Genomic DNA, 51,042 nt, shown 5'->3' with positions numbered 1-51,042 from the left:
GTCGAGCTGAGGTTGCCGGCCGATGGGGCCTACGCGTCGGTGCTCCGGACGACCACTGCAGCACTGGACGCCCGCCTCGACTTCACCATCGACGACATCGAGGACCTCCGCATCGCCGTGGGCGAGGCAAGCGCGCTGATCCTGCCCGAGGCGGACCCGAATGCCGATGTGGTGGCACGCTTCCACCTCGGTCTGGGCACGATGACGATCGAGGTCGAGACCGCAGCCATCGACAACCCGGAGCCCGATCGCGAGAGCTTCGCCTGGCAGGTGCTCGACACCTTGACCAGCGATGCACTCGTGGAGTCGGTCGACGGCGTCTTCCGAGTGACCTTCTCGATGACCTCCCAGCTGGCCGCAGGGGCGGCCATGGGCCCGGCAGGTGCAGACCACTGAGATGACGCAACACGCGACGGGGGACGGCGCGATCGTGGACGGCGCGGAGGCTGTCGACGAACTGGCGCCGGTGGAGCTCACCAAGATCGAGGTCACGCGCAAGCTCAGCGCGGAGCTGTTCGTCATCGTCCGCGACGAGGAGCTCTCCGCTGCTGTGCGCACGACCGCGCGCGAGGACCTCGTGCACCTGCACCTCCCCCTGGTGCAGCACTGTGCGCGTCGGTTCCGCAACCGGGGTGAGCCGCACGACGACCTGGTCCAGGTGGGGACGATTGGCCTCATCAAGGCAGTCGACCGGTTCGAGACAGACCGCGGAGTCGAGTTCTCCACCTATGCCACGCCCACGATCATCGGCGAGATCAAGCGCTACTTCCGCGACAAGGGCTGGGCCATCCGGGTCCCTCGCCGGTTGCAGGAGCTCCGGATGCAGATCACCGCGACCACGGCCGAGCTGACGCAGAAGCTGGGTCGGTCACCCACGGCACGAGAGCTGGCAGAGGTGCTCGGCTGCAGCGTGGAAGAGATCATCGAGGGCCTGGAGTCGAGCAACGCCTACTCCACGCTGAGCCTCGACGCGAACGACGGCTCCGACGACTCCCCGCCCAGCATGCTGGACGTCCTCGGGGTCGAGGACCACAACCTGGCCCATGTCGAGGTTCGGGAGTCCCTCAAGCCGCTTCTCGAGGGGCTCGACCCGCGAGAGAAGCGCATCTTGCTGCTGCGCTTCTTCAAGAACATGACGCAGTCGCAGATCGCCGAGGAGATCGGGGTCTCGCAGATGCACGTCTCACGGCTGTTGACCAAGACCCTCAACCAGCTGCGCGCGTCCCTCGAGCAGGACTGAGTGCAGGACCGAGCGCAGGACTGATCCTCAGGATCGTTCGCCCTCGGGGTTGAGCGCCTCCACGCTGGCCGGGTGGAGCAGGCCGGCGATGACGATGGCCGCCACGACGGCCAGGCCGATCGCCACCGGCGTCGTCTGCCCCCCGCGGAGGTTCCAGGCCAGGCCGAGGCCGATCAGCTGAGCCATCAGGATCGGTCCTCGCGCCCACGTCTGACCCCGGGTCACCAGCCACGCGCACGCGATCAGCAGCACGCCGAAAACGGCGAAGAACACCGCCGTGGTCAGCCCCATCGTCACGCGGCTGCCGCTGAGGCTGGACAGCTCGAGCAGCGCCAGGGCGACCATCATCAGGCCCTCGACCCCTGTCAGGGAAGCCGCCGTCACCAGGGGCGGTGGAGCCGATGGCGAGGTCTCGTTGTTCACAACACCAGACTATGCGGACCCCATGCGGTGAGCAGGCACCGATGTAGGGACTTTGTGACACAAGTGACCCTGACAAGGGGTTGTTTATCGGTCCAATTCTTGTCACGCTGTACCTGCGCTCGTGGATGAGTTCGTACTGGTATGCCCAGACCACGGCGCCCGGGCTCCGCTGACCGCCCGCACACAGCCCTGATGTATGACGAAGAGGATCACCCACTCCATGGATTGGCGCTCGCGCTCTGCCTGCCTCGATGAGGACCCGGAGCTGTTCTTCCCGATCGGCAACACCGGTCCGGCCATCCTCCAGATCGAGGAGGCCAAGCAGGTGTGCCGTCGGTGCGAGGTGCGCGAACAGTGCCTCGAGTGGGCCCTTGAGGCCGGTCAGGACCACGGCGTCTGGGGCGGACTCAGCGAGGACGAGCGACGCTCACTGAAGCGACGTACGGCTCGCGCCCGCGTCCGGACCGCCTGAGCGACCCGCGTCTCGGGTCCCGTCCTCAGCTCAGGGGTACGTCGATCTGCACCCTCGCTCCGTGACCAGCTGGGGCGGCACCGATTTCGATCAGCCCTCCAAGCTCTGACTCCACGAGGGTCCGCACGATCGACAGGCCGAGGCTGGTGGATCCGTCCAGGTCGAAACCGCTGGGCAGGCCCACTCCGTCGTCCTGGACGCTGATGTGGAGTCGCCCGACGATCCTGCGCGCGTCGATCAGGATGCGGCCGTCCCGCGCCTCCGTGTCGGGCAGGTCTGGTGGCGCCGGGTAGCCGTGCTCGACCGCGTTCTGCAGCGTCTCGGTCAGCACCATGGCCAGCGCAGTCGCCGTCTCGGAGGGCAGCACCCCGAAGCTGCCCGTGCGCAGCACCTGCACCCGGTCACCCAGGACGCTGACGTCGGTCACCATGCGTCCGAGCCGGTCGGCGATCTCGTCGAAGTCGACGGTCTCCTCCACCGCTTGGCTGAGCGTCTCGTGCACGATGGCGATCGACCCGACGCGGCGTACGGCCTCCTCGAGCGCCGAGCGCGCCTCGGGCTGCGAGGTCCGGCGGGCCTGCAACCGGAGAAGTGCAGCAACGGTCTGCAGGTTGTTCTTCACCCGATGGTGGATCTCGCGGATCGTGGCGTCCTTGGTGACCAGCTCCCGGTCGCGGCGACGGAGGTCGCTGACGTCACGCACCAGGATGACGGCGCCGATCCGCTCCCCGAGAGGGCGTAGCGGGATGCTCCGCACGATCAGCGCGACCTCGTCGGTGGCGACCTCCGTGTCGCGGTCGGCACGACCGCCCAGGACGGCGCTGAGGGACTCCTCGTCCGGCCGGCGACGGGGAGGCACGAGCTCACGGGTGAGGTCGGCGAGCACCAGGTTGGTGAGGTCTCCGTGCAGTCCGAGCCGTCGGTAGACCGAGAGCGCGTTCGGGCTGGCATAGACGACCTTCCCGGCATCGTCGAGACGGAGGAATCCGTCGCCGACCCGCGGGGAGTCCGCATGGCCGCTGCGTTGGCCCGTCGGCGGGAACCAGCCGCCGGCGATCATCTGGGTCAGCTCGGCCGCGGTCTGCAGGTAGGACAGCTCGAGGCGGCTGGGGGTGCGTACGCCGAGCAGGTTGGTGTTGCGAGCGACCAGGGCGATGATGCGACCCGATCGGCGGACGGGGATCACCTCGACACGCACCGGCACGTCGTCGCGCCACTCCGGATCTCCCTCGCGCACCAGGCGACCGAACTCGAAGCTCTCGTCCAGCATCCGTCGGCGACCGACCGGCACGAACGTGCCCATCACGTCGTCGGCCAACGAGGTGGGCCCCGTCGTGGGCCGCATCTGCCCACCCGCCCAGAACCCGCGACCCTCGCGGTCCGGCAACCACAGCACCAGGTCCGCGAACGAGAGGTCGGCAATGATCTGCCAGTCCGCCATCAGCCGGTGGAGCCAGGCGACGTCGTCATCGTCGAGGTCGGTATGCGCCCGGACGAGCTCGAGGAGTGAGGGCACCACGACAGCCTAGTGACTCGTCCCCGTCTCGGGCGTGGGTGACCGCTGGGTTCGACCGGGGAGACAGGTGGCTGGCAAGATGGAGCCATGGCCACTGGGTACTGGCAGGAGATCCTGTCGAAGGGTCTCGCGGTGCCCTCGGACCGACATCTCGAAGATCTCACGGTCGAGCTCACCAGCATGCTGGGATCCCCCGATCCCGAGCAGCGTGACGGCACGGCCTACCCAGCCCTGGCGACGTGGATCGAGCGTGGGATCTACGACGACCTGCTGCCGGGCCTCGGCGACGGCATGGCTGCCGGCCTGACGGTGGGCCTCGGCGAGCGCGGCACCGACTCGGTCTTCCGGCGCAGCTTCTCCGCGCTGGCGCTGGCCGAGTGCCTCGCCCGCGACAACGAGCGCAACATCCTGCCCAGCGATCGTGTCTTCGAGTGGGGCGACCGGATTGCCTCCTGGTACCTCCGCGAGCGCGACACCCGGGGATACGTTCCGGGCAAGGGTTGGGCGCACGCCATCGCCCACGGCGCCGATGCGATCGGCATCCTGGCGCAGTCCCCGCACTTCGCCACCAACGAGCTGACGGTCCTGCTCGACGTGCTCGCTGACCGGCTGCTGATGCCCGGCAGCGACCTGTTGCTGGCCGGCGAGACCGACCGGGTGGCAGCCGCCACCATGCAGATCCTGCGCCGCAACGTCATCAGCCTCAAGATCCTCGAGCCCTGGGTGGCGCGGATCGCGCAGGCCGCCAACCCGTTCAACAGCAGCGGCGAGGACGACCCCTACGCCCTGACCGGCAACGCGCAGGCATTCCTGCGCTCCCTGCACCTCCAGCTCACCCTGGCCGGCGATCCGCCTCCCACGCGGCCCGACCTGATCCTCTCGCTGGTCGATGCCCTGAAGTCGACGAACTTCCCGTTCCTCTCGCTCCCCGCCGCCAGCGCCTGATTCCGACCCCCAGCTCTGGGATGATGCTCTAGCGTTCGGGCATGAGCGAAGAAATTTCGGGCCACAGCGGCGAACTGGCAGTCTCGGTTGCGCGGGCCCATGGCGTGGAGACGATGTTCACCCTGTCCGGCGCCCATGTGTTCCCGATGTACGACGGTGCGGTGAAGGCCGAACCGCCGATGCGCCTGCTCGACGTACGCCATGAGCAGACTGCCGCCTTCGCTGCCGAGGCCACCGGGAAGCTCACCCGGGTACCGGGTCTGGCGGTCCTCACCGCGGGACCCGGCGTCACGAACGGGGTGTCGGCCATCGCTCAGGCCCAGTTCGCCGGCTCGCCGATGGTCGTCGTCGGGGGGCGCGCGCCGAGCAACCGCTGGGGTTCGGGCTCCCTGCAGGAGATCGACCACCTGCCGATCGTGTCCCCGGTGTCCAAGCAGGCGCGGACCATCCACGCCGCGGCCGACGTCGCGGCGGGCTTCGACGACGCCTTCACCGTCGCGCGGTCCTCCCATCGTGGCCCGGTGTACCTCGACATCCCGATGGACGAGTTCTTCAACTCGGGCTCCGGACCGGCCTCCGCCGGCGAGGGCGCCGCCGTCGTCGAGCCGGACTCCGACGATCTGGGGAGGATCGCCGGACTGCTCGCCGAATCGCGCCACCCGCTGCTGATCCTGGGCACCGACGTGTGGGCCGACCGGGCCGAGGAAGCAGGCCTGCGCTTCGTGGAGGCGCTGGGGATCCCGACACTGACCAACGGGATGGGTCGCGGGATCCTCCCCGGGGGGCATCCGCTCCTGGTCACCAAGGCGCGGGGAGCAGCCATCAACGGGGCCGACCTCGTGATCGTCGTGGGCACCCCTCTGGACTTCCGGCTCGGCTACGGCGTCTTCGGGGGCAAGGACGGCGCCACCCCGGCGCGCGTGGTGCACGTTGCGGACTCCCCCGGCCAGCTGGCCAGGCACGCCGAGCTCGCCGCCTCCGCTGCCGGAGACCTCAGCTCGGTCCTGGACGGCGTGGCAACGGCCCTGCAGGCAGGTCGTAGCACGCCTGACTGGTCGGACTGGTCGGACCGGCTCGCCGACCTGGTCCGGGCGGGCATCGCCAAGGACAACGAGCTCCTGACGGCGGAGGCGGACCCGATCCATCCCGCCCGGATCTACGGTGAGCTCGTCCCCCGGCTCGCCGAGGACGCGGTCGTCATCGGCGACGGCGGCGACTTCGTCAGCTTCGCCGGCAAGTTCGTCGAACCCAAGCGTCCGGGCGGCTGGCTCGACCCGGGCCCCTACGGCTGCCTCGGGGCAGGTCTCGGCGCCGCCATCGCCGCCCGACTGGCTCGCCCCTCCTCGCAGGTCGCCCTCCTCCTCGGCGACGGCGCGGCCGGCTTCTCGCTGATGGACGTCGACACGCTCGTACGCCACGACCTGCCCGTCGTGATGGTGATGGGCAACAACTCGGCCTGGGGCCTCGAGAAGGGTCCGATGCAGATGCTCTACGGCTACGACGTCGCGGCCGACCTGGCGAAGGAGACGTCCTACCACGAGGTGGTCAAGGCGCTCGGCGGCGCCGGCGAGAAGGTCAGTGACCCCCAGCAGATCGGCCCCGCCCTCGACCGGGCATTCGACTCCGGCGTGCCGTACCTCGTCAACATCATCACCGACGTCGACGCGGCCTACCCGCGCAGCACGTTCGGCATCTGATGCAGCTGCGGCGAGCGAGGTCCGAGGAGCACGACGCCCTGGGAGAGCTCACGGTGGCGGCCTACGAGGAGTTCACGGGTGGCGCGGAGGACTTCTACGTCGAACGGCTCCGCGACGTCGCGCGCCGCGACCGGGAGGCCGAGGTGTGGGTGGCCGAGGACGAGGACGGTGAGCTCCTCGGCTGCGTCACGTGGTGCCCGCCCGGGTCCCGATGGCGCGAGATCTCCACGCCCGAACAAGGCGAGTTCCGCATGCTGGCTGTTGCTCGCACTGCCCGGGGCCGTGGCGTCGGCGAAGCCCTCATCGGTCTGTGCGAGTCCCTCTCGACGAAGACGGGAGCTACCGAGATGACGATCTCGACGCTGGAGTCGATGGGTGCGGCCCACCGCCTCTATGAACGGCTGGGCTACCGCCGAGCGCCTGGACTCGACTGGGATCCCGCTCCGGGCGTCCACCTGATCGCCTACGCCAAGGAGATGTCGTGAGCGACGCGACGTTGAGCTTCGTGGTGACCCAGGAGGACACTGCCATCGCGATGGGCAGTGGCTCGCTGCCCGTCCTGGGCACTCCCCGGATGCTGGCGTGGTGCGAGGCCGCGACGTGCCGAGCCATCGAGGCGTCACTGCCGGAGGGGTCGACCAGCGTCGGCACGCGCATCTCCCTTGAGCACCTGGCGGCCAGCCCCGTCGGCGCAGCGCTCGAGGTCACGGCGACGAGTGTGTACGTCGACGGGCGGCTCCACCGCTTCTCGGTGGCAGCCCGACACGCAGGGGGTGCGGCGAAGGACACCAAGGTGGTGGCGACCGGCGAGGTCACCCGGGTCGTCGTGGACGCCGAGAGGTTCCTGGCTCGGGTCTGAGTCCCCGACACCGCGTCCAGACGCAACGAACCCCCGGGCCGATGGCCGGGGGTTCGGTGATGCGTGAGCGCGATGCTCAGGCGTTGGGGCGCTTGCCGTGGTTGGCGGCCTTCTTCTTGCGCGCGCGACGCTTACGTCCAGTCTTGCCCATGATGGTCCTCCGTGGATCGATTGCCCTGGCGGGTGCCCATGCAGGGCATCAGCCATCTTCTCAAATCCCGGGCCCCAGTGCGAATCACTGGCAGCGAGTCAGGACTCGGTGATGCGAATCTGCACTTCGCGGATCCGGATCCGCACCCGCTCGCGGAGGTCGTCAGGGGCCGACTCCGAGCAGGACCGGGCGACCACCTGTTTGACGACACGCTGCAGGTCGTACTTCTCCAGGCAGGGTCCGCACTCGTCGAGATGCACCCGGACCTCGGAGCAGTCGGCCTCGTCGAGCTCGTTGTCGAGGAAGAAGACGATGCGCTCGAGGTAGTCGGCGCACTCGGCCTCGCCGGGGCCATTGTCGCCGTGGGAGTGGCTCTGGCTCATGACGTGCCCTCCGTCGCGCCGGACGGGAGGAGGTCGTTGGCTCGCACGTGGTGGGCGAGCATGTCGCGCAGCTGTCGCCGCCCACGGTGCAGCCGGGACATCACGGTGCCGATCGGGGTGTTCATGATCTCGGCGATCTCCTTGTAGGGGAAACCCTCGACGTCGGCGAGGTAGACCGCGAGCCTGAACTCCTCGGGCAGGCGCTGGAGCGCTTCCTTGACCTCGGAGTCGGGGAGGTGCTCGAGCGCCACCATCACCGCCGACTTCAAGCCGGTCGAGCTGTGCGACTCGGCCCGCGCGAGCTGCCAGTCCTCGACGTCCTCCGCCATGGACTGCTGCGGCTGACGCTGCTTCTTGCGGTAGGTGTTGATGTAGGTGTTCGTCAGGATCCGGTAGAGCCACGCCTTGAGGTTGGTGCCCGGCTTGAACTGGTGGAAGGCGGAGTAGGCCTTCGCGAAGGTTTCCTGCACGAGGTCCTCCGCGTCGGCCGGGTTGCGGGTCATCCGCATCGCTGCGCCATACAGCTGATCGAGGAAGGGCAGGGCGTCGCGCTCGAACCGCGCCGAGCGCTCGTCGGCGGTCTCGGTCTCGAGGAGGTCGTCGGAGAAAGAGTCAGTCATCATCTTCCAGACTACCGCCGCATCCTCGTCGTCGATGTCCACGGGGCGTGATCGCATTGCCAGCACGTCAATCTTAACATCGCCTTGCCGGCGATGATTCCCGCCGCCGGCGCCGACCGTCGTCTCACGGCGAACCGACGATGTGCAGGACCAGCCACTCCAGCGTGGACTCGACCACGATCCCGAGCGCCTCGTCCTGCGAGAGCGCCGCGCGTTTCGGCACCTTCAGACCATGATCGGCCTCGGGCACGATGACCATGTCGAGACCCGGGACGTCGGCGGGGAACTCCCCGGGTCGACCCATGGGATCGCACTCACCCTGCACCACGAGCATGGGTAGCCCGGCCCCGCGGAGCTCCGCCACGCGTGTCTTCTCAGGGCTTCCCGGCGGATGCAGCGGGAAGGACAGCGCCAGCACACCGCGTGCCCCCAGCCCCTTGGCACAGCGCGTGCCCGACCTGGCACCCGCCGACCGCCCGCCCACCACCAGCGGGGTGCGACCGCGCAAGGCGTTGGCCGCCGCCACCAGCCCGGCGTCCAGGGTGGGCGGGGGCGTCGCCACCTTGCGACCAGCCACGTGCCACGGCTGCTCGAAGAGCATCACGCTGACGCCCTGCTGAGGAAGGGTACCCGCGAGCGCCAGCAGGTCCGGGGCGTCCACGCCGCGGCCGGCGCCATGACTGAGGAGCAGGGTGGCGATCGGCCGGGTCGCACGACGGACGTGGAGCCGCCCTTCGCCGTACGGCGTCGCAACGCTGCGGAGCACCGGCTTGATCATGAGGAGACCTCCTCCAGGGGCAGCGGCTCGACGAGTTCGGGACCGTTGTTGCGCACGTTGCTCACCAGGCTGGCGACCGGATAGGCCTCGAGGCTCCCGGGGGCGGCGGGCACGAGGAGCGACAACTCACCGCCGACTCGGGGGTCGAGCCACTCCCTCCAGCGGTCGCGTTCGACCATGAGCGGCATCCGGTCGTGGATGTGGCCGAGCGAGTCCTCCGCCTGGGTCGTCAGCACGGTGCAGCTCCAGCGGAAGCGCTCGGAATCGTCTTCGGACCGGGTGGGGTCGCGCCAGATCTCGTACAGACCAGCCATGGCGAGGACGCCGCCGTCGGCGGGACGGATGAAGTAGGGCTGCTTGACCGGCTTGCCCTTGGCGTTGGTCAGCGAGGTGGGGTACCACTCGAAGTAGCCGTCGGCGGGGAGCAGGCAGCGGCGGACGGCGAAGGCTCGTTTGAAGGCGGGCTTCTCGGCCACGGTCTCCATCCGGGCGTTGATCATCCGGTTGCCGATGCTCGGGTCCTTCGCCCAGGACGGGACCAGGCACCAGGTCAGGACGCGGAGCTGCCGTTGGGGAGGGACGGGACTGTACTTGCCCGGCGACCTCTCCACCACGGCGTAGACCTCCTTGGTGGGTGCCACGTTGTAGTCAGCGGCCAGTGGCGCAGGCGTGCGGTCCTCGATGACCTCGAACTCCTCGATGAGGTCGTCGGAGCTTCGAGACGAGGCGTAGCGGCCGCACATGTGGCCACCCTAGTGAACGGCGTCATGTCGGGGCGGGGATCGCGGTACGGCGCGCGACGGGGCCGGCGGTGCCGGGGTCCACAGGGGTGGACGCGGGATTCGCCGCATCGTGTAGGAAGGACACATGACCGTCACCAGAATGCTCGCCCGACCCATGTTGGCCTCCGTGTTCGTGGTGGGCGGTGTCAGCGCCCTCAAGAACGCCGAGGCACACGCCGTGGCTGCCAAGCCGGTCACCGACAAGGTGGTGCCGCTGGCCCAGAAGGCGATGCCGCAGCTGCCGATCCCCACCGACGCCACGACGCTGGTCCGCATCAACGCCGCCGCCCAGATCCTGGCCGGCGCAGCGCTGGCGACGGGCCGGGCTCCGAGGCTCTCCGCCTCCCTGCTGGCGGCGACACTCCTCCCCACCACGGCAGCGCGACACCGTTTCTGGGAGGAGGGCGACCCCGCCGTCAAGGCCGACCAGAAGGTCCACTTCGCCAAGAACCTCTCGATGCTGGGGGGCCTCCTCCTGGCAGGCGTCGACACCGACGGCAAGCCCGGCCTCGCCTGGCGGGCACGTCGTGCGGCGAAGGACGCGAAGCGTGAGGGTCGTCAGCTCGCGAAGGCAGCACGCAACGAGGCCAAGCTCGCCAAGGCCCACCTCAGCTGAACGCACAGACGATGGAGCACCCGGCACCGTTAAGGTCGTCCGGGTGACCTCGTCCCCTGCCGACCTGTGGCCGGCCCCTCGCCCGGCCGCGCCGGTCAGGGCGATCGTCTCGCTGCCGGGCAGCAAGTCGTTGACCAACCGGGCGCTGGTCCTCGCCGCCCTCGCCGAGGGTCCGAGCGTCGTACGCCGACCGCTGCGCTCGCGCGACACGGTGCTGATGGCTGCCGGGCTGGCCGCCATGGGCGTCGGCGTGGCCGACGACGGTGACGACTGGAAGATCACCCCGGCCGCACTCATCCGCGACGCCGACGTGGACTGCGGACTGGCCGGGACGGTCATGCGGTTCGTGCCGCCCGTCGCCGGGCTGTCGACGGGCACCGTCGCCTTCGACGGCGACCCGCACATGCGCCGGCGTCCCGTCGGGGAGGTGCTCGGCGCCTTGGCCTCGCTCGGGATGAGCATCGACGACGGCGGGCGAGGAGCGCTGCCCTTCTCGGTGCGCGGCACGGGATCGGTCCGGGGCGGCACCGTGGTGATCGACGCCAGCGCCTCGTCGCAGTTCATCTCCGCCCTGCTGCTGGCGGGCGCGCGCTACGACCGTGGCGTCGACGTCCGCCACGACGGCAAGCCGGTGCCCTCGTTGCCGCACATCGAGATGACTCTCGCGATGCTGCGGTCACGCGGGGTCGAGGTCGACGACGCCGACGCCAACCGCTGGGCCGTGGTCCCCGGGTCGATCGCAGCACTCGACGAGGCCATCGAGCCGGACCTGTCCAACGCCGCGCCGTTCCTGGCCCTGGCCGCGACGACGGGTGGCACCATCACCATCCGCGACTGGCCGGCGAGCACGACCCAGCCGGGCGCCGACCTGCGCGAGGTCCTGAAGCAGATGGGGTGCGAGGTGTCGCTCGACGACCTCGGACTGACCGTCCGTGGGACCGGGCAGATCCACGGCGTCGACCTCGACCTGCACGACATCGGCGAGCTCACCCCGGCGATCGCTGCCCTGTGCGCCCTGGCCGACTCGCCCTCCCACTTGCGCGGCGTGGGCCACATCCGGGCCCACGAGACCGACCGGTTGGCGGCGCTCGCAGCCGAGCTCGGCGCCCTGGGTGCCGACGTGACCGAGCGCGCCGACGGTCTCTCGATCCGGCCCGCCCCCTTGCACGGCGGCGTCTTCAGGACGTATGCCGACCACCGCATGGCCCACGCCGGGGTGATCATCGGCTCGGCCGTCGACGGGGTGCTGGTGGAGGACATCGCGACCACGTCGAAGACCTTCCCCGACTTCGCCGCTGCCTGGCTCGGCGTGGTGGGCGCCGACCAGTCCCGTCCGGACCTGACGGGGACCCCGTGAACAACCGCTACACCGACCACGACCAGGAGCACTACGAGCGCCCGCGCCGTCGCACCCGGCCGCGGACCAAGGACCGGCCCACCTACGACGACGCAGTGGACGGCGTCGTGGTCACCGTCGACCGTGGCCGCTTCACGCTCCTGATCGACGGCGCCCGGGTGATGGCGATGAAGTCGAGGCCGCTGGGCCGCAAGGGCGTCGTCGTCGGGGATCGCGTGCGCGTCGTCGGCGACGTCTCCGGTGCAGACGGTTCACTGGCACGCATCGTCGAGGTCGTGCCGCGGACGACGACGCTGCGCCGTACTGCCGATGACGACGACCCCGTCGAGCGCGTCATCGTCTCGAATGCCGACCAGCTCGTCGTGGTCACCGCCCTCGCCGACCCTGAGCCCCGGCCGCGACTCATCGACCGCGCGCTCGTGGCGGCCTTCGACGCCGGGATGGCCCCGCTGCTGTGCCTCACCAAGGCCGATCTCGCGGACCCGGAGGTGCTCCTGTCCACCTACCGCTCCCTCGGTGTGCCGTGGGTGGTGACCGAGCGCGGCGGCGACCTGGCCGAGGTGCGTGAACGGCTCCGCGGGCGGACGAGCGTGCTCGTCGGGCACTCCGGTGTCGGCAAGTCCACCCTGGTCAACGCGCTCATCCCCGACGCCAACCTCCGCGTAGGCGTGGTCAACGCGGTCACCGGTCGAGGCCGCCACACCTCGACCTCGGCCTACCTGCTGGAGCTCCCCGGTCCGGACGGCAAGGGCGACGGCTGGATCATCGACACCCCCGGTATCCGGTCGTTCGGGCTCGCGCACGTGCAGCCGGAAGACCTGATCAGCGCGTTCCCCGACCTCGAGGAGGTGACCGAGGACTGCCCGCGGGGGTGCACCCACGGCACGGACGAGCCCGAGTGCGGCCTCGACGTCGCCGTCGCCGCCGGCCAGTCGGACCCCGACCGCGTCGAGTCCTTCCGTCGGCTCCTCACCGCACGCGAGGGCGCGCACGAGTGGTGAGCTAGCCCCAGACGGCGCGTGACCCGGAGTCGCCGGCGAGGAACACCAGCACGAGCAGGGCCACCGACACGGCGACGAGCAGCACCACGGCCACCCAGCCGAGCGCGCCACGGGAGACCTGGGCACCGCGGCCCGAGGCGAGGGCGGAGGGGCCGCCCAGGGCCCACGCCCCCATCATCGCTGCGACCACGAACATCAGGGACACGTTGCGGAACAGCTCTCCCCAGTCCTCGTGCTCCTCGACGAGCGGACCCAGCGCCGGGCGCGAGTCGAGGAACGCCCCGCCCGCCTGCACCGCCACGACGGCAGTGATCGCGACTACAACGCCGAGGACCACCAGCGGCCACCGGAGCAACCAGCGCCACTTCGGGATCGCGGCGTAGACGAGACCCGTCAGTGCGGCGAGAGGGGCGAGGACGACGACGACGTGGACGACGAGGAAGTGCAGCGGCAGACCGTTGATCTCCATGGATGCACCGTAGTGGCACCCGCTGGCCATAGCCTGTGGGTCATGCCCATCTCCGGTCCGTCCGACTACACCGACGACCTGCGTCTCGCCCACGTGCTCGCCGACGACGCCGACTCCCTCACGATGGCGCGGTTCAAGGCGCTCGACCTGCACGTGATGAGCAAGCCCGACCTGACGCCGGTGTCCGACGCCGACCAGGCTGTCGAGGAGGGGATCCGGCGCACCCTCTCGCGCGCCCGGTCCCGCGACGCCGTCCTGGGCGAGGAGCAGGGATCCAGCGGCCACAGCCAGCGGCGATGGATCGTCGACCCGATCGACGGCACCAAGAACTTCGTCCGCGGCGTCCCGGTCTGGGCCACCCTGATCGCCTTGGCAGTGGACGACGAGGTGGTGCTCGGCGTCGTCTCCGCGCCGGCGCTGCAGCGACGCTGGTGGGCGTCCAAGGGCCACGGCGCGTGGACGGGCCGCTCGTTGCTGAAAGCGACGAAGTGCGAGGTCTCCGACGTACGCCGCCTGGAGGACGCCTCCCTGTCCTACAGCTCGCTCTCCGGGTGGGACGAGCGCGACCGCCTGCAGGACTTCATCTCGCTGTCCCGGCGCTGCTGGCGCACCCGCGCGTATGGCGACTTCTGGTCCAACATGCTGGTGGCCGAGGGCGCCCTCGACCTGGCGGCCGAGCCGGAACTAGAGCTCTACGACATGGCCGCCCTCGACGTCATCGTCCGCGAGGCCGGGGGCAGGTTCACCTCCCTCGACGGCACTGCCGGGCCCTACGGCGGCAACGCGATCGCCAGCAACGGGCACCTCCACGAGTCCGCGCTGGCGTTCCTGGGGTCCCTGCCGCACGACGACACGGACCCTGACTCGCGGCCGGACGGCGCCGGCTCGGTGCACGACCTCCGCGCTCGGCAGGCCCCGCAGACCGACTGATGGGCCGCTTGTTTCCACCAGCATCGTCCTAGCGCTAGCGTGGCAGCAGAATTCAAAAACTGCGGAGGAAGCCATGCGCATCAACGACGTTCTCAACGCGAAGTCCAGTCGCGACGTGATCACGATCGGTCCGGACGCATCCATCCGTGACCTGGTCGCCCTGCTGACCGAGCACAACGTGGGCGCCCTGATCGTCAGCGCAGACGGCGAGTCCGTGGACGGGATCATCAGCGAGCGGGACGTCGTACGCCACCTCAACGGCCGTCCCGACGTGCTCGACGCGCAGGTCTCCGAGATCATGACCACCGACGTGCGCACGTGCGAGGCCGATGCGGCCCTGACCGACCTCATGCGGGTGATGACCGAGCACCGTGTGCGACACGTGCCCGTGCTGACCGGGGGCAAGCTGACCGGGATCATCAGCATCGGCGACGTGGTGAAGAATCGCATCGGCGAGCTCGAGTTCGAGCGCGACCAGCTGGACACCTACCTCCACCAGACCTGACCAGAACATCTGGTGTGAACAGGCACAAACCAGACCTATCGGAAGGCACCACCATGGACAAGCCAGACGTCGACCCGCACATCGGAGACGCCCCCGCCGACCTGGAAATCACCGACCTCGTCGAGGGTGACGGTGCCGAGGCGAAGGAAGGCTCCAACGTCTCCGTCCACTACGTCGGCGTGGCCCACTCCACCGGCGAGGAGTTCGACGCGTCCTACAACCGCGGCGACCCGCTCAAGTTCCGGCTCGGCATCGGCCAGGTGATCTCGGGCTGGGACACCGGCGTCCAGGGCATGAAGGTGGGTGGCCGCCGGCGCCTCGTCATCCCGCCGCACCTCGGCTACGGCAACCGCGGAGCCGGCGGCGCCATCAAGCCCGGCGAGACGCTGATCTTCGTCGTGGACCTGCTCGCGGTCAGCTGAGCCCGCACGGTCGGAGTCACCTGACGCGTCACCAGGGGACGTCGATCTCCGTCTCCCCCGACGCGACGCGCGCCGCCTGACCGGCCAACGCGACGACGTCGCCAGCGACGAGCTGGCGGCCTCGTCGCGTCTCGACGTCGCCGTTGACACTGACCTGACCGTCGGCGAGCAGCGGCTTGGCGTCGGAGCCCGCGTCGATCAGGTTGGCCAGCTTGAGGAACTGTCCGAGCCGGATCGCCTCGTCGCGGATCGGGACGTCGACGGGCACAGGGACGGGGTCGGTCGTTGGGTCGGTCACGCGCTCAGTGAACCACCAGCGAGATCGTGTGGATCAGTACGCCGACGAGCCCGCCCACAATCGTGCCGTTGATGCGGATGAACTGCAGGTCTCGCCCCACGTGGAGCTCGATCTTGCGCGCGGCCTCCTTGCCGTCCCAGCGCTCGATGGTGTGGGTGATCACCGCCGTCAGCTCGGCGCCGTAGCGGGACACGGTGAAGACGGCCACGTCTGCGGCTGCCTTGTCGAGCTTGCTGCGGAGCGCGGCGTCGCTCGCGATGAGGTCGGCGAAGGCCTTGAGCTCGACGAGCAGGCGCTTGCGGACGGCGCCCTCGCGATCGCGCATCGAGCTCAGGAGCGCCGAGCGCATCGCCTTCCACAGCGAGATGGCGGTGGTGACGACCTGGGGGTGGTCGAGAAGCCTGTCCTTGAACCGTTCGGCGCGGTCCTGGGTGGCGGCATCGGTCAGGAGGTCATGGGCGAGCTGCCGGAGCATGGAGTCCAGCGCCTCGCGCGCGTGGTGGTCGGGGTTGTCCCGGATGTCGGCGACCCAGCGGATGGCCTCGAGGTGGAGCCGCTGGGTCACAGCCTCGTTGAGCCGCGGGGGCGCCCACCACGGCGCACGCTCGGCGAGCACGTCGATGAAGGTGTCCCCGTTGTGCACCAGCCACCGGTGGAGCTCCTCGAGCGCCAGGTCGACCACGCCGTGGTGCAGGTCGTCGCTGACCAGCTCGGTGAGCAGGGTGCCGAGGAGGGGCGCGATCGGCTCCTCGCGGAAGCGCGGCACGAACGCCTCGGTGACCAGGTCGGCGATGTGCTCGTCACGGATCTTCCCCAGGGCGATGGCGGCCACCTCGGAGACCTCGTCGACGACCCGACGGGCGTTGGCGGGGTCGGAGAGCCAGTCGCCCACGCGCTGCGAGATCGCGGCCGCGACCACGCGTTCGCGGATGATGTCCTCCTGCAGGAAGTTCTCGCCGACGAACTCCTCCAGGCTCTTGCCGAGCTCGTCCTTGCGCTTGGGGATCAGCGCGGTGTGTGGGATCGGGATTCCCAACGGGTGCTTGAAGAGCGCAGTCACGGCGAACCAGTCCGCGATCGCACCGACCATGGAGGCCTCCGCGCCGGCGTTGACGAAGCCCCACGCGCCGTCGCGGTCCAGCGTTGCGGCGTACACGATGGCAGCGAAGACCAGGAGCGAGACGGCCACCGTGCGCATCCGTCGCAGCCCCCGGCGGCGCTCCTCGTCCGCACCCGGGTCGGGCGTGATGATCGACATCGGCGGCAGTGTGGGCACGCGAGGATCCTCTCAGGCGGCCCGATAGATTGACGCGCATGTCGCGCACCGTGCTCACCTTCGGCACCTTCGACGTCTTCCACGTCGGGCATCTCCGGGTGCTCGAGCGCGCTGCTGGGCTGGGCGACAGGCTCGTCGTCGGCGTCTCGGCGGATGCCCTGAACGAGAAGAAGAAGGGTCGCGTTCCTATCTTCAGCGAGCGTGAGCGGCTGGCCATCGTGGCAGCACTCCGGGTCGTGGACGAGGTGTTCATCGAGCACAGCCTCGAGGCCAAACGCGACTACCTCATCGAGCACGGAGCAGACGTCTTGGTCATGGGTGACGACTGGGCCGGCAAGTTCGACGAGTTCTCCGACGTGTGCGAGGTGGTCTACCTCGCGCGGACCCCCGCCATCTCGACGACCGCGATCATCGAGCACATCGCGGAGATGTAGGGCACGAGCGATCTCCACTTGTAGGCTGACGGCTCGCCCTTGAGAGAGAGTCCACCGCGTGCGATCCGTCCGGCTCCTCTTGGCCACCCTCGTGCTGCTGGCCATCACCATCACCAGTGGACCGGTGGCAGCCGCACCGGTCTCGTCGCCGGCCCCTTCGGCGTACGGCGCAGACGATGCATCGCCGCTCGCGCGCGACCGCACGCTGGACCTGCGCGACGCCTACCTCGAGGCCGCCTCCGACGTCTCGCAGCGTGGGGCCCGCTATGGCCCAAGAGACGTCAGTCCGCGCCCGAGCGACCCGCCCAACGGGTCGGGCGAGCTGTCCTGGGACCCGGCGGCCCCGCGCGAGCGGCTGTGCGGCTCGACAGCGTGCGTGCACTACGTCGCCACCACCTCTGACGCTCCACCCCTCGCGGCCACCGACGGCACGACCCCGGACTGGGTACGCCGCAACCTCGTCGTGGCCGAGTTCTCGCTGGCCCGCATGAGCGAGCTCGGTTATCCCTCCCCGCCCACCGACGAGGGCCGGGGTGGCGGTGCCCAGTTCGACATCTACCTGGCCGACATCTCCCGCGCGGGTCTCTACGGCTACTGCGCCCCCGAGGCCCCCGTCCCCGGCGCGCCGGGACTCGCGTCGTCGTACTGCGTCTTCGACAACGACTTCCGCGGCTTCCCCATGGCGGCAGACGAGAGCCTGCGCGTCACCGCTGCCCACGAGCTGTTCCACGCGGTGCAGTTCGGCATGGACGTGGGCGAGGACCGCTGGTTCCTCGAGTCCACCGCGACCTGGATCGAGGAGCAGGTCGCCGACGACGTCAACGACAACCGGCAGTTCCTCGTCGCGGGACAGCTCGCCGAGCGAAGCACCCCACTCGACCATGCAGGCGTCGGCCTCGGTAGCTACGGGAACTGGATCGTCTTCCAGTTCCTGGCCCAGCGTCACGGCGTCGACGCGGTGCGGCAGATCTGGGCCCTGGCCGGTGCCGGGCCCGGCGCACCGGATCACTTCTCGGCGCAGGCCGTGCGCCGCTTCGTGGAGAGCCGCGGGAGGAGCATGACCCGGGTCTACGCGGCGTTCGCCGCCGCCAACATGGTGCCGCGCCGTTCCTACGACGAAGGGTCCAGCTACCGGGCCGCGGCAGCCGACCGGACCGTCCGCATGGGCGCTCGCCAGCGCTCCTGGCGAGCTCGTCGGATTGCTGCTCCGCACCTGAGCTCGCGTGCCATCGACGTACGAGCCCTTTCCGGCCACCGGGGCGGATCTCGGCTCCGGATCACCGTGGACGCCGAGCGACCCCGCGGAGCGATCGCCACCACGCTGGTCTTCCTGAAGTCCGGGAAGGTGGCCCGGGCGCCCATCCTGCTGGACGACCGCGGCACCGGTCAGAGGTTCGTCGCCTTCGGCCGATCGCGCGTCCGTCGAGTCGTCCTGCTGCTCGTCAACGCCTCCACCCGCTACGCGTGCGGACGGCAGACGGAGTTCGCGTGCCACGGACAGCCCTTGGACGACCGCCAGCGCTTCGCGGTGACCGTCACGGTTGTCCGTTGATCACGTCCCTGACGTAACCTCGCGGAGACGGCTGCTCGGGCCGACGACGAAGGGAATGTTGCGTGCGTAGGTCGTCAACCATGCTTGTCGTGGTGCTTGGACTGTTCCTGGCCCCGATGTCCGGCGGCGTGACCCTCGCCGCGGCATATCCGACGTCCCCGCCCGCCGAGCCGTCGTCGCGCGAGGCGGTGTCCCCGCTCGGCACTGCCGGTCGCGTGCTGGCAGGCGACGCCCGCGCCACCGACCCGTCGGCCACCCTCGCGCTGCGCGACCTGTGGATGGCACGCCCCGACCTCACCGGCACCGAGGCGGTGGAGGCGACCGCCCTGCTGGCTCGTCCCACCGACGGCGCCGCTGACCCCTTCGACAACGGCTACACCGTCCCTGCCACCCGGGAGTGCGGCGTCGAGGTGTGCGTCCACTACGTGACCACCACGGCCGACGCTCCCCCGAGCCCCGAGTGGGTCGCCCTCACCCTGTCCACGATGGAGGCCGTCTACGACCGCGAGGTGCACCAGCTCGGCTACCGCGCTCCGCGCAAGGACGGCGTCGACGGCGGCGACGCGCGGCTCGACGTCTATCTCAAGGACCTCGGCGCCGGGCTCTACGGCTACTGCGCCGCGGAGCGCGACAAGTCTGCCCGCACGGCCAGCGGCTTCTGCGTCCTCGACAACGACTACGCCCCCGCCCAGTTCCCCGCCAAGACGCCGGAGGACAACCTCCGGGTCACCGCGGCGCACGAGTTCTTCCACGCGGTCCAGTACTCCTACGACTACGCCGAGGACCCGTGGATGCTCGAGTCGACGGCCACGTGGATGGAGGAGCAGGTCTTCGACGACGTCAACGACAACAGGCAGTACCTCCGCCAGAGCCAGCTGCAGGCGCCGTACGTCCATCTCGACGCCTTCAGCACGACGTTGGGCTTCCAGTACGGCAACTGGATCTTCTGGGAATACCTCACCGAGCGCTTCGGGACGGGATTCGTCAAGAAGGCGTGGTTGGCCGCCGGCACCCGGCGCACGGACGGCCGCAACCACTCCATCGATGCTGTCAAGGCAGTGCTGCGCAAGAAGAAGCAGAGCTTCACCGACGTGTACGCCGACTTCGCAGCCGCCAACACAACGCCGGCGCTCACCTATGCGGAGGCCCCCGGGGTGGCGGAGTACGCGGACCCGCTGCCGCTCGCCGACGAGACGCTGAGCCGAGCCGACAAGCGGCACGTGGAGCGCAAGAAGGTCGACCACCTCTCGGCGGAGGCCATCCACCTCAAGCCGGCCGCCGAGCTGAGCGGTCCCAGGTGGAAGCTGCGCGTCAACATCAGCGGACCCCGACCCAGCTCGAGTCCTGCCGCTCGCCTCGTCGTGCACAAGGTCGACGGCACGGTGGCGACCCGACGGGTGAGGTTCACCAGCCGCGGCCGCGCGCAGACGCTGGCCCCCTTCAGCTCGGCCAAGATCGTCGCCGTGACCGTCTCGGTCGCCAACGTCTCCACGCGCTTCAGGTGTGGTCGGGGCACCGATCTGGTCTGCCAGGGCACTGCGCTGGATGACAACGTGCCGTTCACGGTCGTCGCCAAGGCGGTCAAGGCGAAGCGTCGGGGCTGACGTCCAGGACGGCCTGCAGCACCGTCTCGCAGTGGCTGACCAGCTCCGGCAACGACCCGGTGCGCTCGTCGGTCGGGACGGCCGTCCAGCTCAGCGCGCGGTCCTCGACATAGGCCCACCACGCGTGCACGACGGGTCTGGTCGCCGGGGCGAGCCCCAGCGCGCCGACGACCCGGTCGGTGGAGACCGAACGCACCGAGTCGTAGACCTCGCTCACCCGGGGGTCGGCGACACCGCTGCCGTGCACGAGCGTGAGGTAGAACGAGCGGCGCCGCTCGATCTGCTCGACCATCGCCGTGACCATCCCCCAGACCTGGTCCGCCCCGCTCGCAGATTCATCCGGGGCGGTGTTGCGCAAGATGCGCCGGCCCGCCGCTGAGATGCACGCGAGGTAGAAGTCGGTCTTGGTCGGGAAGTAGTGGAACAACAGACCGCGCGAGATCCCTGCCTCCGCGGCGACCTGGTCCAAGGAGAGGTCCTGGATCGGCGTCTCGATGATCATGGCGAGACCGATGCCGACCAACTGACGACGCCGGTCGTCCGCACTCAGCCGGCGACGTGATGGATCGGACACGCTATTGAGCATTGCTCAACAGTATGCGTAGGGTCAACCCATGGACTTCTCCCTCTCGCCCCGCGCCGCCGACCTGCAGGCGCGCGTGCGCGCGTTCATGGACACCGAGATCGAGCCCCTCGAGGCCGACATGCACGAGCGCATCAAGCAGGCGCGCGAGAGCGGCGGTGACAGCTGGACGCCCGACCCTCGGATCAAGGAGCTGCAGGCGAAGGCACGTGCGCAGGGCCTGTGGAACCTGTTCCTGCCCGCGGAGCACGCCGGGTCGTACGCCGCCGACTTCGGCACCGACGGCGGCGAGGGGCTCAGCAACATCGACTACGCCCCGCTCGCCGAGACGATGGGCCGCTCCTTCCTCGCTCCGCTCATCTTCAACTCCAACGCGCCGGACACCGGCAACATGGAGGTCCTGCTGCGCTACGGCACCGACGAGCAGCGAGCCCAGTGGCTCGAGCCGCTCCTGCGCTCGGAGATCCGCAGCGCCTTCTGCATGACCGAGCCCGACGTCGCCTCCTCGGACGCGACCAACATGGAGGCGACGGCGATCCGCGACGGCGACGAGGTCGTCATCAACGGGCGCAAGTGGTTCTCCACCGGCGTCGGCAATCCCGAATGCAAGATCCTCGTCTTCATGGGGCTGACCTTCCCCGACGTCGACCGCCACTCGCGCCACACCATGGTGCTGGTGCCGCGGGACGCACCCGGCGTGAAGGTCGAGCGGATGCTCACCACCATGGGCTACTACGACGAGCCCCTCGGCCACGGCGACGTGACCTTCGACGACGTGCGGGTGCCGGCCACCAACATCCTCCTCGGCGAGGGGCGGGCCTTCGAGATCGCCCAGGGGCGCCTTGGCCCCGGTCGGGTCCACCACTGCATGCGCGCCATCGGGCTCGCCGAGCGCGCCCTCGAGCTCGCCTGCGACCGCGCGCTGAGCCGCAGCGCCTTCGGCAAGCCGCTCGCCAACCTCGGCGGCAACCGCGAGCGCATCGCGGACGCCCGCATCGCGATCAACCGCTCCCGCCTGCTGGTCATGCATGCCGCGTGGCTGCTCGACCAGGGGATGTCGATCGAGGCCCTGTCGGCCGTCAGCGAGATCAAGGTTGAGGTGCCCAACATGGCCCTCGACGTCATCGACATGGCGATCCAGCTCCACGGCGGTGCCGGGATGACCGACGACTTCGCCCTGGCCGGCGCCTACGTCGGCGCGCGATCGCTCCGCCTCGCCGACGGACCCGACGAGGTGCACCGCAACGTGATCGCCAAGATCGAGCTCGGCAAGTCCGGCGCCAGGACCAGCGCATGAACGCCACGACCCCGCGCCGCGTGCTGGTCACGGGCGCCGCGTCCGGCTTGGGTGAGGCGCTCACCAGCACGTTGCGCATCCGGGGCGACGAGGTGCTCGCCACCGACCGGGTCGCCGCGGACGGCATCGACCTGGTCCTGGACATCACCTCCGGGGACGACTGGACGGCCGCGCTCGGACTCGTCGAGGAGCGCTGGGGCGGCCTCGACGTCCTCGTCAACAACGCCGGGGTGGCCGGAGGCGGCCGGATAGAGCTGTGCTCGATGGACGACTGGCGGTGGATCACCGAGATCAACCTCTTCGGAGTCGTTCGCGGCGTGCAGACGTTCACGCCGATGCTCAAGGCGCAGCGCTCGGGCCACATCGTCAACGTCGCCTCCCTCGCCGGGCTGGTCCACCCCGCCGGGATGGGCTCCTACAACGCGGTCAAGGCGGCCGTCGTGGCGTTCACCGAGACGTGCGGGCACGAGCTTGCGGCGTACGGAATCCGCGCCAGCGCGGTCTGCCCCTCCTACTTCCGGACCAACCTGCTGGACTCGATGCAGGGCCAGGACGAGACCCTCGCGCGCATGATCACCGAGCTGGTCGAGGGTTCGGACATCACCGCCGACGACATCGCCTCAGCCGTGCTTGCCGGCATCGAGGCCGGCGAGGACGTGATCGTGCCCGACGAGGCGGCGCGCCAGGCCTACTTCCTCAAGTGGGCCGACCGTGCGGCGTACGACAAGGTCATGCGGCACCAGGCAGCACGGCTGGACGCCCTGTCGTGAACGCCGAGGTGCCCGGCGCCCGCGCGGTACGCGAGGAGGACTCCTTCGACGTCGGTGCCGTCGCCTCCTGGCTGCGAGCCACCGCCGTCGGCGAGGCCGGGCTCGAAGGCACTCCTGAGGTGCGGCAGTTCTCCGGAGGTGCGTCCAACCTGACCTACCTGCTGCGCTACCCCGACCGTGACCTCATCCTGCGACGGGCGCCGCAAGGCACCAAGGCCAAGGGCGCGCACGACATGCGTCGCGAGTTCGTGATCCAGTCGGCGCTCGCGCCGGTGTTTCCCTACGTCGCCCCGATGGTCGGATTCTGCGACGACGAGTCGGTCCTCGGTGGTGACTTCTACGTGATGGAGCGGATCGACGGCCTGATTCCTCGCAGCACCTGGCCGGCTGATGTCCCCCTGACACCCGAGCAGGCGCGGCAGGTGTGCCTCAACGTCGTCGAGGTCTACGCCGAGCTGCACAGCGTCGACGCGGAGAAGGCCGGCCTGACGCACCTCGGCAAGGGCGCGGGCTACGTCCGGCGCCAGGTCGAGGGCTGGTCCACGCGTTACCGCAACGCGCACACCCCCGACAACCCGGAGCTCACCGAGGTGATGGCCTGGTTGGACGCCCACCAGCCCGCCGACGTGGCCACCTGCGTGATCCACAACGACTTCAAGGTGGACAACCTGGTCTTCGCGGCCGACGACCCGACCCGGGTCATCGGCGTCCTGGACTGGGAGATGGCGACCTTGGGTGATCCGTTGATGGACCTCGGTGGCGCGTTGGCGTTCTGGATCCAGGCCGACGACTCCGAGGAGCTCCGCCTGACCAAGCGGGTGCCCACCGACCTGCCGGGCATGATCACCCGCGACGAGTTCGTGCAGCGCTACTGCGAGCGGATGGGGTTCGACCTGACCCCCGAGGCGTGGCGCTACTACGAGGTCTTCGGCCTGTTCCGCAACGCGGTCATCGCCCAGCAGATCTACTACCGCTACTTCCACGGCCAGACCAGCAACGAGATGTTCGCGCTGTTCGGCCCCGGCGTGCAGATCCTCGACCGTCGGATCGCCGAGCTGCTCGCGTGATCACCCCACGACGTTCTTCTCCCCCTCTCCGCTCCCCCGAACAACGACGCGGGGACCCCGCGTGACTCGTATCTTGCTTGTGCGCCACGGACAGGCCTCGTGGGGAGCCGCCGACTACGACCAGCTCTCGAGCCTGGGCGAGTCCCAGGCGCGTACGCTCGGCGCCGCCCTCGCCGGCCAGGGGATCACCCCCGAGGTGCTCCTCTCGGGAGCGATGAGGCGGCACCGGCAGACCGCCGTCGGGGCCTGCGAGGGCGCCGGCTGGGAGCTCCCGGTCGCGACGGACGACGGGTGGAACGAGTTCGACCACCTCCAGGTCCTGTCCCGTCACCCAGCCCCCGAGGGCGTCGACCTGACGGTGGACCGGCGCGCCTTCCAACGGTGGTTCTCCGATGCCACCCTTCGCTGGACCGCCGGCGAGCACGACGACTACGACGAGTCCTTCGCCGCCTTCTGCGAGCGGGTCTCCGCCGCGTTCGAGCGGACGATCGCCGCTCTGGGGTCTGGTGGCACCGCCGTCGTCTTCACCAGCGGGGGTCCCCTTTCCTGGGCCGCCGCGGCCGCGCTCGGCAGCGATCCCGACCTGTGGCTTCGCCTCAACCAGGTGACCCTCAACGGCGGCGTCACGAGCTTCGTCGTCGGCTCGCGTGGTGCCACCCTGCTCGCCTTCAACGAGCACACCCACCTCTCCCCCGCCGACCAGACCTACCGATAGGACCCTCCATGCCCACCGTCCTGATCACCGGCGCCTCCGCCGGGCTCGGCGCCGAGATGGCGCGCCAGTTCGCGGCCCTCGGCTACGACCTGGCCCTGTGCGCGCGGCGTACCGACCGGCTCGACGAGCTCGCAGCCTCCTTGTCCTCCGTCCGAGTCAGCGTGAAGGCCCTCGACGTCAACGACCACGACGCGGTCTTCCGGGTCTTCGAGGAGTTCCGGGCGGAGTTCGGCACCCTCGACAAGGTCGTCGTCAACGCTGGTCTCGGCAAGGGCCAACCGCTCGGCACCGGTCGCTTCGACGCCAACCTGGCCACGGCGCAGACCAACTTCATCGGTGCCCTCGCCCAGACCGAGGCGGCCGCACGCATCTTCCGCGAGCAGAACTCGGGCCACCTCGTGATGATCTCGTCGGTCTCGGCGCTGCGCGGGATGCCCGGGAACATCACGACGTACGCCGCCACGAAGGCCGCCGTCGCCCACCTCGCGGAGGGCTTCCGCGCCGACGTGATGGGCACCCCGATCAAGGTCACGGTGCTCTATCCGGGCTACATCGTCTCCGAGATGTCCGCCACGTCGAAGACCACGCCGCTGGTGGCCTCCACCGAGCGCGGCGTCCGCGCCATGGTGGCCGCGATCGAGAAGGAGAAGTCGTCCGCCCGGGTGCCGGCCTGGCCGTGGGTGCCGATCGGGTTCGCGCTCGAGCACCTGCCGCTGCCGATCGCCCGCAAGCTGATGGGCTGAGCGGTCTCGCCGTACGGCGCCCGCAGCGCCGGCCCAGCGGTGCCACAGCCCCACTTCCGCGTACCGAAGGTGGCTCACGCACCGCCAGGGCTGAGCGTCAGCGGCCGCCGCGGGCTTCGAGCGCGTCGGTGAGCAGCCCGACGAGGGCCTCGAGCTGGACGTCGACCGACGACGCGATCTCGTCGGCCCCGTCGAGCGCCCGAGCAGCGAGTCCTGCCTTGGAGTCGATGAGCTCGGCGATCTTCGAGTCGATCGTCTGCGCGGCGATGATCCGCCACGCGGTGACGGGCTCGGACTGACCGATGCGGTGGATCCGGTCGATCGCCTGGGTCTGCTCGGCGTCGGTCCACGACAGCTCCGCCAGCACCACGTTGGACGCGACCTGGAGGTTCAGGCCGACGCCGGCGGCGCTCAGCGAGCAGACGATGATCGAGGTCTCGGGGTCCTTGGTGAACGACTCGATCGCCGCGGCGCGTGCCTTGGCACTCTGGTCGCCCCGGATCGAGACGAAGCTGATGCCCCGCTTCTCAAAGCTTGCCTGGGCCTCGTCCATCACGTCGATGTGCTTGGCGAAGAAGACGACCTTGCCGACGCTGCGCGCCAGCTGCGCGGTGTAGTCCGCGGCGAGCCCGGCCTTGGCCTGGCCGATGCGACGCATCATCGAGAAGACGTTCTCGCCGTCCTTGGCCGACTCCATGTCCTCGCGCTCCCACTTGGCGACGCGTCGGACGAGGTCGAGGTCGATGCCGTCCACGACGACCTTCGTGGTCCGCGCCTCGAGGGCGGCGTCGTAGCGGGAGACGAGGCGACGCGACAGGTTGCGTTCGGCGTCGCGGATGGAACGGCCCTCGGCGCCTTCGAGCTCGACGGGGAGGTCGGCCACGCGTCGCGCCGGGATGTCGGCGGCGACGTCGATCTTGCGGCGCCGGACGATTCCCATCTCGATCACCGATCGGCGGGCGTTGGGATAGAACCCCGGCTCCCCCGGCATCAGCCCGGTGTCCTCGAGCTTGTTCATCAGCGCCGGCAGCGGCTTGTGGTCGTCGATCCAGCCCAGGAACTGCCAGATCGCCCGGAAGTCCTCGATGTCGTTGATCAGGGGCGTGCCGGTGAGGGCCATCAGCAGCGGGCGTGCGACGCGGGTCCGGAGGCGCTCCGAGAGCTCGAGCACGTGCTGGGATCGCTGCGAGCTCTTGTTCTTGATGAAGTGCGCCTCGTCCACGACCATCCCGCGGAAGCCGTGGTTGCCGAGCCACTCGACGTGTCGGTCGAGGACCTCGTAGTTGACGACGATGATGTCGGCGAAGCCGTCGACCTCCTCGCCGTCGCCGTGGATGACCGTGACGGAGCGGTTGGGGGTCCACAGGCTGGCCTCGTGGGCCCAGTTGGCCTTGACGACGTTGGGTACGACGCAGAGCAGCGGCCACGCATGGGCAGCCTGCGCGGCGAGCAGCGCCTGCGCGGTCTTGCCCAGACCGGGCTCGTCGGCGAGAAGGAAGGTGCGGTGTCCGGCGGCGGCAGCGGCCACGAGCTGTGCCTGGTGCGCCATCAGCGCAACTCCGGGGACGGGGACGGAGTCCGGCATTCTCATGCACGCGGAGGCGCCGCCACCGACGTACTCGAAGGACTTGAAGAGGGGCTCGAGGAGCTCCCAGTTGGCCAGTCGGCCGGACTGGACGCGATGTTCCTCGGCGGCCGAGAAGTCGGGCTTGAGGAAGGGGTTGGCCAGCTGGCGCGAGATCACCGACTGCGGAGTCGTGCGCCGCGAGGACGTGGTCGCTGCGGTCTCGGGCTTGGGGCCCTCGACCTCCTCGGGGATCTCGATCCCTGCCGACTTGAGCATCTGGCGCTTGAGCGCTCGGGCTCCCTCGGACACCTCGGCATCCTCGGCCAGCAGCTGGAGCAGGGAGGTGTCGCGGGCTGCGGCCCGCGCCAGGATCGTGGCGATGCCGTCGAGGCGCTTGAGCTGCTCGGCCTTGCGGCCCTCGCCGAGCTCGGTGTCGGCGTCGAGGCGCTGGCGCTCGTCGCGCACCAGCAACGCGACCACCTGGAAGGTCGCTCGGCCGTGCGGCGCCACCTTGCCGCGCTCGGCTGCCTGCTCCACCTCGCGCACCGACCTGGCGAGCACCGGGATGATGCCTTCGTTGTCCTTGCGGATCACCTTGGTGCCGCCGCGTCGTGCGGTGGATGTGCGCCGGCTTCGCTGAGCCACTCAGTTCCTCCTCGAGTTGCCCGTCGCGCCTCGCGACAGACAGCACTACCTGCGTCGCAGCAGACTTGGGCGGCATGGCGGCGACGCAGAACCGGCGGGCGCCACGTGACAGAGGAGTCACGTGCGGCACTGGATGAGCCGGGGCTCCGACACCGAACCGGGTGGTCCAGCGACGAAGGCGAGGCCCATCCTACCTCGACGCCACCCGGATGCGTGCACCCACGTGGCGCGCTCATGGCAGGCTGGGCGGATGACCGCCTCCGAGCTCGACCCAGCGACGGGAGGCGAGATCAGCACCGCGCGGCGCGGCCGGCCGGGCTACGACCAGGAGACCGTGCTCCGTCGAGCGATCGACCTCTTCAACCGCCAGGGTTACGACGCCACCAGCATGGGCGACCTGGCCCGCGAGCTCGGGTTGTCCAAGTCTGCGATCTACCACCACGTCCCCAGCAAGGAGCACCTGCTCGCGTCCGGTCTCGACGAGGCGTTGGGGGCGCTCAGCAGCACCGTCACCACCATTGCGGCCACCAGCGACAAGCCGGCGGAGGAGCGCCTCCGTGCGGCCATCCGGTCCTCGGTCGAGATCCTCGTCGCGCACCTCGCGGCGGTGACCCTGTTGCTGCGGGCCCGCGGCAACAGCGAGGTGGAGCAGGCCGCCCTCGAGCGGCGCCGGGCGATCGACGACGCCTTGGCCGAGCTCGTCCGCGACGCCGTACGAGAGGGCAGCCTACGCACCGACATCGAGCCCGAGCTCATCAGCCGGCTGCTGTTCGGCATGGTCAACAGCTCGACCGAGTGGTTCCACACCGGCGGGTCTGTCGACGCAGGGGCGCTGGCCCACGCCATCACCGGCATTGCCTTCGACGGCCTGTCCCAGCGTCCGCTCGCGACGGACCAGCAGGACGCTCAGGCGTCGAAGTCCACGACCACTTCGTCGGAGACCGGGAACGTCTGACACGTCAGCACGAAGCCACGGGCCACTTCGTCGTCGCCGAGGGCGTAGTTGCGCCTCATGTCGACCTCGCCGCTCGTCACGTGCGCCCGGCAGGTGCCGCACACGCCGCCCTTGCAGGCGAAGGGAAGGTCGCTGCGCGAGACAGCTGCGCCGTCCAGGATCGAGGTCCCCCGGGGCATCGGCGAGGTGGCCGTCCGGCCGTCGAGCGAGATCGTGACCTCGCTGACGTCGCCCTCGACGACCTGCTCGGGACGGTCCAGCTCGGGTGGCGGTTGATCGACGTAGAAAAGCTCGAAGTGCACCCGATCCTCGTGCAACCCCAGCTCGGCGAGCACCTGACGCGCGTCGGCGATCAGCCCGAACGGACCGCACAGCCACACGTGGTCCACGGCCCCGACCGGCACGAGCAGGGTGATCAGCCGGTGCAGTCGCTCCGCGTCGAGGCGCCCGGAGAACAGCTCGACGTCGCGCGGCTCGCGGGACAGCACGTGCACCAGCTCGAGCCGTTCGCGGTGGCGGTTCTTCAGGTCTGCCAGCTCCTCGGCGAACATCACCGACGAGGTCCGCCGGTTGCCGTACAACAGCGTCACGCTCGCCTCGGGGTTGCGGAGCACGGTGGACGCGATCGACAGCATGGGGGTGACGCCCGACCCCGCGGCGATGCACAGGTGGCGGCCGGGCAGGTCCTCGCTGGCCGTGAACGACCCGCTCGGCGTCTGGACCTCGATCACGTCGCCGGGCCGCACCTCGCGGGTCAGCCAGCGGGAGAACAGACCATCGGGGATCTCGCGTACGCCGATGCGAGGGGCTGCTCGGGTCGGCGCGCAGATCGAGTAGGACCGTCGGTGCTCGGTGCCGTCGATCACCCGACGCAACGTGAGCGACTGGCCGGCCGCGAACGAGAAGTCCTCGCGCAGGTCGTCGGGGACGTCGAAGGTGATGGCTGCGGAGTCGTCGGTCAGGACCTCGACGGAAGAGACCGTCAGCGGGTGGAAGCCGCGTGCGGGTCGGGACGTCGGTCGGGGCATGTCGAGCATCAGATCTCCTTGACGTGCTCGAAGGGCTCGAGGCAGTCGTTGCACTGGTAGAGCGCCTTGCACGCGGTCGGACCGAACTCGGACGTCAGCCGCACGTCGGCACTCCCGCAGCGCGGGCAGTCGATCGCGCGGCGGACCGGCGCCAGGCTGAGCTGCACGGGGCCGGTCGGGCTCGGGCCGGGGGCGGAGAGTCCGTGGGCGCGGAGCTTGCGCCGTCCCTCCGCGGTGATCCAGTCGCTCGACCAGGCCGGGCTCAGACTGACCTTCACCTCGACCTCGGCGTATCCCGCGTCGCTCAACGCGTGCACGAGGTCGTCGCGCATGGTCGCCATCGCCGGACAGCCTGAGTACGTCGGCGTGATCGTGACGCTCACGCCAACCTCGCTCTCGGTGACGTCGCGGAGCACGCCGAGATCGACCAGCGTCAGCATCGGCATCTCGGGGTCCACGACGGTGCCGGCGATCTCCCGGGCGCGCGTGCGCCCGGCGGCGAGGGTGGTCACCACTTCCCCAGCGGATGGGCGCGAGCGACGACCTGCATCTCGGCGAGCAGGTGACCCATCTCCTCGGTGTGACGCCCGATGCGCCCCATCGGGCCGGTGCCGGACGGGGGAAGATCCGGGCGCTCCAGAGCGGCCATGGCGAGGACGTGGTCGACGACCGCGTCCACCTCCTCGGTGAGCACAGCGGGGTCGACCCCGAAGCGCTGCTCGGAGGCGAGGGTCTCGACCTGCGTGGACCTCGACAGCTCGGCGTATGTCGGCCACACCGTGCGCAGCCCGGCGACCAGACGCCGCCGCGACTCCTCGGTGCCGCCGGCCAGGGTCACGAACCAGCGGCCGGCATAGTCACGGTGGTAGGTGACCTCCTTGACGCCCTTCGCCGCGATGGCCGACAGGACCGGGTCGACGCTGGTGGCCAGCCGCTGCAGAAGGGCGAGGCGGTGGGAGGAGAAGAGGAGCAGCCGGACGATGGTGACGGCGAAGTCGCCGTTGAGCGCTTCGACGTAGCCCATGTTGCGAAAGGCGTGCTCGTCGCGGAAGAAGGCCAGCGCGTCCTCGGGCGGGACCGGCGAGCCCTCGGGCATCTGCGGCACCACCGAGGCGTCGGCAGCGGCCGCTCGGGCGAGCAGCAGCCGCGCCTGGCCGAGGAGGTCGAGGGCGATGTTGGCCAGCGCGATGTCGTCCTCGAGGTCCGGGGCGTTGCTGGTCCACTCGGAGAGCCGATGGGCATAGATCAGCGCGTCGTCGCCGAGCATCAGGCAGTACGCCGCCAGGGCAGCGCCGTCGACGCCTGCCGGGATCATGGTGTCGACGCCCGCGAGCGGGTCCTCGAAGTCGGTGCCGAAGGCCCACTGGGAGGAGTCGCCCCCGAGCAGTCCGTCGTAGACGGATTCATGGTCTAGGTCCAGGTCATCCATGGCTAGTTCCTTCAGCATCCGGGGTGTCACATGTGGGGGACGTTGGCGGGGATGTCGTAGAAGGTCGGGTGCCGATAGACCTTGTCGCCCGCCGGGTCGAACAACGGGTCCTTCTCGTCGGGGCTGGAGGCGACGATCAGGTCGGCACGGACGGCCCAGATGCTGACGCCCTCGTTGCGGCGGGTGTAGACGTCGCGGGCGTGGCGTACGGCCATCTCGTCGTCGGCGGCGTGCAGCGAGCCGACGTGCACGTGGTTGAGGCCGCGCTTGCCGCGGACGAAGATCTCGTAGAGGGGCCACTCGGGCTGCGGCGGCTCGCCCAGGCCGGTCGACACGCCCTCGAGAGGTATGGCGCCGTGCCCGCCGCCGGCGGAGAACTTTTGACCGGTCGTCATGATGCGTCCTCCCTCTGGCTGCGGGCGAAGGCGGTCGCGGCCTCACGGACCCAGGCACCCTCGTCGAGGGCGCGCTTGCGGTGAGCGATCCGCTGGGCGTTGCACGGGCCGGAGCCCTTGACCACGGCCATGAACTCGTCCCAGTCGGGCTGGGTGAAGTCGTAGTGGCCCCGCTCCTCGTTCCAACGGAGCTCCGCGTCCGGCAGGGTGACGCCGAGCGCCTGCGCCTGCGGCACCGACATGTCCACGAACTTCTGGCGCAGGTCGTCGTTGGTGTCGCGCTTGATCCGCCACGCCATCGACTGCGCGGTGTTGGGCGACTCGACATCGGGCGGGCCGAACATCATCAACGCGGGCCACCAGAACCGGTCGACCGACTCCTGGACCATCGCGCGCTGCGCGTCGGTGCCGCTCATCATCGTCAGCAGCAGCTCGAAGCCCTGCCGCTGGTGGAAGGACTCCTCCTTGCAGATGCGGTTCATCGCTCGGCCGTAGGGCCCATAAGAGGTACGGCACAGCGGGACCTGGTTGCAGATCGCGGCGCCGTCCACCAGCCAGCCGATGGTGCCGACGTCGGCATACGACAACGTCGGGTAGTTGAAGATCGAGGAGTACTTCTGCTTGCCGGCGATCAGCTTCTCGGTGAGCTCGGCGCGGGTGACCCCGAGGGTCTCGCAGGCGCTGTAGAGGTAGAGGCCGTGACCTGCCTCGTCCTGCACCTTGGCGAGCAGGATCGCCTTGCGCCGCAGGCTGGGAGCACGGGTGATCCAGTTGCCCTCTGGTTGCATGCCGATGATCTCGGAGTGGGCGTGCTGGGCGACCTGGCGCACGAGGGTGGCGCGGTACTTCTCCGGCATCCAGTCGCGCGGCTCGATGCGGTCGTGCCGCTCGATCACCCGGTCGAAGTCGGCTTCCAGGCTCGCTGTCTGCAGGGTGTCGCTCACTGCTGATCTCCTCCTGGCACGGCATTTACAGACCGATCGGTCGGTAATAGTCTGACACGGTGCCCAACGCTTCTGCAACGAACTCCGAGACCGAGTCCCAGGCTCCCCTGCTGGAGAGCTTCGCGTGCGGCTCCTGGTTCCGCGCGAGCGACGAGGGCGAGCCGCTCCTCGACGCTGCCACCAGCGAGGAGGTGGCCCGGATCTCCTCGACCGGTCTCGACCTCGGTGCCATGACGGCCTACGCCCGCGAGGTGGGCGGGCCGGCGCTGCGGTCGATGACCTTCCACGAGCGCGCCGCCGCTCTCAAGGCGATGGCCAAGGTGCTGGGCGAGCACAAGGACGAGTTCTACGCCCTCTCCGCCCGCAGCGGCGCCACGTTGCGTGACTCCATGGTCGATATCGACGGCGGTATCGGCACCGTCTTCTCCATCGCCTCCAAGGGCACCCGCGAGCTGCCCAACGACGTGGTCGTGCTCGACGGACAGGTCGAACGCCTCGGCCGCGAGGGCACCTTCCTGGGCCAGCACCTCTACACGTCCCGCCCCGGGGTCGCCGTACAGATCAACGCCTTCAACTTCCCGGTGTGGGGCATGCTCGAGAAGCTGGCCCCCGCCTTCATCGCCGGACTGCCGACGATCGTGAAGCCCGCCAGCCAGACGGCCTACGTCACCGAGGCGGTGGTACGCCGCATCATCGAGTCCGGCCTCCTGCCCGAGGGCACCCTCCAGCTTCTGTGCGGGTCACCGGCCGGGCTCCTCGACGAGCTGGGACCGCAGGACTCGGTGGCGTTCACCGGCTCCGCCTCGACCGGCGCACACCTGCGCCAGCACCCCTCGGTGCTCCACGGCGGGGTGCAGCTCGGCGTCGAGGCCGACTCCCTCAACTGCTCGATCCTCGGCACCGACGTGGCTGCCGACGACCCGGAGTTCGAGCTCTTCGTCAAGGGCGTCGTCACCGAGATGACCCTCAAGGCCGGCCAGAAGTGCACCGCGATCCGACGGGTGATCGTGCCCGAGGCCATGGCCGACGAGGTCGTCGCCGCCATCTCGGCCCGCCTGGCCAAGATCACCGTCGGCCACCCGAGCAGCGAGGGCGTCCGGATGGGCGCCCTGGCGAGCCTCGCCCAGCGCGACGAGGTCCGCAAGGCCGTCCAGGCGCTGCGGGCCTCTGCCGAGATCGTCTTCGGCAACCCCGACGTCGTCGAGGTGGTCGACGCGGACCACGAGACCGGGGCCTTCATGTCCCCCGTCCTGCTACGTGCCTACCCGGGCGCCAGCGAGCCGCACGACATCGAGCCCTTCGGACCCGTCGCCACCGTGATCACCTACACCGACCTCGACGACGCAGTCCGGCTCGCGGCACGCGGACAGGGCAGCCTGGTCGGCTCGATCGTCACCCACGACGCGGAGGTGGCGCGCACCCTGACGCGGGGCCTGGCGCCGTGGCACGGGCGCCTGCTGGTGCTCGACCGGTCCTGTGCCGCCGAGTCCACCGGCCACGGCTCTCCGCTGCCGGTGCTGGTGCACGGCGGGCCGGGGCGCGCCGGCGGCGGCGAGGAGCTCGGCGGCGTTCGCGCGGTGCTCCACCACATGCAGCGCTCGGCCGTCCAGGGCTCCCCCGACATGCTCACCGCGATCGGCGGGCAGTGGATCACCGGCTCCTCGCGGACCGTGACCCCCGAGCACCCCTTCCGCAAGAGCCTCGCCGAGCTGGCCGTGGGCGACACGATCAGCAGCGGGAGCCGCCTCGTCACCCTCGACGACATCGAGCACTTCGCGGACTTCACCGGCGACGCGTTCTACGCCCACACCGACGAGGAGGCGGCGACCAAGAACCCGCTCTTCGGCGGCATCGTGGCGCACGGCTACCTCGTCGTCTCGCTCGCGGCCGGACTGTTCGTCGATCCCGACCCGGGCCCGGTGCTGGCCAACTTCGGCGTCGACCGCTTGCGCTTCCTGACCCCCGTCAAGGCCGGCGACTCCATCAAGGTCGAGCTGACCGTCAAGCAGATCACCCCGCGGTCCAACGCCGACTACGGCGAGGTCCGGTGGGACGCGACGGTCACCAACGGCGCCGACGAGCCGGTTGCGACGTACGACGTGCTGACCTTGGTGGCGAAGACTCGCTAGTCCTGACCGGTCACTCGGCGGGGAGCAGCTCGATGGGTCCCGGCTCCGGGCCGGTGACGTGAGGCCTGTTCACGCAGGTGGCGGTCATCTCGCCGCGAACGATGTCTGCCCCAGGGCGTGACGGAACACTTGCATTTTGCAAGTGTCTCCCCATGAGCCTCTTCCTCACGTGTCCCGTCGAGAGCGTCGAACGCGCGACTTCCTTCTACACGGCCCTCGGCCGGGCCCTCAGCGCCGAGATGTCCGATCACAACGTGTCCTGCTTCGCGATTGCCCCCGAGCAGTACGTCATGCTCGGCAGTCGTGAGATGTACGCGAGCGTGGGTGGAGCCGAGGAGCTGACCGGCGGGCCCGAGACGCCCTCGAAGGTCACTGTCTCGTTCGACCTCGCCAGCCGCGAGGCGGTGGACGAGATCGTCGAGCGCGCGAAGGTCGCCGGCGGACGTATCGGCGACACCGACGACTACCCCTTCATGTACCAGCGCCAGTTCGACGACCCCGACGGCTACCACTACTCGCCGTTCTGGATGAAGCCGGACACCGACACGAACGCGTGAGCGACCTGGCAGCGGCCCTCGACATCGTCGGAGCACGGTGGGCCCTGCTCATCGTGGAACGGCTCCTCGCCGGGCCGCTGCGCTACGGCGACCTGCAACGCGAACTCGGGGTGCCGACGAACATGCTCGCGACCCGTCTGCGCGAGCTCGAGACGGCCGGCCTCGTGTGCCGCCTCCCTCTGCGGCACAACACCGGGCCTACGCCCTGACCGATCGGGGGCTGGCCCTGCGCGAGGCGATCATGGCGCTCGGACGCTGGGGCGCCGAGCAGGACGCGGACGGGCGCCCGTAGCGGCGTTCGACGTGCTGACGCTGGTGGCGAAGCCATGTTCAACGTCCTAGTCCTTGCAGCCGTCCTTCTCGAACAACGCCTCGGCCGAGCAGCACGCGTCGCCGTTCCAGGCATTGATTCCTTCGCGTACGGCGAGGGCAGCGATCACCAGCGCCGCAGCGGGGTCGGCCCACCACCAGCCGAGCAGGCTGTTGGCCGCCAGGCCCAGCAGGAGGACCGCCGACATGTAGGAACACAGCAGGGTCTGCTTGGAGTCGGCCACGGCAGAGTGCGACCCGATCTCCTCGCCGGTCCGTCGCTGGAGCAACGAGACCGTCGGCATGATCACCAGGCTGAGCCCCGCGACGACGATGCCCAGGGTGGAGTGCGCCGGCGCCTGTTGGCTGACGAGACTGTGGAGGGCGTCGTAGACCACGAAGGCGGCAAGGCCGAAGAACGACAGGGCGATGATCCGCAGCGCTGTCTTCTCGCGCTCCCCGGGGCGGGGAGCCGCGAACTGCCAGGCGACGGCCAGCGCGGAGGACACCTCGACCACCGAGCCGAGACCGAAGCCGATCAACGCGCTCGAGTTGGCGACCGCTCCTGCGAAGAGCGCGGCTGCGGCCTCGATGAGGTTGTAGGAGATGGTGAAGGCGACCAGGAACCGGATGCGCCGGTTGAGCGCGGAGCGGCGATGGGCCGAGACGATCGGGTGCGCGTGGGGGGACGTGACCATGTCAGCTGCCCACCGCGTGGGTGTCCGCGGCAGCGCAGGCCTCAGGGTCGGTGACCAGGACGACCTCGTGCAGGTCGAGGAGGGCGTGGCCCAGACGGGGGTCGGCCAGCTCGTAGCGGCTCCGGCGGCCCTCGGGGACGGCGACGACCAGGCCGCACCCACGCAAGCAGGCGAGGTGGTTCGACATCGACTGCCGCGTGACCCCGAGCTCGTCGGCCAGGTCAGCTGGATACGCGGACGCCTCGCGCAGCGTCATCAGGATGCGCGCCCGGGTCGGGTCGGACAGGGCGTGGCCGAAGCGGGCCAGTGCATCGAGCGAGACTGCCGTCGTGTTCATGACCGAATCATACATCAGATGATGTATTCAGTCTGGCGTGAACTCCCTGCGGGACGCGTCGGCGGATCGCTCAACAACCAGTCGTGGGCTCGGTGTGCCCCCGCTGTACGCCTGTACGCCTCGGAAACCGCTCTCGTTCAGCTGCTTGCGGCGTAGTCGTCGAGGCACATGATGTTGCCCTCACTGTCCTTGAACCAGGCGGCGTGGCCCATCCCCTCCATGGGGGCGATGTCTCCGTCCCAGGTGACGCCTGGCATGTCGTCGTGCTCGAACTCCAGGCCCCTGACCTTCAGGTCACGTACCTCGTCTGCGACGTTGGCGACGTTGGCGACGTGCCACTGCGCGATGGTGTGGCCTGCTTGTCCTGCGTACTCGGTCTGATAGAGGAAGAAGGTCGTCCCGCCATTGGTCGTGTAGACCAACCCGCCCGGGTTCTCATCGGCAGGTGTGAGCCGAGCGTGTCGGCGTAGAAACGACGTGCGCGTTGAAGGTCCGAGACCGGGACGTTGGCGGTGATCGCGCTATCGTTCAGCATCGCTGCTCCTTGGTGATGTCGCAGTGCTCGGAACGGCACTGCCGGATCCTTCCTGCCTACTCCCCTCGCCGGGTGCACGCCAGTCCCCATGTTCGGTATCCGGGCGGGCAATCCACGCGTCAGCGGGGACGGAGCCGGCTGAGGACCCACCCGTGCGCGCGGTGGGCGAGGAGCCCGACCGCGATCGACGTGAGCACCGCGGCGACGGGGTGACCAGCGGCCTCGAGCCCGGGATAGACCTGCCAGTGGGTGAGGTAGATCCACAGCGACGCCCCGGCGACCAGGTGGAGGGACCGCGAGAGGTGCCGGGGCAGGCGCACGTTCCCGGGGGCCAACAGGACCAGCATGCCCGCGACGAGCACGGCAGTTCGCGAAAGGTCGTCGGAGAAGTAGCCAGCGGCTCCGACCACGATCGCCGCGGCCACCAGATACCGCTGTCGTCGCGTCCGGGCTTCGGCCGCCGCCCACCCGATGGCGATGCACCACACCGTTCCGAGCAGGGTGTACTTGTCGGTACCGCCGGCCGCGAGTCCCACGGCGAGGTAGCGCACCGCGAGCGCACATCCCAGGACGCCCACGGCGACCGCGAAAGGCCGTTGTCGCAGGCCGCGGTCGAGGACCGGGAGCAGCACCAGCGCCGCGAGGCCAAGAGTGGACCAGACGACGACCTCCAGGAACCAGAACTGCCAGTCCGCGGTCCAGGTCGGCCCGCCCACGGCCTGGTTGAGGAACAGCGCCGTCGCGGGTCTGTAGTCACCGGTCACCGTGCCGGTGACGCCGATCCACACCGCCGCGGGGACGGCGAAGCCTGCCGTGCTGGCCACGAGCCGCCTGGCGCGCTCGGTCCGCCCGACCGTGTGGAGCGAGAGCCTGGCGAGGTTGAAGCCCACCACGGCCAGGAGCACGTGCGCCCCGCCCATGACCATGAACAGGTCGGCGTGGGACATCACGATCGCGACGATGGCCAGCGCTCGCAGGACCACGGCGGGTTCGGTGGCCAGGAGCCGGCGCGAGCCAGGGCGCGCCGTCGCGGCGAGCTGCCGCGGGGTGAGCCTCGGCCAGCCGGCCGGGAGATGACCGAGCCGGTGGGCGAGCTGGGTCGAGACCTCGACGAAGGACAGCGAGTCCCCGCCGAGGTCGGCAAAGGTGTGGTCGAGGTCCGCGTCCGGGCGACCCAGGACCACGGCGAACAGGTTGCGCAACGCCTCCGGGCTGGCGGACTCCATGGTCTGCTCGTGCTGGTCGTCGAGGGTCGCGGTGGCGCTCGCCGACGCGTGGGCAGCGAGGAGCGCGTAGTCGGTCTTGCCCCGACTGTTCGTCGGCAGCGTCTCGATCTCGTGCACCCGCACGAGGTGGCCTGGCAGGCCCGACAGGGCACTCAGCTCGCGGCGTACGCGCTCGGTCATCCTCGAAGCCGTGACGAAGGCGTGCACGGCGTCGGCGTCGACGACGACGGCCGTCGCCACGGGCATCCGTGCCTCGAGCCGTGCAAGGTCGAGGCGCAGCCCCAGGACCTTGGCATGGCGGTCCAGGCGCCCGCAGATCTCCCAGAGCCCGTCATCGGCCTGGCGTGCCAGGTCTCCCGTGTGCAGGGTCGTCGTCTCCGGGCCGCGCGCCAGGTCCGCCGCGGTGTGCGCGTAGCCCATCATCACGTTGGGTCCGGTATAGACGAGCTCGCCGGCGCCGTCGGGTGCCCCCGGCACCGGCGCCAGCCGGAAGTCGCCCCCCGGCACCGGGATGCCGATGGCCTCGGGACGGTCGTGCGCGAGGTGCGGCGGCAGGTAGGCCATCCGCGCCGTGGCCTCGGTCTGCCCGTACATCACGAACAGGTCGAAGGCCCGCTCACGTCCGAGTGCGGCGAACCGTCGGACGCGAGCCGGGTCCATCCGTCCCCCGGCCTGGGTGAGGTAGCGAAGGGTCGGCAGCTCGGCCCCGGTGAAGCCCCGGCACTCGAGGAGCTCGAACGTGTAGGGGACGCCGGCGAAGCTCGTGGCTCCAGCCGATCGCGCCAGGCTCCAGAAGCGGTCGTCGGCCACCGACGCGTCGGTGAGCACGACCGTGGCGCCCACGACCAGGTGGCTGGTCAGGACCGAGAGTCCGTAGCAGTAGTGCAGGGGCAGGGACATGACCGCTCGATCCTCGGCCGTCAGACCGAGGTAGTCGGCGATGCTCTGCGCGTTGGCCCAGATGTTGTCGTGCGAGAGCCGTACGAGCTTGGGCGACCCGGTGGATGCGGAGGTGGACAGCAGCAGGCCGAGGTCGGGGTGCAGGTCGCTCGCTCCGGCGTACGCGGCCTCGATGTCGGCCGACCGCGTGGGGTTGCCGGCCTCGACCACGACGACCGGATGACCGGCGGTGAGCGAGCCGAGCAGGGCGACCACGGAGTCGATGTCGTTGCGCATCTCGAGCACCCGCACGCGGCGCGGACCGAGCAGGGTCAACCGGTCAGCCTCGTGGCGGATCGCTGCCGCGAGACCGGCGTAGGTGAGGGACCGGCCGTCCTGGACCAGGGCGACGTCCTCGGCTGCCCCGGCGAAGGGCAGGAGCTGGTGGACGGAGTCGGGCACCATCGTCATGCCGTCGCCTCCGGGACCATCGTCCCTTCGCCAGCGGACAGGCCCGTCTCGTCAGTGGGTGTCGGAGCCGTCGAGAACGCGACCACCTCGCCCAGGACCTCGACCCGCACACGCACGCCCGACTCGGGCACGCCCGTCGCGGGGATCCGCGCCGCGATCCGCTCGCCCCCGTGGAGGCGGACAGTGGCGGCTGCGTCATGGCCGTAGAAGCTGACGTCCTCGACGACCCCCTCCACCCCCAGCCCACCGGCGCGGTGCACCTGCACCTGCTCGGCGCGTACGGCGACCTCTACCGGCCCCGGCGCGACGGCCGTCCTCAACGGCAGGGCACCGAGCGCGCACGTGGCTGCCGCGCGTGAGGTGGCGACACCGGGGAGCAGGGTGGCGTGACCGATGAAGGAGGCGACCCGCGGGTCGGCCGGAGCGAGGTAGACCTGGGCCGGGGCGCTCACCTGGAGGAACCGGCCCTCGATCATCACCGCGACCTGGTCGGCCAGCGACAGCGCCTCCCCCTGGTCGTGGGTCACGATCAGCGCGCTCGCTCCCGCACTGCGCAGCGCTGCCACTACGGCTCGTCCGGTGCCCTCCCTCAGGCCCGCGTCGAGCGACGAGAAGGGTTCGTCGAGCAGGACCAGGGCCGGACGGGGTGCCAGTGCGCGGGCCAGCGCGACGCGCTGCTGCTGTCCCCCGGACAGGTCACGGGGGTAGCGGTCGAGCAGCTCGACGGGCAGGTCGACCATGGCCAGCAGCTCGCGGGCACGCTCCAGGCTGCGCCGCTCGCCGCGCGGCAGCCCGAAGGCCACGTTGGCGGCCACGGACAGGTGCGGGAACAGTGCACCCTCCTGCGGCACGAAGCCCAGTCCGCGGCTGCGCGCCGGTACGGCGCGGCCCGGGCCGGCCACGTCGCGGCCGGCGATCGAGATCGTGCCCGAGTCGGGCGCGTGGAAGCCCGCGATCGTCCTGAGCAGGGTGGTCTTGCCGCAGCCGGAGGGCCCGACAACGGCGGTCACGCCGCCTGCGACGGTGAGGTCGATACCGCGCAGGACCGGGCGACCGGGATAGCCGACCGCGAGGCCGCGCACCTCCAGTGCCGCGCTCACCGCGCCACCTCGGTCCGGTCGCCGGGGGTGCTCAGTCGACCCAGGAGCCAGGTCGCCGGGATCGACAGGATGATCAGGGCAAGGGCGTACGGCGCTGCGGCGCCGTACGCGACCGAGGACGCGTCGGACCAGAACTTCGTCGCCAGGGTGTCGGTGCCCGTCGGCGCGAGGAGGAGGGTCGCGGTGAGCTCGGTCGACACGGCCAGCGCCACCAGCGCCGTCGCCGCCGCCAGGCCCGGCAGTGCCAGCGGCAGCGTGACCCGCCGCATCACCTCGGACCCGCGACAGCCCAGGCTGCGAGCGACGTCGTCGAGGGAGGCCGGGATGAGCTCGACGGTGCCGCGGAGGCTCACCACCGCGCGGGGCAGGAACAGCACCGTGTAGCCGACCAGCAGGACGACCACGGTCTGATAGAGGCTGGGCATCACGCGGATCGAGATCGTGACGAGCGCCAGCCCGATCACGATGCCGGGCATGGCACTGGCTGTGTAGACGCTCCGCTCCACGAACATGCTCAGTGCGCTGCGGTGGCGCACGGCCAGCCAGACGACCGGCACTGCGGTCACCGTGGCCAGCAGGCCGCCGGCGGCACCGAGCCCGAGGGTGGTGCCGATCGCACCGATCAGCTCCGCGACGTCGATCCCGGCCGAGGTGCCCTTGACCAGCCACCGCACGAGACTGACGAGCGGCACTGCCAGCGACCACACGGCCAGCAGTGCGAGAGCGATGGCGACGGTGTGCCGGTGCCTGCCCAGCGGCACGCAAACCGCTGAACGGCTGGCGCCGGAGCCGACGCGCGCCAGCGGTCGGCGACCACGCAGCAGGTGTTCGAGCAGCAGCAGCAGGAGGCAGAAGAGCACCAGCACCAGGGCCAGCAGGGTGGCAGCGGGACCGTTGAAGACGGTGGCGTACTGCTGGAGGATCGCGGTCGTCAGGGTCGGGTAGTTGAGCAGCTGCAGGGCGCCGTACTCGGCCAGCAGGTGCAGCCCGACGAGCAGGGCACCCCCGAGAACGGCAGGGCTGATCGCAGGCAGGGTGACCCACCAGAAGACGCGCCATGGCCCGTGACCCAGGGAGGTCGCCACCTCCTCCACCGCGGGGTCGAGTCGACGCATCGCGGCCACGGTCGGCAGGTAGACGAAGGGGAAGTAGGACAGGGTCGTCACCATCACCGCGCCTGCGAAGGACTGGACGGCGTGGGTGGTCGAGACCCAGCCGTAGCCGTTGACGAAGGCCGGCACCGCCAGCGGCGCGCACATGAGGGCGTGCCACCAGCCGCGCCCCCGCAGGTCGGTACGCTCCACGACCCACGCGCCCGCCAGGCCGATCAGCAGGCAGCACGCGACCCCGGTGACCAGCAGGCGCACGGTGTTCCACAGGAGCTCACCCACCCGTGGGCGCCAGAGGAACGCAGCGGCCTCACCTGCCCCGAGCTGGGCTGTGGTGACGAGGACGTAGCCGAGGGGCATCAGGGACACGGCGGCGATCAGGCCCCCCGCCCAGAGAAGAGCGGTCGGCGCCGGACCCGCAGAGCCACGACCTGGCGATCTGCGGGGCGACGCGGGTGCTTCGACGATGCTCAGAGGAAGCCGATCTCGGTCATCAGCTCCACCACGCGCTTCGCGTCGAGGTCGGAGACGTTGACCCGGGGCGGCTGCAGCTCGCTGAAGGGCTTGACCGGCGGCTCGAGCTGGACGGCCGGGTTGAGCGGGTACTCGAGGGCATAGCTGTCGGCGAGCACCTGCTGCCCCTGCTCGTCCACGAGGAACTCGACGAACTGCTCCGCCTCGGACTTCATGTCGCTGGACGCCAGGATCCCAGCGCCCGACACGCTCACGAAGGCGCCGGGGTCCTGGTCACCGAAGTAGTACTGCTCACTGTTGTCGCTGACGTCGCCGTTCTCGGCGCGGTCGCGCTCCCAGTAGTAGTGGTAGACGATGCCGACCTCGGACTCGCCCGAGTCGACGGCCTCCAGCACGACGTTGTTGCCGTCGTAGGCGGTGCCGTTGGCCTTGATCCCCTCGAGCCAGGCGCGCGTGGCGTCCTCGCCCTCGAGCTCCAGCACGGCGGCGACGATGGCCTGGAAGTCGGCGCCCGTCGGTGAGAACGAGATGCGGCCCGCCCATTCGGGGTCGGCGAGGTCGAGGATCGAGGCGGGCAGATCGGAGGCCTGCACCTGGTCGGTGTTGTAGACCAGCACGGTCGACCGGGCCACGAAGCCGGTCCACAGACCGCTGCGTGGCCGGAACTGCTCCGGGATCGGCGCGACGAGGTCGGCGGGAAGCTCCTCGAAGAGCCCTGCCGCCTCCACCTGCGACATCGCGGGGGAGTTCTCGGTCAGGAAGACGTCGGCGGGCGAGGCATCGCCCTCCTGCACGAGCTGGTTGGACATCTCGAGGTCCTTGCCGTTGCGCAGCTCGACCTCGATACCGGTGGCCTCGGTGAAGGCGGGCGCCAGCTCGGCCAGCAACGGCTCGTGCTGGGCGTTGTAGACGACCAGCTTCGGCTCGTCGGAGCCGCAGCCCGCGGTGAGGAGACCCAGCAGGAGAACACCCGCCAGAGCAGGGACGCGCTTCATGGACAGCCTTTCGTAGTTAGGTCAGGCTAACCATACTGCAATCGGGTCGACTGACCTCCTCGGCGGCTTCAACGCGTCAGTGGAACGCGCCACACCAGGACGGTGCCCCGGGGCTGGTTGGGCCGCAGGTGCATGGTCCCGCCCAGCTCGGTGGCGCGACGACGGACGTTGCGAAGTCCGCTCTCGGCCCGATCGGGGGGCATGCCGCTCCCGTCGTCGGACACGGTGAGGACGAGCTCGTGGTCGGTGACCTCGAGCTCCACCTCCGCGCGGTCGGCGAGCGCGTGGCGCGCCACGTTGGACACCGCCTCGCGCAGGACTGCGATGAGGTGCGCGCTGATGTCCTGTGGGACCGCCGAGTCGACGGGACCCAGCGTGCGCACTGTCGGCGCGAAGCCGAGGACGGGGACATAGTCGCGGACCAGGGTCCGGATCTCCTGCCGGAGCGAGGCGCCCTGCCGGTGCTGGAGCTCGAAGATCGTGCCGCGGATGTCCTTGATGGTGAGATCGAGGGCGTCCACGGCCTGCTCGAGGCGCTCTGCCACCTCGGAGCCCCCGGCGAGCATCGAGATCCCTTGGAGCTGCAGGCCGGTGGCGAACAGCCGCTGGATGACGACGTCGTGCAGGTCACGGGCGATCCGCTCCCGGTCGGAGATGACCGCGAGCTCCGCCCGGTCGGCCACGGCCTGGGCACGGTCGAGGGCGAGTCCGGCCTGGTCGGCGAAGGACGCCAGGAGCTCACGCTCCTCGATCTCGTGCTTCGAGGCGGACGGGTCGAACAGGGCGATAAGCACACCGGCGCCGCCGAGGTGGACCCGCAGCGGGATCACCAGGCCGGCGAAACCCCCCACTGGCATCTCGCTGAGCTCCCGACTCTCGGCCAGCACCGTCGTGGCGGCGACCTCGTCCAGCGCTGCGTTGACCCGCTCGGCGTCCTCGTCCGGATCGAGGCTGGTGGCCAGGACCTCGACGTCGTCGCCCCAGCTGAGCAACGCGGTCGCCCGGGCTCCCGCCACGGTGCGCGCGGTCGCCGTAATCCTCCGGAGTGCGCGGTCGAGGTCGACCGGCGGCTGCAGGGCCTCCGACAGCTCCGACGTGGCCTCGAGCCACTGTCGCCGTCGTTCGCTCATGCCGTAGGCGCGAGCGTTCTCGATCACGAACCCCGCCGCGCGGGCGAGCGCCTCCACCAGCTGCTCGTCCTGCTCGGTGAAGTCGCCGCCGTCCGCCTTCTCGGTGAGGTAGAGGTTGCCGAAGACGGTGCCCCGGATCCGGACGGGCACCCCGAGGAAGCTCGACATCGGCGGGTGGTTCGGCGGGAACCCGGCCGCCTGCGGGTGGGCGTTCAGGTCGTGCAACCGGAGCGGCCGGGGCTCCTTGATCAGGAGTCCCAGGATCCCCCGCCCGTGCGGCAGCTCCCCGATCAGCTGGTGCGTGACCGGGTCGACCCCGGTCGTGACGAACTCGGTGAGCAGGAGGCCATCGGAGCCGATCACGCCGAGTGCGCCGTACTGCGCCGACGTCAGCTCGGTGGCTGCCTCGACGATCCGGGTCAGGACGCGGCGCAGGTCGAGGTCCGACGAGATCGCCGTGACCGCGTCGAGCAGTGTCTGCGCCGGGCCGGTGAGGTCGGCGGAGAGGCGCTCAGGCACGCGTGGCCACGGTGAGGAGGACGGCCGCGTCGCTCAGGGCCGTGAGGTCGTGCCGGTCCTGGGGGATGATGAGGTGATCCCCTTCGACGCCCTCCCAGCTCTCGTCACCTGATGTCAGGCGGACCTTGCCTCGGAGCACCTGGAGCGTTGCCTCCCCCGGCGACTCGTGCTCCCCCAGTGACCGTCCGTCTGCAAGCGCGATCACGGTCTGCCGCAGGTCGTGCTCCTGTCGGCCATGGACGGTCACAGCTCCGCGTCCACTGCTTGCGCCGCGGGCCTTGTGGAGCTGCTCGTCGACGAGCTGCGTGAGGGACGAGGACTTCATCTGGTGGTCCTTTCGGACAGGTTGCTCGGATGGTCGGCGTGCGCGCGCTCCACAGTCTCCCAACCCGAGGCGCCGAGCGTCACCACCGAGACGGGGAAGATGCCCAGGTCCTCCCGCTCGATGTGCACGTCGAGCTCGTCGAGCAGGCGTGACACCGCGTCGTCGAAGCCGTCGCCCTCCGGGTCGAGGGCCGCGATCGCGGTGTCGAGCGACACGTGCTCGCCCTCCAGGGACGCCACCTCCTCGGCGAACTCACCGTGTTCTCGCAGCGCCGTGAAGATCCCTGCTTCTTCGCGTTCCACGTGCCGGGACAGGGACGAGACGAGTCCGGTCAGGTGGACGAGCACCGTCGGCCGGTCGCCGTCGCGCAGTGCGCGGCGTACCTCGTCCGCTGTCTGCGTGAGCGCGACGTGCTCGTCGCGCAGCTCGGTGATCGCGTCCACCTCGTGACAACCGCAGTGACCACACACGTCAGCCGACCCGATCCCACCCGCGGCGGGGGGCGTGGCTGCCCAGCCCGGAGTCGTCACGACTGCGGTACACGATGTAGGGCCGGGTGAGGTAGCCCAGGGGTGCACTGAAGACGTGCACCAGCCGGGTGAAGGGCCACAGGGCGAAGAGAGAGAAGGCGACCAGCGCGTGCAGCTTGAACCCGATCGGGGCCTCCCCCATCAGCGAGGCGTCCGGCTGGAAGGCCAGGAACGACCTGAACCAGACCGACACTCCTTCGCGGTAGTTGTACTCGCCGCCGATGGTGAAGATGGAGCCGGCGACGGTGTTCCACATCCCCAGCACGATGGCCAGCGCCAGGAAGAGGTACATCACCTTGTCCATGACCGTGGTGGCCGAGAAGACCGGCCCGACGGTGCGACGGCGGTAGATCAGGATGGCCATCCCGACGACCGTCATCACCCCGGCCAGCAGCCCGCCGATCACGGCGACGTAGTGGTAGAGGTGATCGCCCATCCCGACGGCCGCGGTCCAGGACCGCGGGATCAGCAGCCCGATGACATGACCGCCGACGACGCCGAGCATGCCGAAGTGGAACAACGGGCTCCCCCACCGCAGCAACCGGTCCTCGTACAGCTGGGACGACCGGGTCGTCCAGCCGAACTTGTCGTAGCGGTAGCGCCAGAAGTGCCCGACCACGAAGGTCGTCAGGCACAGGTAGGGCACGATCACCCACAGGAAGATGTCCATCAGCGGTTCCCTCGCAAGGTCGGCATCGGCAGTGCGGTGGGGCCGTCCGGGCGTGACGGTCCCGGGTCGAAGGCAGGCGTGGCGTACGGCGTGAGCCCGACCTCCTCCTCGGGGGGCCCGGCGGCGGCGAGCCGACGGACCGCTTCCCACTCGTCGCCCTGCAGCGGAGGCAGCGTGGCGGTGACCGCCTCGACGGCGCCGGCCCAGGGCGAGGCGGACTCGGCGAGCCCGATGCGGAGCATCTCGAGGCCGGCACGGTGGTCCAGCAGCAGTTGTCGTCCGCGGTCGTGGTCGATGGTTGCGGCGTACTCGAGGACGACGCACAGGTGGTCGGGCAGCTCGGTGTCCGTCAGCTCGAAGCCCGATGCGAGGTAGGTCTGCTTGAAGCGGAGCAGCGCCATCCCGCGCTTGCGGGTGTCGCCGTGGGCGAAGTAGGTCAAGAACAGGTTGTGCTTGCGGCGCTCGTCGAAGGTGACGACGTAGTCGCTCTCCAGCTCCGTCAGGCTCGCCTCCCCGAGACGATCCGCGCAGGCACGTAGGGGGTCCCCGATCCGGTCGGGCAGCTCCGAGGAGCCGCGCCGGATCAGGTCGAGCCGCCCCACCAGCTGCTCGTCGGGATAGTTCAGGAGCAGGGACGCGGCCTGCCAGGCCACCGTGAGCTGACGCTCGGTGAGCTCGGCGACGCGGCGCCGACCGGTCAGGGTGCGGCTCACGGGGTCTTCTCCTCGTCCTCGGACCGGCGCGGGAACAGGCCCTCCGGCGCACCCTTGCCGTCCCAGTTGAGCAGGTTCACCCGCAACGACTTGTCAGCCGGGGAGGCCAGGGAATCGGCGGTCTGCCGGTCCTGCAGCATCTGGAAGTTCTCCACCGCGATCGGCGTCGGCACACCCGATCCCTCGCCGAAGAGGCCCTGTTGTCCGCCGTCGTACTCGGAGACCGAGCACTCGGTGCCCAGCTCCTCCAGCGAGTGGGCCTGCTCGGCGTGCGCCGGCGGGATGACGTAGCGGTCGTCGTACTTCGCGATCGCCAGGAGGCGGTACATGTCGTACATCTCCTCCTCGGTCATGCCCACGGCCGCGGGGATCGAGCCGTCCGGCTCGCGCCCCATGTTGATGTCGCGCATGTAGGAGCGCATCGCGGCCAGCTTCTTGAGCACCAGGTCGACCGGCGCGACCTCGCCTGCGGTGAACAGCTCGGCGAGATACTCGATGGGGATGCGGAGCGCGTCGATGGCGGCGAACAGGTTGCCCTTGTCCTCCGCGTCGTAGCCGGTGTCCTTGACCACGTCGACGACCGGCGAGAGCGGCGGGATGTACCAGACCATCGGCATCGTCCGGTATTCCGGGTGCTGCGGCAGTGCCACCTTGAACCGGTTGTTCAATGCGTAGATCGGCGAGCGCTGGGCTGCCTGCACCCAGTCACGCGGGATGCCTGCGGCCTCCGCCGCGCGCTGGACCTCCGGGTCGTCGGGGTCGAGGAAGACCTCGCGCTGCGCCTCGTAGAGGCCGTGCTCGTCCTCGGTGGTGGCAGCTGCCAGCACCTTGTCCGCGTCGTAGAGCATGAGGCCGATGTAGCGCAGGCGGCCGACGCACGTCTCGGCGCAGACCGTGGGCAGCCCGACCTCGATCCGCGGGAAGCAGAACGTGCACTTCTCGGCCTTGCCGGTCTTGTGGTTGAAGTAGATCTTCTTGTAGGGGCAGCCAGAGATGCACATGCGCCAGCCACGGCACTTGTCCTGGTCGACGAGGACGATGCCGTCCTCCTCGCGCTTGTAGATCGCCCCGCTGGGGCACGACGCGGCACACGACGGGTTGAGGCAGTGCTCGCAGATCCGCGGCAGGTAGAACATGAAGGTCTGCTCGAACTCGAACTTCACCTTGTCGGCAATCTTCTTCAGCATCGGGTCGTGCTCCAGGGTCGCTGCCGAGCCGCCGAGGTTGTCGTCCCAGTTGGAGGACCAGGTGATCTTCATGTTCTTGCCCGTGAGCAGGGACTTGGGCCGGGCGACCGGCGTGTGCTCCTGGGCGGGGGCGTCGGTCAGCGTGGCGTAGTCGTAGGTCCACGGCTCGTAGTAGTCCTGGATCGAGGGCATCTTGGGGTTGGAGAAGATCGTGGCGAGCTTCTTGAAACGCCCGCCACCCTTGAGCTTGAGCCGGCCGGCCTTGTTGAGCTGCCAGCCGCCCTTCCACTTCTCCTGGTCCTCGTACGTGCGGGGGTAGCCCTGGCCCGGTCGGGTCTCCACGTTGTTGAACCAGACGTACTCCGTGCCCGTGCGGTTGGTCCACGCCTGCTTGCACGTCACCGAGCAGGTGTGGCACCCGATGCACTTGTCGAGATTCATCACCATCGCCATCTGCGCCATGACCTTCATCAGTAGGTCACGTCCTGCGAACGCTTGCGGATGACGGTGACCTCGTCGCGCTGGTTGCCCGTGGGCCCCAGGTAGTTGAAGGCGAACGTCAGCTGGGCGTACCCGCCGATGACGTGGCTCGGCTTGACCAGGATGCGGGTCAGCGAGTTGTGGATGCCGCCCCGCTTTCCTGACGTCTCCGCGAGCGGGACGTCGATGAGCCGGTCCTGTGCGTGGTGCATGTAGACGGTCCCTTCGGGCATGCGGTGGGAGACGATCGCGCGGGCCACGACGACGCCGTTGCGGTTGACCGCCTCGATCCAGTCGTTGTCGACGACGCCGACCTTGGCGGCGTCGCGGTCGCTCATCCAGATCGTCTGGCCCCCGCGTGAGAGCGAGAGCATGAACAGGTTGTCCTGGTACTCGGAGTGGATCGACCACTTGTTGTGGGGCGTCAGGTATCTGACAGTGACCCCGAGCTCCCCGACGTCGCCGATCTCCGGCTCGCTGAAGAGGGCGCCCATGTTGAGCGGTGGCCGGTAGATCGGCAGGCTCTCGCCGAGCTCGGTCATCCAGTCGTGGTCGAGGTAGAAGTGCTGGCGTCCGGTCAGGGTGTGCCAGGGCTTGAGCCGCTCGACGTTGATGGTGAACGGCGAGTAGCGCCGACCACCGGTCTCCGACCCTGACCACTCCGGCGAGGTGATCACCGGCACGGGCGCGGCGACCGTGTCGGCGAAGGTGATCTGCTTGCCCTCGTGCTCGGACGCGAGGTCGTGCAGCAGCGTGCCGGTCCGCTTCTCCAGGGTCTTGAAGCCCTGGGTGGCGAGGTGCCCGTTGGTCGTCCCGGACAGCGCCAGGATCGCCTCGCAGGCGTCGACGTCCCGGGCCAGCGTGGGCCGACCCGCGGCCGCTCCGCCCCGCACCGGTCCGTTCTTGTGCAAGAGGTAGTCGACCGCCTTGGTGACGTCGTAGGTGACGCCCTTGGTCGTGGTGCCGAGCTTCTCCAGCAGCGGCCCGAGGGCCTGCATCTTGTCGCCGACCGCGGTGAAGTCGCGCTCCACCTCCACGATCTTGGGCATCGTCACACCCGGCACCGGCTCGCACTCGCCGTGCTTCCAGTCGCGGACGACGCCGTGGGGGTTGGCCATCGCGTCGGGGGTGTCGTGCAGCAGGGGTACGGCGACGACGTCCGTCCGGGTGTCGAGGCGACCGGCCGCGAGCTCGCTGAACTTGGTGGCGATCGTCTGCCAGGCGTCCCAGTCGGTGCGCGTCTGCCACGGCGGCGCGATCGCCGGGTTGAAGGAGTGGATGAACGGGTGCATGTCGGTGGTGTTGAGGTCGTGCTTCTCGTACCACGTGGCCGCGGGCAGGACGACGTCGGAGAAGATCGTCGTGCTGGTCTGCCGGAAGTCGAGGGTGAGGAGCAGGTCGAGTTTCCCCTCGGGTGCCTCGTCGTGCCACTCGATCTCCTGGGGACGCTGGCTCTCGTCAGCCTCGCCCGCCCGCAGCGAGTTGTCGGTGCCGAGCAGGTGCTTGAGGAAGTACTCGTTGCCCTTGCCCGACGAGCCCAGGAGGTTGGCCCGCCAGATCGCCAGCACGCGCGGGAAGTTCTCCGGCGAGTCCGGGTCCTCGGCAGCGAAGCGCAGGTCACCCGACTTCAGCTGCTCGACCACGTGGTCCGCCACGGGCCGGCCGGCGGTCGCCGCCTCGTCCGCGAGGTCCAGCGGGTTGCGGTTGAAGGTCGGGTAGGACGGCATCCAGCCCATGCGTGCGCTCTTGGCGATGACGTCGGCTGTGCTCATGCCGGCCAGCAGACCGCTGCCCGTCCTGGCGGAGACCGTGTCCGCACCGAAGGTGTCGTAGCGGAACTGGTTGGTGTGGAGGTACCAGTAGGCGGTGTGGATCATCTGCCGCGGCGGACGGGTCCAGTCGAGACCGAAGGCGAGCTGGGCCCAGCCGGTCACCGGCCGGCACTTCTCCTGCCCGACGTAGTGCGCCCAGCCGCCACCGTTGACGCCCTGGCAGCCGGTGAGCGTGGTCAGGCCGAGGAAGCCGCGGTAGATCGTGTCGGAGTGGAACCAGTGGTTGGTGCCGGCGCCCATCAGGATCATCGAGCGGCCCTTGGACTCCTCGGAGTTCTGGGCGAACTCGCGGGCGATCCGCGCGGCTGCCTGCGCCGGGACGCCGGTGATGGCCTCCTGCCAGGCCGGGGTGTACGGCGCTGAGGCGTC

General features: G+C 69.8%; 55 protein-coding genes. 25 read left to right on the top strand and 30 right to left on the bottom strand.

The window, feature by feature from the left end:
• Nucleotides 1-396 (top strand): anti-sigma factor (locus tag JWN68_RS09375; RefSeq protein WP_297738008.1); only part of this gene is annotated, 396 nt, incomplete at its 5' end.
• 1 nt (nucleotide 397) lies between these two features.
• A complete protein-coding gene (locus JWN68_RS09370) occupies nucleotides 398-1,240 on the top strand; it encodes an RNA polymerase sigma factor SigF (protein WP_297738005.1) in 843 nt (280 codons plus the stop codon).
• Nucleotides 1,241-1,267: 27 nt separating this feature from the next.
• Here the strand turns inward: JWN68_RS09370 and JWN68_RS09365 are convergent, their stop codons facing one another.
• A complete protein-coding gene (locus JWN68_RS09365) occupies nucleotides 1,268-1,663 on the bottom strand; it encodes a hypothetical protein (protein WP_297738002.1) in 396 nt (131 codons plus the stop codon).
• 220 nt (nucleotides 1,664-1,883) lie between these two features.
• On the opposite strand from JWN68_RS09365, the gene JWN68_RS09360 reads away from it, so the two are divergent.
• Nucleotides 1,884-2,135: a WhiB family transcriptional regulator gene (locus JWN68_RS09360; RefSeq protein WP_297738021.1), complete on the top strand. Its 252-nt coding sequence runs from the start codon at nucleotides 1,884-1,886 to the stop codon at nucleotides 2,133-2,135.
• Between the two features lie 25 nt (nucleotides 2,136-2,160).
• On the opposite strand, the gene JWN68_RS09355 is transcribed toward JWN68_RS09360, so the two are convergent.
• Nucleotides 2,161-3,651 carry a PAS domain-containing sensor histidine kinase gene (locus tag JWN68_RS09355; RefSeq protein WP_297737999.1) on the bottom strand — a complete coding sequence of 497 codons (1,491 nt, stop codon included), beginning with the start codon at nucleotides 3,649-3,651 and terminating at the stop codon, nucleotides 2,161-2,163.
• A gap of 87 nt (nucleotides 3,652-3,738) precedes the next feature.
• Between JWN68_RS09355 and JWN68_RS09350 the strand changes: the two genes are divergently transcribed.
• From JWN68_RS09350 to JWN68_RS09335, 4 genes are read left to right on the top strand one after another with little or no spacing between them, the layout of a single operon-like run.
• Entirely contained in the window at nucleotides 3,739-4,596 is an 858-nt protein-coding gene (locus JWN68_RS09350; RefSeq protein ID WP_297737996.1) for a DUF2785 domain-containing protein, read from the top strand.
• A gap of 41 nt (nucleotides 4,597-4,637) precedes the next feature.
• Entirely contained in the window at nucleotides 4,638-6,293 is a 1,656-nt protein-coding gene (locus JWN68_RS09345) for an acetolactate synthase (RefSeq protein WP_297737993.1), read from the top strand.
• A complete protein-coding gene (locus JWN68_RS09340) occupies nucleotides 6,293-6,778 on the top strand; it encodes a GNAT family N-acetyltransferase (RefSeq protein ID WP_297737990.1) in 486 nt (161 codons plus the stop codon). The genes JWN68_RS09345 and JWN68_RS09340 overlap by 1 nt, the downstream gene beginning before the upstream one ends.
• Nucleotides 6,775-7,152, top strand: a complete 378-nt coding sequence (locus JWN68_RS09335; RefSeq protein WP_297737987.1) for a hotdog domain-containing protein — start codon at nucleotides 6,775-6,777, stop codon at nucleotides 7,150-7,152. The genes JWN68_RS09340 and JWN68_RS09335 overlap by 4 nt, the downstream gene beginning before the upstream one ends.
• Nucleotides 7,153-7,401: 249 nt before the next feature.
• Here the strand turns inward: JWN68_RS09335 and rsrA are convergent, their stop codons facing one another.
• The 4 genes from rsrA to JWN68_RS09315 all read right to left on the bottom strand — a co-directional run bounded on the left by rsrA (nucleotide 7,402) and on the right by JWN68_RS09315 (nucleotide 9,827).
• Complete coding sequence (gene rsrA, locus JWN68_RS09330) at nucleotides 7,402-7,686, bottom strand: mycothiol system anti-sigma-R factor (protein WP_297737984.1); 285 nt, start codon at nucleotides 7,684-7,686, stop codon at nucleotides 7,402-7,404.
• Nucleotides 7,683-8,306, bottom strand: a complete 624-nt coding sequence (locus JWN68_RS09325) for a sigma-70 family RNA polymerase sigma factor (RefSeq protein WP_366519781.1) — start codon at nucleotides 8,304-8,306, stop codon at nucleotides 7,683-7,685. The genes rsrA and JWN68_RS09325 overlap by 4 nt, the downstream gene beginning before the upstream one ends.
• A gap of 124 nt (nucleotides 8,307-8,430) precedes the next feature.
• Nucleotides 8,431-9,084, bottom strand: coding sequence for an alpha/beta family hydrolase (locus tag JWN68_RS09320; RefSeq protein ID WP_297737978.1), 654 nt, complete (start codon nucleotides 9,082-9,084; stop codon nucleotides 8,431-8,433).
• Nucleotides 9,081-9,827, bottom strand: coding sequence for an SOS response-associated peptidase (locus JWN68_RS09315; RefSeq protein WP_297737974.1), 747 nt, complete (start codon nucleotides 9,825-9,827; stop codon nucleotides 9,081-9,083). The genes JWN68_RS09320 and JWN68_RS09315 overlap by 4 nt, the downstream gene beginning before the upstream one ends.
• 124 nt (nucleotides 9,828-9,951) lie before the next feature.
• Here JWN68_RS09315 and JWN68_RS09310 point away from each other — a divergent pair, with 124 nt between their 5' ends.
• Genes JWN68_RS09310 through rsgA form a run of 3 tightly spaced genes read left to right on the top strand, consistent with a single transcriptional unit; the run spans nucleotide 9,952 to nucleotide 12,840 of the window.
• Nucleotides 9,952-10,482: a DoxX family membrane protein gene (locus JWN68_RS09310; RefSeq protein WP_297737971.1), complete on the top strand. Its 531-nt coding sequence runs from the start codon at nucleotides 9,952-9,954 to the stop codon at nucleotides 10,480-10,482.
• A 43-nt stretch (nucleotides 10,483-10,525) separates the two neighbouring features.
• Complete coding sequence (aroA, locus tag JWN68_RS09305) at nucleotides 10,526-11,839, top strand: 3-phosphoshikimate 1-carboxyvinyltransferase (protein ID WP_297737969.1); 1,314 nt, start codon at nucleotides 10,526-10,528, stop codon at nucleotides 11,837-11,839.
• Nucleotides 11,836-12,840 carry a ribosome small subunit-dependent GTPase A gene (gene rsgA, locus JWN68_RS09300; protein ID WP_297737966.1) on the top strand — a complete coding sequence of 335 codons (1,005 nt, stop codon included), beginning with the start codon at nucleotides 11,836-11,838 and terminating at the stop codon, nucleotides 12,838-12,840. The genes aroA and rsgA overlap by 4 nt, the downstream gene beginning before the upstream one ends.
• A gap of 1 nt (nucleotide 12,841) precedes the next feature.
• Here the strand turns inward: rsgA and JWN68_RS09295 are convergent, their stop codons facing one another.
• Nucleotides 12,842-13,309 (bottom strand): DUF2231 domain-containing protein, encoded by a 468-nt coding sequence (locus JWN68_RS09295; protein WP_297737963.1) that lies wholly within the window; start codon nucleotides 13,307-13,309, stop codon nucleotides 12,842-12,844.
• Between the two features lie 42 nt (nucleotides 13,310-13,351).
• Between JWN68_RS09295 and JWN68_RS09290 the strand changes: the two genes are divergently transcribed.
• From JWN68_RS09290 to JWN68_RS09280, 3 genes are all read left to right on the top strand, one after another.
• Nucleotides 13,352-14,239, top strand: coding sequence for an inositol monophosphatase family protein (locus JWN68_RS09290; protein ID WP_297737960.1), 888 nt, complete (start codon nucleotides 13,352-13,354; stop codon nucleotides 14,237-14,239).
• A 73-nt stretch (nucleotides 14,240-14,312) separates the two neighbouring features.
• Nucleotides 14,313-14,744, top strand: a complete 432-nt coding sequence (locus JWN68_RS09285) for a CBS domain-containing protein (protein WP_297737955.1) — start codon at nucleotides 14,313-14,315, stop codon at nucleotides 14,742-14,744.
• Between the two features lie 53 nt (nucleotides 14,745-14,797).
• Nucleotides 14,798-15,166 (top strand): FKBP-type peptidyl-prolyl cis-trans isomerase, encoded by a 369-nt coding sequence (locus JWN68_RS09280; protein WP_297737952.1) that lies wholly within the window; start codon nucleotides 14,798-14,800, stop codon nucleotides 15,164-15,166.
• A 28-nt stretch (nucleotides 15,167-15,194) separates the two neighbouring features.
• Here JWN68_RS09280 and JWN68_RS09275 read toward each other — a convergent pair whose 3' ends face one another.
• Together JWN68_RS09275 and JWN68_RS09270 are read right to left on the bottom strand one after the other, a co-directional pair.
• Nucleotides 15,195-15,416: an RNA-binding S4 domain-containing protein gene (locus JWN68_RS09275; RefSeq protein WP_297738018.1), complete on the bottom strand. Its 222-nt coding sequence runs from the start codon at nucleotides 15,414-15,416 to the stop codon at nucleotides 15,195-15,197.
• A 52-nt stretch (nucleotides 15,417-15,468) separates the two neighbouring features.
• On the bottom strand, nucleotides 15,469-16,740 hold the full coding sequence (locus tag JWN68_RS09270; RefSeq protein ID WP_297737949.1) for a DUF445 domain-containing protein: 1,272 nt from the start codon (nucleotides 16,738-16,740) through the stop codon (nucleotides 15,469-15,471).
• Between the two features lie 38 nt (nucleotides 16,741-16,778).
• On the opposite strand from JWN68_RS09270, the gene JWN68_RS09265 reads away from it, so the two are divergent.
• From JWN68_RS09265 to JWN68_RS09255, 3 genes are all read left to right on the top strand, one after another.
• Entirely contained in the window at nucleotides 16,779-17,174 is a 396-nt protein-coding gene (locus tag JWN68_RS09265) for an adenylyltransferase/cytidyltransferase family protein (protein WP_297737946.1), read from the top strand.
• A 58-nt stretch (nucleotides 17,175-17,232) separates the two neighbouring features.
• Complete coding sequence (locus JWN68_RS09260) at nucleotides 17,233-18,726, top strand: MXAN_6640 family putative metalloprotease (protein ID WP_297737943.1); 1,494 nt, start codon at nucleotides 17,233-17,235, stop codon at nucleotides 18,724-18,726.
• Between the two features lie 89 nt (nucleotides 18,727-18,815).
• Nucleotides 18,816-20,330, top strand: a complete 1,515-nt coding sequence (locus JWN68_RS09255) for an MXAN_6640 family putative metalloprotease (RefSeq protein ID WP_297737940.1) — start codon at nucleotides 18,816-18,818, stop codon at nucleotides 20,328-20,330.
• Here JWN68_RS09255 and JWN68_RS09250 read toward each other — a convergent pair.
• On the bottom strand, nucleotides 20,308-20,904 hold the full coding sequence (locus JWN68_RS09250; RefSeq protein ID WP_297737937.1) for a TetR/AcrR family transcriptional regulator: 597 nt from the start codon (nucleotides 20,902-20,904) through the stop codon (nucleotides 20,308-20,310). The genes JWN68_RS09255 and JWN68_RS09250 overlap by 23 nt on opposite strands.
• A gap of 40 nt (nucleotides 20,905-20,944) precedes the next feature.
• Between JWN68_RS09250 and JWN68_RS09245 the strand changes: the two genes are divergently transcribed.
• From JWN68_RS09245 to JWN68_RS09225, 5 genes are all read left to right on the top strand, one after another.
• On the top strand, nucleotides 20,945-22,210 hold the full coding sequence (locus JWN68_RS09245; protein ID WP_297737934.1) for an acyl-CoA dehydrogenase family protein: 1,266 nt from the start codon (nucleotides 20,945-20,947) through the stop codon (nucleotides 22,208-22,210).
• Nucleotides 22,207-22,980 (top strand): SDR family NAD(P)-dependent oxidoreductase, encoded by a 774-nt coding sequence (locus JWN68_RS09240; protein WP_297737930.1) that lies wholly within the window; start codon nucleotides 22,207-22,209, stop codon nucleotides 22,978-22,980. The genes JWN68_RS09245 and JWN68_RS09240 overlap by 4 nt, the downstream gene beginning before the upstream one ends.
• A complete protein-coding gene (locus tag JWN68_RS09235) occupies nucleotides 22,977-24,047 on the top strand; it encodes a phosphotransferase family protein (RefSeq protein ID WP_297737927.1) in 1,071 nt (356 codons plus the stop codon). Before JWN68_RS09240 ends, JWN68_RS09235 begins: the two co-directional genes overlap by 4 nt.
• Nucleotides 24,048-24,108: 61 nt before the next feature.
• Complete coding sequence (locus JWN68_RS09230; protein ID WP_297737925.1) at nucleotides 24,109-24,762, top strand: histidine phosphatase family protein; 654 nt, start codon at nucleotides 24,109-24,111, stop codon at nucleotides 24,760-24,762.
• Between the two features lie 8 nt (nucleotides 24,763-24,770).
• Entirely contained in the window at nucleotides 24,771-25,505 is a 735-nt protein-coding gene (locus tag JWN68_RS09225; RefSeq protein WP_297737923.1) for an SDR family oxidoreductase, read from the top strand.
• 97 nt (nucleotides 25,506-25,602) lie between these two features.
• Here the strand turns inward: JWN68_RS09225 and JWN68_RS09220 are convergent, their stop codons facing one another.
• Entirely contained in the window at nucleotides 25,603-27,717 is a 2,115-nt protein-coding gene (locus tag JWN68_RS09220) for a DEAD/DEAH box helicase (protein ID WP_297737921.1), read from the bottom strand.
• Nucleotides 27,718-27,967: 250 nt separating this feature from the next.
• Between JWN68_RS09220 and JWN68_RS09215 the strand changes: the two genes are divergently transcribed.
• Nucleotides 27,968-28,672 (top strand): TetR/AcrR family transcriptional regulator, encoded by a 705-nt coding sequence (locus JWN68_RS09215; RefSeq protein ID WP_297737918.1) that lies wholly within the window; start codon nucleotides 27,968-27,970, stop codon nucleotides 28,670-28,672.
• Here JWN68_RS09215 and paaE read toward each other — a convergent pair.
• The 5 genes from paaE to paaA all read right to left on the bottom strand — a co-directional run bounded on the left by paaE (nucleotide 28,624) and on the right by paaA (nucleotide 32,468).
• Nucleotides 28,624-29,709, bottom strand: a complete 1,086-nt coding sequence (paaE, locus tag JWN68_RS09210) for a 1,2-phenylacetyl-CoA epoxidase subunit PaaE (RefSeq protein WP_297737915.1) — start codon at nucleotides 29,707-29,709, stop codon at nucleotides 28,624-28,626. The genes JWN68_RS09215 and paaE overlap by 49 nt on opposite strands.
• Nucleotides 29,709-30,215, bottom strand: coding sequence for a 1,2-phenylacetyl-CoA epoxidase subunit PaaD (paaD, locus tag JWN68_RS09205; protein WP_297737912.1), 507 nt, complete (start codon nucleotides 30,213-30,215; stop codon nucleotides 29,709-29,711). Before paaD ends, paaE begins: the two co-directional genes overlap by 1 nt.
• Nucleotides 30,209-31,129 (bottom strand): 1,2-phenylacetyl-CoA epoxidase subunit PaaC, encoded by a 921-nt coding sequence (paaC, locus tag JWN68_RS09200; protein WP_297737909.1) that lies wholly within the window; start codon nucleotides 31,127-31,129, stop codon nucleotides 30,209-30,211. The genes paaD and paaC overlap by 7 nt, the downstream gene beginning before the upstream one ends.
• Before the next feature lie 26 nt (nucleotides 31,130-31,155).
• Nucleotides 31,156-31,452 (bottom strand): 1,2-phenylacetyl-CoA epoxidase subunit PaaB, encoded by a 297-nt coding sequence (gene paaB, locus JWN68_RS09195; protein WP_297738014.1) that lies wholly within the window; start codon nucleotides 31,450-31,452, stop codon nucleotides 31,156-31,158.
• Nucleotides 31,453-31,520: 68 nt separating this feature from the next.
• Nucleotides 31,521-32,468 (bottom strand): 1,2-phenylacetyl-CoA epoxidase subunit PaaA, encoded by a 948-nt coding sequence (gene paaA / locus JWN68_RS09190; protein WP_297737906.1) that lies wholly within the window; start codon nucleotides 32,466-32,468, stop codon nucleotides 31,521-31,523.
• Between the two features lie 59 nt (nucleotides 32,469-32,527).
• On the opposite strand from paaA, the gene paaZ reads away from it, so the two are divergent.
• The 3 genes from paaZ to JWN68_RS09175 all read left to right on the top strand — a co-directional run bounded on the left by paaZ (nucleotide 32,528) and on the right by JWN68_RS09175 (nucleotide 35,363).
• Entirely contained in the window at nucleotides 32,528-34,597 is a 2,070-nt protein-coding gene (gene paaZ, locus JWN68_RS09185) for a phenylacetic acid degradation bifunctional protein PaaZ (protein WP_297737904.1), read from the top strand.
• A gap of 152 nt (nucleotides 34,598-34,749) precedes the next feature.
• Nucleotides 34,750-35,154 carry a VOC family protein gene (locus tag JWN68_RS09180; protein WP_297737902.1) on the top strand — a complete coding sequence of 135 codons (405 nt, stop codon included), beginning with the start codon at nucleotides 34,750-34,752 and terminating at the stop codon, nucleotides 35,152-35,154.
• Nucleotides 35,151-35,363: a helix-turn-helix domain-containing protein gene (locus tag JWN68_RS09175; protein WP_297737899.1), complete on the top strand. Its 213-nt coding sequence runs from the start codon at nucleotides 35,151-35,153 to the stop codon at nucleotides 35,361-35,363. Before JWN68_RS09180 ends, JWN68_RS09175 begins: the two co-directional genes overlap by 4 nt.
• Nucleotides 35,364-35,492: 129 nt before the next feature.
• On the opposite strand, the gene JWN68_RS09170 is transcribed toward JWN68_RS09175, so the two are convergent.
• The 14 genes from JWN68_RS09170 to JWN68_RS09105 form a co-directional block, all read right to left on the bottom strand.
• A complete protein-coding gene (locus tag JWN68_RS09170) occupies nucleotides 35,493-36,161 on the bottom strand; it encodes a cation transporter (protein ID WP_297737896.1) in 669 nt (222 codons plus the stop codon).
• Between the two features lies 1 nt (nucleotide 36,162).
• Complete coding sequence (locus JWN68_RS09165) at nucleotides 36,163-36,498, bottom strand: metalloregulator ArsR/SmtB family transcription factor (RefSeq protein WP_297737893.1); 336 nt, start codon at nucleotides 36,496-36,498, stop codon at nucleotides 36,163-36,165.
• A gap of 137 nt (nucleotides 36,499-36,635) precedes the next feature.
• The gene (locus JWN68_RS09160; RefSeq protein ID WP_297737890.1) at nucleotides 36,636-36,920 is read right to left on the bottom strand and encodes a hypothetical protein; all 285 of its coding nucleotides are present in this window, start codon (nucleotides 36,918-36,920) and stop codon (nucleotides 36,636-36,638) included.
• Between the two features lie 232 nt (nucleotides 36,921-37,152).
• Complete coding sequence (locus JWN68_RS09155) at nucleotides 37,153-39,609, bottom strand: AMP-binding protein (RefSeq protein ID WP_297737887.1); 2,457 nt, start codon at nucleotides 39,607-39,609, stop codon at nucleotides 37,153-37,155.
• A complete protein-coding gene (locus JWN68_RS09150; protein ID WP_297737884.1) occupies nucleotides 39,606-40,709 on the bottom strand; it encodes an ABC transporter ATP-binding protein in 1,104 nt (367 codons plus the stop codon). The genes JWN68_RS09155 and JWN68_RS09150 overlap by 4 nt, the downstream gene beginning before the upstream one ends.
• Nucleotides 40,706-42,178 (bottom strand): iron ABC transporter permease, encoded by a 1,473-nt coding sequence (locus JWN68_RS09145; RefSeq protein ID WP_297738011.1) that lies wholly within the window; start codon nucleotides 42,176-42,178, stop codon nucleotides 40,706-40,708. Before JWN68_RS09145 ends, JWN68_RS09150 begins: the two co-directional genes overlap by 4 nt.
• Nucleotides 42,179-42,288: 110 nt before the next feature.
• Entirely contained in the window at nucleotides 42,289-43,287 is a 999-nt protein-coding gene (locus JWN68_RS09140) for an iron ABC transporter substrate-binding protein (RefSeq protein ID WP_297737881.1), read from the bottom strand.
• A 68-nt stretch (nucleotides 43,288-43,355) separates the two neighbouring features.
• Entirely contained in the window at nucleotides 43,356-44,936 is a 1,581-nt protein-coding gene (locus JWN68_RS09135) for a GAF domain-containing sensor histidine kinase (protein WP_297737879.1), read from the bottom strand.
• Nucleotides 44,929-45,261 carry a cupin domain-containing protein gene (locus JWN68_RS09130; RefSeq protein WP_297737876.1) on the bottom strand — a complete coding sequence of 111 codons (333 nt, stop codon included), beginning with the start codon at nucleotides 45,259-45,261 and terminating at the stop codon, nucleotides 44,929-44,931. Before JWN68_RS09130 ends, JWN68_RS09135 begins: the two co-directional genes overlap by 8 nt.
• Nucleotides 45,258-45,704, bottom strand: coding sequence for a hemerythrin domain-containing protein (locus JWN68_RS09125; RefSeq protein ID WP_297737873.1), 447 nt, complete (start codon nucleotides 45,702-45,704; stop codon nucleotides 45,258-45,260). Before JWN68_RS09125 ends, JWN68_RS09130 begins: the two co-directional genes overlap by 4 nt.
• A 28-nt stretch (nucleotides 45,705-45,732) precedes the next feature.
• Nucleotides 45,733-46,461 (bottom strand): respiratory nitrate reductase subunit gamma, encoded by a 729-nt coding sequence (gene narI / locus JWN68_RS09120; RefSeq protein WP_297737870.1) that lies wholly within the window; start codon nucleotides 46,459-46,461, stop codon nucleotides 45,733-45,735.
• Nucleotides 46,461-47,174: a nitrate reductase molybdenum cofactor assembly chaperone gene (gene narJ, locus JWN68_RS09115; protein ID WP_297737868.1), complete on the bottom strand. Its 714-nt coding sequence runs from the start codon at nucleotides 47,172-47,174 to the stop codon at nucleotides 46,461-46,463. Before narJ ends, narI begins: the two co-directional genes overlap by 1 nt.
• Nucleotides 47,171-48,832, bottom strand: a complete 1,662-nt coding sequence (gene narH / locus JWN68_RS09110) for a nitrate reductase subunit beta (protein ID WP_297737866.1) — start codon at nucleotides 48,830-48,832, stop codon at nucleotides 47,171-47,173. Before narH ends, narJ begins: the two co-directional genes overlap by 4 nt.
• Nucleotides 48,832-51,042 (bottom strand): molybdopterin-dependent oxidoreductase (locus JWN68_RS09105; protein ID WP_297737863.1); only part of this gene is annotated, 2,211 nt, incomplete at its 5' end. The genes JWN68_RS09105 and narH, both read right to left, overlap by 1 nt.

This window comes from Nocardioides sp., from assembly GCF_025964975.1.
Lineage (GTDB): Bacteria > Actinomycetota > Actinomycetes > Propionibacteriales > Nocardioidaceae > Nocardioides.
This window is presented reverse-complemented; position numbering and strand designations above follow the sequence as displayed.

Bases quoted from the DNA above. Each gene is read 5' to 3' on its own strand.
- JWN68_RS09370 (WP_297738005.1), top strand. From the start codon at position 398: ATGACGCAACACGCGACGGGGGACGGCGCGATCGTGGACGGCGCGGAG.
- JWN68_RS09360 (WP_297738021.1), top strand. From the start codon at position 1,884: ATGGATTGGCGCTCGCGCTCTGCCTGCCTCGATGAGGACCCGGAGCTG.
- JWN68_RS09350 (WP_297737996.1), top strand. From the start codon at position 3,739: ATGGCCACTGGGTACTGGCAGGAGATCCTGTCGAAGGGTCTCGCGGTG.
- JWN68_RS09345 (WP_297737993.1), top strand. From the start codon at position 4,638: ATGAGCGAAGAAATTTCGGGCCACAGCGGCGAACTGGCAGTCTCGGTT.
- JWN68_RS09340 (WP_297737990.1), top strand. From the start codon at position 6,293: ATGCAGCTGCGGCGAGCGAGGTCCGAGGAGCACGACGCCCTGGGAGAG.
- rsrA (WP_297737984.1), bottom strand. From the start codon at position 7,686: ATGAGCCAGAGCCACTCCCACGGCGACAATGGCCCCGGCGAGGCCGAG.
- JWN68_RS09325 (WP_366519781.1), bottom strand. From the start codon at position 8,306: ATGACTGACTCTTTCTCCGACGACCTCCTCGAGACCGAGACCGCCGAC.
- JWN68_RS09320 (WP_297737978.1), bottom strand. From the start codon at position 9,084: ATGATCAAGCCGGTGCTCCGCAGCGTTGCGACGCCGTACGGCGAAGGG.
- JWN68_RS09315 (WP_297737974.1), bottom strand. From the start codon at position 9,827: ATGTGCGGCCGCTACGCCTCGTCTCGAAGCTCCGACGACCTCATCGAG.
- JWN68_RS09310 (WP_297737971.1), top strand. From the start codon at position 9,952: ATGACCGTCACCAGAATGCTCGCCCGACCCATGTTGGCCTCCGTGTTC.
- JWN68_RS09295 (WP_297737963.1), bottom strand. From the start codon at position 13,309: ATGGAGATCAACGGTCTGCCGCTGCACTTCCTCGTCGTCCACGTCGTC.
- JWN68_RS09290 (WP_297737960.1), top strand. From the start codon at position 13,352: ATGCCCATCTCCGGTCCGTCCGACTACACCGACGACCTGCGTCTCGCC.
- JWN68_RS09285 (WP_297737955.1), top strand. From the start codon at position 14,313: ATGCGCATCAACGACGTTCTCAACGCGAAGTCCAGTCGCGACGTGATC.
- JWN68_RS09280 (WP_297737952.1), top strand. From the start codon at position 14,798: ATGGACAAGCCAGACGTCGACCCGCACATCGGAGACGCCCCCGCCGAC.
- JWN68_RS09265 (WP_297737946.1), top strand. From the start codon at position 16,779: ATGTCGCGCACCGTGCTCACCTTCGGCACCTTCGACGTCTTCCACGTC.
- JWN68_RS09245 (WP_297737934.1), top strand. From the start codon at position 20,945: ATGGACTTCTCCCTCTCGCCCCGCGCCGCCGACCTGCAGGCGCGCGTG.
- JWN68_RS09240 (WP_297737930.1), top strand. From the start codon at position 22,207: ATGAACGCCACGACCCCGCGCCGCGTGCTGGTCACGGGCGCCGCGTCC.
- JWN68_RS09225 (WP_297737923.1), top strand. From the start codon at position 24,771: ATGCCCACCGTCCTGATCACCGGCGCCTCCGCCGGGCTCGGCGCCGAG.
- JWN68_RS09215 (WP_297737918.1), top strand. From the start codon at position 27,968: ATGACCGCCTCCGAGCTCGACCCAGCGACGGGAGGCGAGATCAGCACC.
- paaE (WP_297737915.1), bottom strand. From the start codon at position 29,709: ATGCTCGACATGCCCCGACCGACGTCCCGACCCGCACGCGGCTTCCAC.
- paaC (WP_297737909.1), bottom strand. From the start codon at position 31,129: ATGGATGACCTGGACCTAGACCATGAATCCGTCTACGACGGACTGCTC.
- JWN68_RS09180 (WP_297737902.1), top strand. From the start codon at position 34,750: ATGAGCCTCTTCCTCACGTGTCCCGTCGAGAGCGTCGAACGCGCGACT.
- JWN68_RS09170 (WP_297737896.1), bottom strand. From the start codon at position 36,161: ATGGTCACGTCCCCCCACGCGCACCCGATCGTCTCGGCCCATCGCCGC.
- JWN68_RS09165 (WP_297737893.1), bottom strand. From the start codon at position 36,498: ATGAACACGACGGCAGTCTCGCTCGATGCACTGGCCCGCTTCGGCCAC.
- JWN68_RS09155 (WP_297737887.1), bottom strand. From the start codon at position 39,609: ATGACGATGGTGCCCGACTCCGTCCACCAGCTCCTGCCCTTCGCCGGG.
- JWN68_RS09145 (WP_297738011.1), bottom strand. From the start codon at position 42,178: ATGCCCCTCGGCTACGTCCTCGTCACCACAGCCCAGCTCGGGGCAGGT.
- JWN68_RS09140 (WP_297737881.1), bottom strand. From the start codon at position 43,287: ATGAAGCGCGTCCCTGCTCTGGCGGGTGTTCTCCTGCTGGGTCTCCTC.
- JWN68_RS09130 (WP_297737876.1), bottom strand. From the start codon at position 45,261: ATGAAGTCCTCGTCCCTCACGCAGCTCGTCGACGAGCAGCTCCACAAG.
- narI (WP_297737870.1), bottom strand. From the start codon at position 46,461: ATGGACATCTTCCTGTGGGTGATCGTGCCCTACCTGTGCCTGACGACC.
- narH (WP_297737866.1), bottom strand. From the start codon at position 48,832: ATGAAGGTCATGGCGCAGATGGCGATGGTGATGAATCTCGACAAGTGC.